The 48,733-nt window shown below is 63.4% G+C and carries 46 protein-coding genes and 3 pseudogenes; 40 read left to right on the top strand and 9 right to left on the bottom strand.

All coding sequences use genetic code 11. The features are described 5' to 3' along the window. Window positions 1–271 (top strand): annotated as a pseudogene (locus tag K675_RS0119985) (hypothetical protein); the annotation flags it as partial. Between the two features lie 50 nt (window positions 272–321). Here the strand turns inward: K675_RS0119985 and K675_RS0119980 are convergent. Continuing rightward, window positions 322–1,272, bottom strand: coding sequence for a LysR family transcriptional regulator (locus K675_RS0119980; RefSeq protein WP_037006895.1), 951 nt, complete (start codon window positions 1,270–1,272; stop codon window positions 322–324). A 198-nt stretch (window positions 1,273–1,470) separates the two neighbouring features. Here K675_RS0119980 and K675_RS0119975 point away from each other — a divergent pair, with 198 nt between their 5' ends. The 9 genes from K675_RS0119975 (at window position 1,471) to K675_RS0119930 (ending at window position 10,891) form a co-directional block, all read left to right on the top strand. Continuing rightward, window positions 1,471–2,355: a TauD/TfdA family dioxygenase gene (locus K675_RS0119975; protein ID WP_017905253.1), complete on the top strand. Its 885-nt coding sequence runs from the start codon at window positions 1,471–1,473 to the stop codon at window positions 2,353–2,355. Between the two features lie 163 nt (window positions 2,356–2,518). Beyond that, entirely contained in the window at window positions 2,519–3,319 is an 801-nt protein-coding gene (locus K675_RS0119970) for a helix-turn-helix transcriptional regulator (RefSeq protein ID WP_026145370.1), read from the top strand. Window positions 3,320–3,925: 606 nt separating this feature from the next. Then, complete coding sequence (locus tag K675_RS0119960; protein ID WP_017905250.1) at window positions 3,926–5,266, top strand: diaminobutyrate--2-oxoglutarate transaminase family protein; 1,341 nt, start codon at window positions 3,926–3,928, stop codon at window positions 5,264–5,266. A 535-nt stretch (window positions 5,267–5,801) separates the two neighbouring features. Further along, window positions 5,802–6,632, top strand: a complete 831-nt coding sequence (locus K675_RS0119955; RefSeq protein ID WP_017905249.1) for a helix-turn-helix transcriptional regulator — start codon at window positions 5,802–5,804, stop codon at window positions 6,630–6,632. Between the two features lie 71 nt (window positions 6,633–6,703). Further along, window positions 6,704–6,931: a hypothetical protein gene (locus K675_RS0119950; protein WP_017905248.1), complete on the top strand. Its 228-nt coding sequence runs from the start codon at window positions 6,704–6,706 to the stop codon at window positions 6,929–6,931. A 383-nt stretch (window positions 6,932–7,314) separates the two neighbouring features. Beyond that, window positions 7,315–8,412, top strand: a complete 1,098-nt coding sequence (locus K675_RS0119945; protein ID WP_017905247.1) for a carboxynorspermidine decarboxylase — start codon at window positions 7,315–7,317, stop codon at window positions 8,410–8,412. A gap of 29 nt (window positions 8,413–8,441) precedes the next feature. Next, window positions 8,442–9,686, top strand: coding sequence for a saccharopine dehydrogenase family protein (locus K675_RS0119940; protein WP_010453123.1), 1,245 nt, complete (start codon window positions 8,442–8,444; stop codon window positions 9,684–9,686). Window positions 9,687–9,912: 226 nt separating this feature from the next. Beyond that, the gene (locus tag K675_RS0119935) at window positions 9,913–10,128 is read left to right on the top strand and encodes a tautomerase family protein (protein ID WP_017905245.1); all 216 of its coding nucleotides are present in this window, start codon (window positions 9,913–9,915) and stop codon (window positions 10,126–10,128) included. Window positions 10,129–10,180: 52 nt separating this feature from the next. Continuing rightward, window positions 10,181–10,891, top strand: coding sequence for an SDR family NAD(P)-dependent oxidoreductase (locus K675_RS0119930; protein ID WP_017905244.1), 711 nt, complete (start codon window positions 10,181–10,183; stop codon window positions 10,889–10,891). A 13-nt stretch (window positions 10,892–10,904) separates the two neighbouring features. On the opposite strand, the pseudogene K675_RS31075 reads toward K675_RS0119930, so the two are convergent. Beyond that, window positions 10,905–12,536 (bottom strand): annotated as a pseudogene (locus K675_RS31075) (ATP-binding protein); the annotation flags it as partial. 126 nt (window positions 12,537–12,662) lie between these two features. Beyond that, complete coding sequence (locus K675_RS0119920; RefSeq protein WP_026145369.1) at window positions 12,663–14,123, bottom strand: PLP-dependent aminotransferase family protein; 1,461 nt, start codon at window positions 14,121–14,123, stop codon at window positions 12,663–12,665. A gap of 136 nt (window positions 14,124–14,259) precedes the next feature. On the opposite strand from K675_RS0119920, the gene K675_RS0119915 reads away from it, so the two are divergent. The 5 genes and pseudogenes from K675_RS0119915 (at window position 14,260) to K675_RS33715 (ending at window position 17,924) form a co-directional block, all read left to right on the top strand. Beyond that, window positions 14,260–15,324, top strand: a complete 1,065-nt coding sequence (locus K675_RS0119915) for a phosphotransferase (RefSeq protein WP_017905241.1) — start codon at window positions 14,260–14,262, stop codon at window positions 15,322–15,324. Next, complete coding sequence (locus K675_RS0119910) at window positions 15,325–16,641, top strand: aspartate aminotransferase family protein (RefSeq protein ID WP_017905240.1); 1,317 nt, start codon at window positions 15,325–15,327, stop codon at window positions 16,639–16,641. Window positions 16,642–16,871: 230 nt separating this feature from the next. Next, window positions 16,872–17,348, top strand: a complete 477-nt coding sequence (locus tag K675_RS0119905) for a hemerythrin domain-containing protein (RefSeq protein ID WP_017905239.1) — start codon at window positions 16,872–16,874, stop codon at window positions 17,346–17,348. Window positions 17,349–17,361: 13 nt separating this feature from the next. Further along, window positions 17,362–17,703 (top strand): annotated as a pseudogene (locus tag K675_RS33980) (DUF6678 family protein); the annotation flags it as partial. Window positions 17,704–17,750: 47 nt separating this feature from the next. Beyond that, window positions 17,751–17,924, top strand: a complete 174-nt coding sequence (locus K675_RS33715) for a DUF6678 family protein (RefSeq protein WP_017905238.1) — start codon at window positions 17,751–17,753, stop codon at window positions 17,922–17,924. On the opposite strand, the gene K675_RS0119895 is transcribed toward K675_RS33715, so the two are convergent. Then, on the bottom strand, window positions 17,885–18,817 hold the full coding sequence (locus K675_RS0119895) for a LysR family transcriptional regulator (protein ID WP_017905237.1): 933 nt from the start codon (window positions 18,815–18,817) through the stop codon (window positions 17,885–17,887). The genes K675_RS33715 and K675_RS0119895 overlap by 40 nt on opposite strands. A gap of 144 nt (window positions 18,818–18,961) precedes the next feature. Here K675_RS0119895 and K675_RS0119890 point away from each other — a divergent pair, with 144 nt between their 5' ends. From K675_RS0119890 to K675_RS0119880, 3 genes are read left to right on the top strand one after another with little or no spacing between them, the layout of a single operon-like run. Continuing rightward, window positions 18,962–20,158, top strand: coding sequence for an MFS transporter (locus K675_RS0119890; RefSeq protein WP_037006891.1), 1,197 nt, complete (start codon window positions 18,962–18,964; stop codon window positions 20,156–20,158). A 59-nt stretch (window positions 20,159–20,217) separates the two neighbouring features. Then, the gene (locus tag K675_RS0119885; RefSeq protein WP_017905235.1) at window positions 20,218–21,198 is read left to right on the top strand and encodes an MBL fold metallo-hydrolase; all 981 of its coding nucleotides are present in this window, start codon (window positions 20,218–20,220) and stop codon (window positions 21,196–21,198) included. Window positions 21,199–21,221: 23 nt separating this feature from the next. Continuing rightward, window positions 21,222–22,079, top strand: coding sequence for an alpha/beta fold hydrolase (locus K675_RS0119880; RefSeq protein WP_017905234.1), 858 nt, complete (start codon window positions 21,222–21,224; stop codon window positions 22,077–22,079). 21 nt (window positions 22,080–22,100) lie between these two features. Here K675_RS0119880 and K675_RS0119875 read toward each other — a convergent pair whose 3' ends face one another. Next, window positions 22,101–22,640 carry a helix-turn-helix domain-containing protein gene (locus K675_RS0119875; protein WP_017905233.1) on the bottom strand — a complete coding sequence of 180 codons (540 nt, stop codon included), beginning with the start codon at window positions 22,638–22,640 and terminating at the stop codon, window positions 22,101–22,103. 136 nt (window positions 22,641–22,776) lie between these two features. Here K675_RS0119875 and K675_RS0119870 point away from each other — a divergent pair, with 136 nt between their 5' ends. The 11 genes from K675_RS0119870 to K675_RS0119820 all read left to right on the top strand — a co-directional run bounded on the left by K675_RS0119870 (window position 22,777) and on the right by K675_RS0119820 (window position 31,752). Then, window positions 22,777–23,559: an aldolase gene (locus K675_RS0119870; RefSeq protein ID WP_017905232.1), complete on the top strand. Its 783-nt coding sequence runs from the start codon at window positions 22,777–22,779 to the stop codon at window positions 23,557–23,559. Between the two features lie 44 nt (window positions 23,560–23,603). Next, window positions 23,604–24,497, top strand: coding sequence for a dihydrodipicolinate synthase family protein (locus K675_RS0119865; protein ID WP_017905231.1), 894 nt, complete (start codon window positions 23,604–23,606; stop codon window positions 24,495–24,497). A gap of 74 nt (window positions 24,498–24,571) precedes the next feature. After that, window positions 24,572–25,300, top strand: a complete 729-nt coding sequence (locus K675_RS0119860) for a type 1 glutamine amidotransferase (RefSeq protein WP_017905230.1) — start codon at window positions 24,572–24,574, stop codon at window positions 25,298–25,300. A gap of 304 nt (window positions 25,301–25,604) precedes the next feature. After that, window positions 25,605–26,072, top strand: a complete 468-nt coding sequence (locus tag K675_RS0119855; protein ID WP_017905229.1) for a helix-turn-helix domain-containing protein — start codon at window positions 25,605–25,607, stop codon at window positions 26,070–26,072. Beyond that, window positions 26,069–26,644 (top strand): PIN domain-containing protein, encoded by a 576-nt coding sequence (locus K675_RS0119850; RefSeq protein ID WP_017905228.1) that lies wholly within the window; start codon window positions 26,069–26,071, stop codon window positions 26,642–26,644. Before K675_RS0119855 ends, K675_RS0119850 begins: the two co-directional genes overlap by 4 nt. 234 nt (window positions 26,645–26,878) lie before the next feature. After that, a complete protein-coding gene (locus tag K675_RS0119845; RefSeq protein ID WP_017905227.1) occupies window positions 26,879–28,177 on the top strand; it encodes an NAD(P)/FAD-dependent oxidoreductase in 1,299 nt (432 codons plus the stop codon). Between the two features lie 49 nt (window positions 28,178–28,226). Continuing rightward, entirely contained in the window at window positions 28,227–28,592 is a 366-nt protein-coding gene (locus K675_RS0119840; protein ID WP_017905226.1) for a cupin domain-containing protein, read from the top strand. Between the two features lie 50 nt (window positions 28,593–28,642). After that, window positions 28,643–29,302, top strand: coding sequence for a helix-turn-helix transcriptional regulator (locus tag K675_RS0119835; protein WP_017905225.1), 660 nt, complete (start codon window positions 28,643–28,645; stop codon window positions 29,300–29,302). Between the two features lie 84 nt (window positions 29,303–29,386). Beyond that, the gene (locus K675_RS0119830) at window positions 29,387–30,211 is read left to right on the top strand and encodes a molybdenum cofactor biosynthesis F family protein (RefSeq protein WP_017905224.1); all 825 of its coding nucleotides are present in this window, start codon (window positions 29,387–29,389) and stop codon (window positions 30,209–30,211) included. Beyond that, window positions 30,204–31,004, top strand: coding sequence for an SDR family NAD(P)-dependent oxidoreductase (locus K675_RS0119825; protein ID WP_017905223.1), 801 nt, complete (start codon window positions 30,204–30,206; stop codon window positions 31,002–31,004). Before K675_RS0119830 ends, K675_RS0119825 begins: the two co-directional genes overlap by 8 nt. Further along, window positions 30,997–31,752 (top strand): SDR family oxidoreductase, encoded by a 756-nt coding sequence (locus tag K675_RS0119820; protein ID WP_017905222.1) that lies wholly within the window; start codon window positions 30,997–30,999, stop codon window positions 31,750–31,752. Before K675_RS0119825 ends, K675_RS0119820 begins: the two co-directional genes overlap by 8 nt. A gap of 58 nt (window positions 31,753–31,810) precedes the next feature. Here the strand turns inward: K675_RS0119820 and feaR are convergent, their stop codons facing one another. The 3 genes from feaR to K675_RS0119805 all read right to left on the bottom strand — a co-directional run bounded on the left by feaR (window position 31,811) and on the right by K675_RS0119805 (window position 34,957). Continuing rightward, a complete protein-coding gene (gene feaR / locus K675_RS0119815) occupies window positions 31,811–32,773 on the bottom strand; it encodes a transcriptional regulator FeaR (protein ID WP_017905221.1) in 963 nt (320 codons plus the stop codon). A 122-nt stretch (window positions 32,774–32,895) separates the two neighbouring features. Next, complete coding sequence (locus K675_RS0119810) at window positions 32,896–33,477, bottom strand: DUF3156 family protein (RefSeq protein WP_026145368.1); 582 nt, start codon at window positions 33,475–33,477, stop codon at window positions 32,896–32,898. After that, window positions 33,458–34,957, bottom strand: coding sequence for an APC family permease (locus tag K675_RS0119805; RefSeq protein ID WP_017905219.1), 1,500 nt, complete (start codon window positions 34,955–34,957; stop codon window positions 33,458–33,460). Before K675_RS0119805 ends, K675_RS0119810 begins: the two co-directional genes overlap by 20 nt. A gap of 300 nt (window positions 34,958–35,257) precedes the next feature. On the opposite strand from K675_RS0119805, the gene K675_RS0119800 reads away from it, so the two are divergent. The 11 genes from K675_RS0119800 to K675_RS0119750 all read left to right on the top strand — a co-directional run bounded on the left by K675_RS0119800 (window position 35,258) and on the right by K675_RS0119750 (window position 47,117). Then, entirely contained in the window at window positions 35,258–36,586 is a 1,329-nt protein-coding gene (locus K675_RS0119800) for an alginate export family protein (RefSeq protein ID WP_017905218.1), read from the top strand. 138 nt (window positions 36,587–36,724) lie between these two features. Beyond that, on the top strand, window positions 36,725–38,212 hold the full coding sequence (locus tag K675_RS0119795; protein ID WP_017905217.1) for an aldehyde dehydrogenase family protein: 1,488 nt from the start codon (window positions 36,725–36,727) through the stop codon (window positions 38,210–38,212). Between the two features lie 223 nt (window positions 38,213–38,435). After that, window positions 38,436–39,509, top strand: a complete 1,074-nt coding sequence (locus K675_RS0119790) for a catalase family peroxidase (protein ID WP_017905216.1) — start codon at window positions 38,436–38,438, stop codon at window positions 39,507–39,509. A gap of 2 nt (window positions 39,510–39,511) precedes the next feature. Then, complete coding sequence (locus K675_RS0119785; RefSeq protein ID WP_017905215.1) at window positions 39,512–40,057, top strand: cytochrome b; 546 nt, start codon at window positions 39,512–39,514, stop codon at window positions 40,055–40,057. Window positions 40,058–40,233: 176 nt separating this feature from the next. Beyond that, complete coding sequence (locus K675_RS0119780) at window positions 40,234–40,473, top strand: helix-turn-helix transcriptional regulator (protein ID WP_017905214.1); 240 nt, start codon at window positions 40,234–40,236, stop codon at window positions 40,471–40,473. A gap of 195 nt (window positions 40,474–40,668) precedes the next feature. Then, complete coding sequence (locus K675_RS0119775) at window positions 40,669–41,985, top strand: lysine N(6)-hydroxylase/L-ornithine N(5)-oxygenase family protein (protein WP_017905213.1); 1,317 nt, start codon at window positions 40,669–40,671, stop codon at window positions 41,983–41,985. 31 nt (window positions 41,986–42,016) lie between these two features. Then, window positions 42,017–43,219, top strand: coding sequence for an MFS transporter (locus tag K675_RS0119770; protein ID WP_017905212.1), 1,203 nt, complete (start codon window positions 42,017–42,019; stop codon window positions 43,217–43,219). A 34-nt stretch (window positions 43,220–43,253) separates the two neighbouring features. Continuing rightward, window positions 43,254–44,033 (top strand): phytanoyl-CoA dioxygenase family protein, encoded by a 780-nt coding sequence (locus K675_RS0119765; protein ID WP_017905211.1) that lies wholly within the window; start codon window positions 43,254–43,256, stop codon window positions 44,031–44,033. Window positions 44,034–44,052: 19 nt separating this feature from the next. Beyond that, on the top strand, window positions 44,053–44,382 hold the full coding sequence (locus K675_RS0119760; protein WP_026145366.1) for a cupin domain-containing protein: 330 nt from the start codon (window positions 44,053–44,055) through the stop codon (window positions 44,380–44,382). A 1-nt stretch (window position 44,383) separates the two neighbouring features. Continuing rightward, window positions 44,384–45,964, top strand: coding sequence for a class I tRNA ligase family protein (locus tag K675_RS0119755; RefSeq protein WP_017905209.1), 1,581 nt, complete (start codon window positions 44,384–44,386; stop codon window positions 45,962–45,964). Window positions 45,965–45,980: 16 nt separating this feature from the next. Beyond that, window positions 45,981–47,117, top strand: coding sequence for a PLP-dependent aminotransferase family protein (locus tag K675_RS0119750; protein ID WP_017905208.1), 1,137 nt, complete (start codon window positions 45,981–45,983; stop codon window positions 47,115–47,117). On the opposite strand, the gene K675_RS31065 is transcribed toward K675_RS0119750, so the two are convergent. Continuing rightward, window positions 47,083–48,516, bottom strand: coding sequence for a PLP-dependent aminotransferase family protein (locus tag K675_RS31065; RefSeq protein ID WP_037006897.1), 1,434 nt, complete (start codon window positions 48,514–48,516; stop codon window positions 47,083–47,085). The genes K675_RS0119750 and K675_RS31065 overlap by 35 nt on opposite strands. Window positions 48,517–48,733 lie beyond the last annotated feature (217 nt).

Genomic DNA, 48,733 nt, shown 5'->3' with positions numbered 1-48,733 from the left:
TCCAGCGGTGTCCGCCAACGGCAGTGGCAGCCGCTGGCAGGTTCCCGGCAGGCTGATCGGCACCGGCAAATCGGCGATCAGCTCGACCTATTCGGCGAACCTGCAGGCCGACGAGGAAAGCCCGAATCTGACCGCCAGCACCGGCAGCTTGAGCAACGAACTGTCCGGACTGTTCAAGACCGGCTCCGGCGGCTGGACCCGGTCAATCTGTACACCGCCCTTGGCGGGTCATGGGCACAGCCGGCCAACAACCTGGCACTGTCCGATATGAAACGCTGAAGTAAGGGGGGGGGGCAGCCCCGATCACGGTGCCGCCCGCCTTCAGTCCAGAAACTCCATGTCCACTCGATCGATTTTAGGAACGTTTTCGCAAAGATGGTTTTTCAGCATCCCCAGCATCTTGTTGTCGCGAGCCCGGTCGGGCCAGACCAGATAGTAGCTGTCGCCGGTGCGCACAGCTTTTTTCGAGGGCAGCATCAATGCACCCTTGAGCAATTCGTCGCCCACCAGCGCCAAGTCACCGATGGAAATGCCATGCCCCTGGATAGCGGCGGAGATGCCAAGTTCCAGGGTGTCGAAAATCTTGCCCTTCTGCCAGGACACCGCCCCGATCAACCCGGTACTTTCCAGCCAGCGCTGCCAGTCGCGACGGTCCCGGGAAGGATGAATCAGGCCGGCGGAGAAAATATGACCACCCTGTAGTTCAAGACGCTCGATCAGTTGCGGAGAACAGACGGGAACCAGCCACTCGTCAAACAGCTTGATGTAGTTCCAGTCCCCAGGAAACACACCCGAGCCCAATAACACCGCACAGTCGAACGGCTCGGAATCGAAGTCGACAAAGTCGACATCCATCCATTCGCTGGTCAATTGCACCTGATCGTCGGGGTGCAACTCATTGAATCCGTCCAGCACATTCAACAACCAGCGCATGGTCAATGTGGAAGGCGCCTTGAGTCGCAGTGCCTGTTCCTTGCGCGAGGTAGAGAGACAGGCATGTTCGATGATCCTGAAACCTATCTTCAGTTCCTGCGCGAGTAAGCGACCAGCATCGGTCAAGAAAATTTTCGGTCCCTTGCGCTCGAATAAAGAACAACCGAAGTGTTCCTCCAAAGTTCGAACGTGTCGACTCACGGCACTCTGGGTAATACACAGATGATCAGCCGCCGCGGTGAAGGAGCTGAAACGAGCAGCCAGTTCAAAAGCGCGCAGGGCGTAAAGCGGCGGCAAGCGGTTTAGAACTTCACCGTACGGATCATGATAAATACTCATCCTTACCCATCCCTATTTTCTGTTTTTTCAAGATAAAGAACTGCTGGATAATTTCGAACATTCATAAGACAGCCAACTAATTATAAGAATCGGCGCACAGACCAACTCCAAAAAACAAATTGCGCGCAAAGAGATGCCTCCTGCGATCCCTTTACCAGCCTGAAAAAACCACGTACTCCACACAGAAGAACACTCGACATGCGCAACTCAACTCTTCTACTGCCTGCTACCACCCTGACCGAAAAACTCAGCCCGGAAGCCCAATCCAGATTGCTGGATTTTCGCCTGAACAGTAACAAAAGCGGTTATATCGTCCTGAAGAATCAGCCCATTGGCGATATCCCCCCTACTCCGACAGACCGTTCCACCCTAAATAAAAAGTGCAACATCAGCGAGCAAACAATCTTGTCCGCAACAAGTATACTAGGGGAGCCAATAGGCTATATTCAAGAGTCGGATGGAGCTCTCGTAAACAATTTTTTCCCGCAAAAGAAGTTCTCCGCGCAAGCAACTTCCGACAGCTACGACACTGAACTCGACCTGCATACCGAGAACGCCTTTCACGACCAATCGCCGGACTATCTGATTCTCCTCTGCCTACGCCAGGACCCTGCGGCACAAGCCATCACCTACATCAGTTCGGTCGGCAATATTCTCGATCACCTGAGTGCCGAAGACATCAATTTCTTTCAAAACGAAAAATATAACTTCCTTTCTGATTACGGTGTGAAAGAAAAAAACTGTCGAATCGATATAAACAGGAAGCAGACCGTGCTGTACGGCAATCCGCAATTCCCCTCCTTCCGCTTCGATCCGCATTTCATGGTCGCCGAAGGGAGCCTGGCGCAAGACAAGATGCAGCACCTGCGCAGCGTGGCCTGGGAAGTGGCGCAGCCGGTGGCCCTCGAAGCCGGTGACCTGCTGGTGATCGACAACCGCAAAACCGCTCACGCCCGCAGTGCCTTTTCCGCGCAACTCGATGGGCGCGATCGCTGGATTCAAAGAACCTTCGTCCTGTCCACCGGGCACACCGCGCAGGTTCACAAGCACAAGCCGCAACTGACTCTGGTAACCCCTTCATGAGTACTACGGACCTGAACCCCACAGTGCCGGGCAACCTGACATCGCGTGCGGCCTGAACGGATTCGTCATGCCGTAGCAAGAGTTACTCCCTGTCCCTGGTTCCTGTATCGGTAATGGATCCTTGTGCCTTAAATAGAAAAACAGCGACATACGGGTAAAATCGATGAACGCACAAAAGTTGTTCCCACATATTGGAAAAGTGATCGCAAGTACCGGTAGCAGTCACTTCCCGCGACTGCTTCACGATCTGATCCTGACCCATCTTCCGGTGGACGCCACCCATATTACCCAATTCTCTGCAGAACCAGGCGACAACCCTTCTGGAAATCTGTACAACATGCCTGCGAGCATTCAAAAGCGCGCGGCGAATTTGGCAATTTCAGAAACTTCTCCACCCATTTCACTGACCGACGACTTGCTCAGCGGGTACAACTCTACACAACGCCTGGCCAGTTTCAGCAGTTGCCTGCAGAGCGTTCCACAAGAGCACGATTTCTCTGTAGATAGTTCCGCCGAACTACACTTGAGCAGCAACAAAAAAGACTATCGCTACGTTATCTCCCTGTACCGCTGCAATCCTTCCCAGTACTTTTCACCGCAGGAACGCTCCACCTTGCATAATTTCTCCCACCTACTGCTGCCGCTGGTGGAAAAACATCTCAATACCATTCGCCAACCTGCCCGTCGCCGCGAGGAAGCAGTCTTTCAACTGGATGGCCAATACACCCGTGGCATCGAAAGTCTGCGCCAGCGCTTCGACCTGCGCCTGTCCCAATCCGACTTGAAACTATCATCGCGGGAAACCGAAATCTGCGTCGGCCTGCTGGCTGGCCTCACCGGGCCAGAGCTGGCAAAACATCTGGGCCTGGGGGTCAATACGGTGGAAAGCTACCTCAAACGGGCCGCGATCAAGATGGGCATCAGCGGTCGCCACTCGCTGATCCGCTGGATGCATGCCAGCTAACGCACCGCCGGGTAACTCGCGCAGGCCAACCCGGCGGGTCATCCCGCGGGGAGGCCGTACGTGGTACCTGCTGCACACCCGAAATCGCTGTGTCGATGCCCCCCTTGCCAGCCTGGCGCCCCCCCTTGCGCTACAACTTTGCATATGAGTTTCTGCTGAATAAACCCCTGTTTCCCCATCGGCCCCGGGACTTCTCCAAGCCTGGAAAGTTCCTCTCGCCGATTATTCCCTGATCTTTCCTTCATATCCCCCGAGCACCTCCCGGCAGCGACAGTCAACGCTCAGAAAAAACCACTTCCGATTAGCTCACTGAAAATAACCGACTGGCTGTCATCCAATACCGGGACAACTTTCCGGTGAAACATTTGCGTGCCCCACCCCGCCATCGCAAGATCATCCATTGCCAGCCGCTTATCGAAACCCGCCAGGCTCCAGTCAAATCGGTGTTATCGATACCTGCGGCGACCAGACTATCGCTCGACAGTTGCAGGAATACATGGGCCTTACATCACCCGACTGAATCTTCAGTCGGGAGCCGTTCATTCGCAAACAGCGCTATCTGTCATCAACCTGTTGTTTCACCAACCATCATAGGGTGATCAAGTAATGGAAGAACTCAGCTACCTCAGGAAAGTCGAGTCGAACGCGCGTACCTATGCAGCGACTTTCCAGCAACTGTTCGTCAGCGGCCAGGGCATGCGGATCAGGGACGCCCATGGCAAGGAATACCTCGATTGCCTCTCCAATGCCGGAACCCTGGCACTGGGCCACAACCCGCCGGAGGTGAAGGCCGCGGTGATGGAATTCCTCGCCGGCGATCACCTGCAGCAAGGCCTGGATCTGGCGACGCCCGCCAAGTACGCGTTCGTCCGGGAACTGTTTTCACTGCTGCCCGAGGCCATGCGCAACACCAGCAAGATCCTGTTCTGCGGCCCCACCGGCTCGGACGCGGTCGAAGCAGCCATCAAACTGGCTCGCCACTACACCCAGCGTTCTGCACTGATGGCGTTCCAGGGCGGCTACCATGGCATGACCGCCGGTGCCTTGTCGGCCATGGGCAACCTGCGCCCCAAGAGCAGCCATGCCATCATCGCCCAGGACACCCATTTCCTCCCTTTCCCCTATCGTTTCCGTTGCCCTTTCGGCACCAGCGGCGAGCACACCGAGCAACTGTCCATCGACTACATCCGCAACGTGCTCTGCGACCCCGAGGGCGGAGTGACCAAGCCGGCGGCGGTGATCGTGGAAGTCGTCCAGGGCGAAGGTGGCTGCATTCCGGCGTCGGCCAAATGGCTGCGGGAACTGCGGGAAATCACCCTGGAGCAGGAAATCCTGCTGATCATCGACGAAGTCCAGACCGGTCTCGGCCGAACCGGCACCACCTTCGCTCTGGAACAGGCAGGCATCGTTCCGGATATCCTGGTGTTGTCCAAGGCCATCGGTGGCGGCTACCCGCTGTCGGTCATCGTCTATGCCGAGCACCTCGACACCTGGGGTCCGGGCACCCATGCCGGCACCTTCCGCGGCAACCAGTTGGCGATGGTCGCCGGTGCCGCAACCATGCGCCATATCCGGGAAAACCGCTTGGAGGCCAACGCCTTGGCGATGGGCCTGCTACTCGAGAACGGCCTGAAACAGATTGCCCAGCGTCATGACTTCATTGGTGACGTGCGCGGGCGCGGCCTGATGCTCGGCGTCGAAGTCACCCGCCCCGGCGTAGGCGGACATGTCGGCCTGGGTGATGGCCAGCGAGCACGGGAAATCAAGCTCAACGGCTTCGAGAACGGCCTGGTGCTCGAAACCGGTGGCCGCCACGGTGCGGTGCTGCGTTTCCTGCCGCCGCTGAACGTCACCGAGGCCGACATAGGCCAGGTGCTCGACCGCTTCGAACAGGCGGTACGCAAGACCTGCGACAAACGTCTGCACGCGCTCGGCGAGATCGCCTGACCCCGGGTTCCCGCAACGCAAGGCCCAGGCCCGCCCCCCGCCGCCGCACCACCTGGCGCGGCAACGTTAAACAGCGTTCGACTTCGTACGTGAACGTCAAGGGTGGCGGGGTTCTGGGCCATTTTCTTGCGGAAAACCTGTAGGCCTATCCATACATAGAGGAAGGCAAAATAGCAGTTCCTACTGTAAGCAATTACCTACATCAACCATCGCTTAACAAAACTGTCATCATCCAGTCCAGACCTTCGACAAAAAATATTCTTTCAAATCAATACATTGATATTGCCAAAGGAGTTTTCCGGGAAGCATTCCCATTCTTTTGAATATATTCACCCTGGAAAAAGCCGGATTCTTGACGCCGGTTCCGTGTCCTTCCTGTCCCAGAATTCCGCTACAGACACTCGATTCCGATATGGATTCAAATTCATCCCAATTGCTGAATCGCTTCTTGAAGTCGTTGGAACGTAGGGCTCGCACCGCATGACACCGCCTTCGGGAAGTTGCCATGCCGATGCACCTGAAAAGGTAAACAGGAATGAATCGAACCAGCAGTATCCTGAATGTGGAAAGTGCCCGCTTCTATCACGAACTGGGCGAACTGGTCCTCAATGTCGGTCAACAGCATTTCACCGAGGGGGTCTATCGACTGGTCACGCAACTGGTGCCGGTCAGTGCGGTGGAGTTGAGCGAATGGACCGTCGACGAGCGCCAGGGCCGTGTCGTCGACATCCGTCTGATGGGCGGAGCCGGCGAGCCGGAAGACATTCCGCCGCCGAGCAACGTCAGGCACCCGAATGAACATCCGCTGGCCAAGGACATCATCGGGATGGATCACACCCTGCTGATCCAGGTGAACGCCAGGCCCGCCACGGCCGGCAAACCGCGCAGCCACGCCGACTACCACCAGTGCTGCCTGGTGTCGCTGAAGAACAACCGCCGCGGCCTGATCTCGTTGTATCGCCCACTGCACCAGAAAAACTTCTCCCTGACGGAACTGTCGTTCCTCAAGAATCTGTCGGAAACCCTCTTGCCGTTGATCGAGCGCCATGCCCAGATCACCCGCCAATCGATCCAGAAGCTCGGCACCTGGCTGCCCAACCCGGAAGTGGAAAACGAACTGACGGCCTTGCAGCGCGACTTCAAGGAACGCCTGGCGCTCTGCGACATCAGCCTGTCGGTCCGCGAGCAGGAAGTCTGCCTGGGGTTGCTCAACGGCGGCACCGTGCCGGAGATGGCCGAAAAGCTCTGTGTCAAGAACAGCTCCATCGAAACCTATCTCAAGCGCGCGGCCGCCAAGCTGGGAGTCAGTGGCCGGCATGGCCTGGCCAAATGGATGGTCGGTACCCCGATGCCCATGCAGGCCTGATAGCCGCCTTCCTGCCTACACCGCAGCCGCTCTGCACACTCGCAGGGATGGCCCTTACTGGAGTGACAACCATGAGCAAGTTCGAGCCGGGCCAACAGGTAAGACTGCGTTCGGGGGGGATCCGGATGGTGGTCAAGCAACCGGCCCATGCCGGCCAACTGCCAGACAGCACCCTGGTGCACTGCGAGTACCAGGCCAAGCATCGTACCGTGCAGGGCTTCTTCGCCGAGGCCAACCTGGTAGGGGTGGGACCTGCGCCGGAGGGAAGGAGTGACTACCAGGAACGCCCCGAGTCCTGAACCGCCCGCCTCGCCGGCCGGCGAACTGCAGTCATTGCGCCATAATCGATCACGATAACGTCATAATCCCCAGACACAATGGCGGCAGTCAAAGGGATTTGACCCATCTGCCGAAAGCCCGCTCCTGAACCAGGCGGGCTTTTCGCTTTTCAACCCCCGGAACACGGATGCCTCGGGCCGCGGCCCGGCGCCACGCCCGCCACAGGCCGTCCGCCCCCTCGAAAAACGAGGTGCAGCAGGCTTGGGCCATGATGCGTCCAGGCTGCCCGTAGCGCCGTGCGACTCATTCAATGGGCGAAATACAGCCGATAACCTTTCGATATGAACCAACTAAGGGCACAATGCGCGTCCTTTTTTTGGCTAACCCTGCCGGAGGCCTCGAAATGATCAAGACGCCGTACTACCTCATCGACAAGCAGAAGCTGCTGGTCAACCTGCAGAAGATCGCCTACGTGCGCGAACAGTCTGGAGCCAAGGCGCTCCTGGCGCTCAAGTGCTTCGCCACCTGGTCGGTGTTCGACCTGATGCAGCAATACATGGATGGCACGACGTCCTCGTCGCTCTACGAGCTCAAGCTCGGCCGCCAGAAGTTCGCCGGCGAAACCCACGCCTACAGCGTGGCCTGGGCCGACGACGAAATCGGCGAAATGCTGGAGAACTGCGACAAGATCATCTTCAACTCGATCGGCCAACTGCAGCGCTTTGCCGAAGCCTCGGCGGGCAAGACCCGTGGCCTGCGGGTCAACCCCCAGGTGAGCAGCTCCGACTACCTGCTGGCCGACCCGGCGCGGCCGTTCAGCCGCCTCGGTGAATGGGACCCGGCGAAGATCGAGCAGGTCATCGGGCAGATCTCCGGCTTCATGTTCCACAACAACTGCGAGAACGGCGACTTCGGCCTGTTCGACCAGATGCTCGGCACCATCGAGGAACGCTTCGGCCACCTGCTGCACAAGGTCGAGTGGGTCAGCCTCGGCGGCGGTATCCATTTCACCGGCGAAGGCTACGCCCTGGATGCGTTCTGTGCCCGCCTCAAGGCTTTCTCGCAGAAGTATGGCGTGCAGGTCTACCTGGAACCGGGCGAAGCGGCGATCACCCAGAGTGCCTCGCTGGAAGTCACCGTGCTCGACACCCTCTACAACGGCAAGAACCTGGCCGTGGTCGACAGCTCCATCGAAGCGCACATGCTCGACCTGCTGATCTATCGCCTCAACGCCAAGATGGAACCGAACGACGGCAGCCACACCTATATGGTCTGCGGCAAATCCTGCCTGGCTGGCGACATCTTCGGCGAATACACCTTCGATCGGCCGTTGGCCATCGGCGATCGACTGTCGTTCATCGATGCGGCAGGCTACACCATGGTCAAGAAAAACTGGTTCAACGGCCTGAAAATGCCGTCCATCGTAGTGAAACAACTCGACGGTAGCGTCGAGACCGTTCGTGAATTCAGCTACGACGATTACCTGTCCAGCCTCTCGTAAGCTGGCCGTCCCAAGGAGAAATGAGCAAATTGAAGAAGAACGTACTTATCATTGGTGCAGGAGGTGTCGCCAAGGTGGTGGCCCACAAGTGCGCGCAGCACAACGATGAACTCGGTCGTATTGCTATCGCGTCGCGCAACATCTCCAAATGCCAGGCCATCATCGACAGCGTGAAAGCCAAGGGCAGCCTCAAGCAGCCCGCCGACATCAAGGCTTTTGCACTGAACGCCCTGGACGTCGAAGCGACCAAGGCGCTGATCCGCGAGACCGAATCGCAGATCGTCATCAACGTCGGCTCCGCGTTCCTCAACATGTCGGTGCTGCGTGCCTGCATCGATACCGGCGTGGCCTACCTCGACACCGCCATCCACGAAGAACCGGGCAAGGTCTGCGAGACCCCGCCATGGTATGGCAACTACGAGTGGAAGCACCTCGAGGAATGCCAGCAGAAGAACATCACCGCCATCCTCGGCGTAGGCTTCGACCCGGGCGTGGTCAATGCCTATGCGGCCCTGGCGCAGCAACAGTATTTCGACCGCATTGACTCGATCGACATTCTCGACGTCAACGCCGGTTCCCATGGCAAATATTTCGCCACCAATTTCGACCCGGAAATCAATTTCCGCGAATTCACCGGACAGGTGTGGAGCTGGCAGGACAGCCAGTGGACCAGCAACACCATGTTCGAAGTCAAGCGTACCGACGACCTGCCCGTCGTGGGCTCGCAGAACCTGTACCTGACCGGTCACGATGAAGTGCACTCGCTGTCGAAAAACCTCGACGTGCCCAACGTGCGCTTCTGGATGAGCTTCGGCGAGCACTACATCAACGTCTTCACCGTGCTGAAGAACCTCGGCCTGCTCTCCGAGAAGCCGGTCAAGACCGCCGAAGGCCTGGAAGTGGTGCCGCTGAAGGTGGTCAAGGCCGTGCTGCCCGACCCTGCCTCGCTGGCTCCGGGCTACACCGGCAAGACCTGCATCGGCGACCTGGTCAAGGGCAGCAAGGATGGCCAGCCACGCGAGCTGTTCATCTACAACGTGGCCGACCACGAGGACGCCTACGCCGAGACCGACAGCCAGGGCATCTCCTACACCGCCGGCGTACCGCCCGTGGCCGCCGCCCTGCTGGTGGCCCGTGGCGAGTGGGACGTGCAGCGCATGGCCAACGTCGAGGAACTGCCAGCCGAGCCGTTCCTCAAGGCACTGGACGTGATGGGCCTGCCGACCCGCATCAAGGACGAGCGCGGCGATCGCGCCTGGGACGCTATCGCCTGATAGCCCCACTGCCGGGCCTCACCGAGGCCCGCGTGAACAGAAACGCCCCGGCCGTTGAGGTCCGGGGCGTTTTTCGTTGCGGCCCAGCCACCCGTGCCCTGGGCCACTCATTACATGACATCACTAATGATGTTCTTGAAGGCCGATTTATCTCAACCAGGCAACTCAATAGATTGACCTCACTGCCTGCCGATCATCCCGATCGGCCGGTCACTGGAGAGTTGTCATGCCTTTCGTCAACGTGCGCATCACTCGCGACGGCGTCACCCGGGAGCAGAAAGCCCAGGTCATCGCCGAGATCACCGACACCCTGCAACGGGTGCTCGGCAAACGCCCGGACCTGACCCACATCGTGATCGAGGAAGTTGACACCGATAACTGGGGCTACGCCGGCATCACCACCACGCAATACCGCGAGCAGTTGGCCAGGACCTCGTCCTGACCACCCCGCTTCCCCAGTGCACCGCCTTCCTACCGACTACAGAGGTTTCATCATGAGCAATGCCAAGAAAGTCGTCGTGATCACCGGCGCATCCCAGGGTATCGGCGCCGCCGTGGTCCAGGCCTTCCGCACCCTCGACTACCGGGTGATCGCCACCTCCCGCTCGATCCCGCCGTCCGGCGATCCGGACATCCTCACCATCGCCGGCGACATCGGCGAACCGGCCACCGCCGAACGGGTGATCAGTGAAGGCCTGGCGCGCTTCGGACGGATCGACAGCCTGATCAACAACGCCGGGATCTTCATCGCCAAGCCCTTCACCGCCTACACCGCGGCCGATTACGCCAACGTGCTGGCGGTGAACCTGAACGGTTTCTTTCACATCACCCAGCTGGCGGTCGCGCAGATGGAGAAACAGGGCGGCGGCCATATCGTCAACGTCACCACCAGCCTGGTGGATCACGCCGTCGATGGCGTGCCCTCGGTACTGGCCTCGCTGACCAAGGGCGGGCTCAACTCGGCGACCAAGTCACTGGCGATCGAATACGCCAAGCGCGGGATCCGGGTGAATGCGGTCAGCCCCGGCATCATCAAGACGCCGATGCATGGCGAGGACACCCATGCCGCGCTGGGCCAATTGCACCCGGTCGGACGCATGGGCGAAGTCGGCGACATTGCCCAGGCGATCGTCTATCTGGAGTCGGCCGGTTTCGTCACCGGCGAGATCCTGCATGTGGATGGCGGGCAAAGTGCCGGGCATTGACTGACACAAGCGCTCACTCGCCGTCGGCCCGATCCGCCGACGGGCGGGTGCCGCCGCCCGCGCGGGTCACGCGGGACAACACCTGCGCCAGGATCTCCATCAGTTGCGACTGGCTGTAGGGTTTGAGAATCCGCGGCAGCTGGACTGCCAGGTCATCCAGGTGCCCGGAATAACCGGTGGCCAGGATGATCGGCAGTTGCGGGTGCAACTGGCGCACCACCTTGGCCAACTGGGCTCCGTCCATTTCCGGCATGATCATGTCGGTGATCATCAGGTCGATGCCCGAATGCTGCTCCAGGCAAAGCAGCGCCTGGGCGCCGGAAGTCGCACAGAGCACGCGATGTCCCAGGTCCTCGAGCAGCAGCACGGTGCTGTTGAGCACCAGGCTGTCATCATCGACCAGCAGCACCTTCAGCGACTTCAACAACAGCGGCTGTCGCGCCTCGGTGAGCGGGCGGGTCGCCGGGCCGTCCCCCTTGTCCACCGGCAGCCAGAGTTCGGCGCTCGTGCCGTGGCCCTTGGTGCTCTTGAGCACCAGGCGCCCACCCAGTTGTTCAGCCAGACCGTGAACCATCGACAAGCCCAGGCCGGTGCCCTTGCCCACCCCCTTGGTGGTGAAGAACGGATCGGTCGCGTGGGCCAGGGTCCGCTCGTCCATGCCTTCGCCATCGTCAGTGATCGACAGGCACACGTATTCATCGTGAGGCAACCTGTCGACCTTGCCGTGAACCGTGGCCGCGATACGGATACCGCCGCCCGCCGGCATGGCGTCGCGGGCATTGCTCACCAGGTTGAGCAGGGCCAGCTCCAACTGGTTGATATCGACGTGCACCGCCGGCAGCGCTTCGTCCAGTTGGGTCAGGACCGTCACCTGGGGTCCCGCCGAACCGCGCAGCAGCTCGATGAGGTTGTCCACCAGATACGGCAGGCGGACCGCCTCGGTACGCAGCTCCTGGCGCCGGGCGAAGGCCAGCATGCGCTGGGTCAGCGAGACGCCGCGCTCGGTGCCCTGCAGGGCATTGCCCACCAGCCGGGAGAGCCGCGCGTCGCCGTCGACCCGCTTGCTGAGCAGTTCGAGGTTGCCGCGGATCACCGTCAGCAGGTTGTTGAAGTCGTGGGCGATACCGCCGCTGAGCTGGCCGATGGCCTGGAGTTTCTGCGACTGGAACAGGGCTTCGCGCGCCAGGTCCAGGTCCTTCTGCGCCTGCACCGACTCGGTGATATCACGGGTGATCTTGGCAAAGCCGAGAAGCTCGCCGCTGCCGGCACGGATCGGGTCCAGTATCACATGGGCCAGGAACCGCGTGCCGTCCTTGCGCTGGCGCCAGGCCCGCTTCTCGAAGCGCCCTTCGGTCGCGGCCACCGACAGCGCCCGCTCCGGCTCGCCGGCGGCACGGTCCTCGTCGGTATAGAACATCGAGAAATGCCGGCCGATGACCTCCTGAGCGGCATAGCCCTTGATGTGCTGTGCCCCCTGGTTCCAACTGCTGACATGCCCCCGCGGATCGAGCATGTAGATCGCATGGTCGGTCAAGGCATCGACCAACAAGCGGAAACGGTCGTCATCGGTCACGCTTCCAGGCACAGGTTGATCGGACATGGGGGGCCTCGGTGGATATTTTTGCGCTACCTTACACCGGCCCAGTCGGCCTGCCCAAGAAAACCTCCGAGATCCGGACACGTCCGTCAGCCCCTGACCCACTCGAGGTCCACCTCGCCCTGGATGCCGTCGACACAGTGCTGGGGCCCGTGCCGATTGAGCACGCGCGGGTCAGGTACGGCAATGCTCATAGAGCGCCCTGAGCCGCCGGACCGCATCGTCCAGCTCGCTGTCCTGGATGCCTCCATAGCCCAGCACCAGCAGGTTGCCATCGTCGGCCTGCGGGTCGAGGGTGTAGGCACCGCGCAGGGCCAGGCCGAACACGCCGGCCTGCTCGAGCATTTTCCGGGCCGTGCCGGGTGGACCGATCCGCACGGCCAGGTGCAGGCCGGCCTGCCCCTGGCTGTAGTGAATGGCCTCGCCAAAGTGCGTTTGCAGCGAGGCTTTCAACAGACGCCGGCGTTCGGCGTAGACGCCGCGCATCCTGCGGATGTGGCTGGCGAAGTGGCCTTCGCGGATGAAGTCGGCCATCGCCGCCTGCGTCGCCAGGAAACCCGGACGATAGAGCTGGGTCATGCCCTTGGCGAAGGCATCGGCCAGCGCATCGGGCACCACCAGGTAACTCAGGCGCAAACCGGGAAACGTCACCTTGCTGAAGGTGCCGAGGTAGATGACCCGGTTCTCGCTGCCCAGCCCCTGCATGGCCGGCAACGGATCGATGTCGTAGCGGAACTCGCTGTCGTAGTCATCCTCCACCAGCCAGAGGTTCCGGGCCCTGGCGAAGGACAGCCAGTCACGCCGTCGCTGCAGGCTCATGACCTGGCCGGTGGGGTACTGGTGCGACGGCGTGACAAACGCCAGGCGGGCCCTGGTGTCCTGCTCGGGCAGACGCGCGCCCTCCTCGTCCAATTGCAATGCCGCGCAGTGCAGGCCGGCGGCCGAGAACACCACCGGCGCGCCCCAGTGACAGGGGCTCTCCACCAGCGCCGTATCACCTGGATCCGTCAGCAGTTTGGCCAGCAGGTCGAGGGACTGATGGGTGCCCGCGGTGATGATGACCTGCCGGGGGCTGCACTTCACCGCCCGCGAGGCATACAGATAGGTGCACAGCGCCTCGCGCAGCGGCAGATGACCGCCCTGCTCGACGTAACCGGTCAGTTCGGCATGGTTGCGCTTGAGATAGCGGTTCTGCAAGCGTCGCCAGATGTGAAACGGAAAGTGCTGCGCATCCGCCACCCCCGGAACGAAGGCGCCTGCACCACGGGCCAGGGCCGTCACACGAGCCGTGATGCCCAGGCCCCGCGAAGACAGCAGCGGCTCGGCGGCGTCGATCGGCGCTGGCGGGTCGTCATGTCCACCGCTGCGCGGCAGAGTGTCGGCGACGAAGGTGCCGCTGCCCGCACGGGTGAACAGGTAGCCCTCGTTGATCAACCGTTCGTACACCAGGGCGGTGGTGACCCGCGATACCTTCAGTTGCCCGGCCAGGGCCCGGGTGGACGGCATGCGCGCGTCGACTGGCAAGTGGCCCTGCAGGATCGCCGCCTGGATCCCCTCATAGATCTGTCGTTGCAGACTGGCCGGGCCGTCGCGCCGCAGTGCCTCCATCAGCAGTTCCTGAAGCTGTAGCGCCATGGGTGGCCTCGAACAGGTCGGATCGTCAATCGCGGCCCTTGAAAGTGGCCTTATCGACAGATCCTATCCGGATCTAACGTATAGCTCCACAACTGACCTATCTTCAGCCGAACGCCTTTCGCCAGAGTGAAGACTCGTGACGTCCCCAGCCCCCATCGCCGTTGACGATATCCTCGCCGCCGCCCCAGCGCGGGTCTCCGATGACCAGGCCGCCGCACTGGCGGCAAGACTCTATGGGCTCGACTGCAGCGCCAGGCTGCTGGCCGGTGAACGAGACCTGAATTTCCATCTCACCTGCGACGACGGCCGGCAGTTGCTGCTGAAGGTGTCCAACCCGGCGGAAGATCCGAACGTCGCCGACTTCCAGAACCGCGCGCTGCGGCACATCCAGGCGTGTGACCCCGACCTGCCGGTACAACGTATCCTTGCCTCCAGTCAGGGGGCGTTGCAGACAGCGGTTTCGGTCGACGGGCAGCAGGTGCTGGTGCGCCTGTTCTCCTTCGTGGAGGGGGTCGTGCTGTGCCACGTCGCCGAGCCCGGCGAAGCCTTTCGCCAGGGCCTGGGAACACACCTCGCGCGCCTGGGCCTGGCTTTGCGCGGTTTCTTCCACCCGGCCGCCGGGCATGAGTTGTTGTGGGATCTCAAGCATGCGCAGCGCCTGACAGCCATGACCGGGCTGATCGGCGACAGCGAGACCCGTGAACTGGTCCGCCGGTTCCTCGGCCACTTCGAACGCTTCGCCCTGCCCCGGTTGCCGAGCCTGCGGGCCCAGGTGATTCACAACGACCTGAACCTGCACAATGTCATCGTCGATGCACAGCCGCCCCATGAGCTGCGCAACATCCTCGACTTCGGCGACATGGTGCATGCGCCACTGATCAACGACCTGGCGGTCGGCGCCGCCTACCAGTTGGGCGCCACGGGCAATCCCCTCGAACGGGCCCTGCCCTTCATCGCCGCCTACCACCGGGTCTGCCCCCTGGAGCCTCGGGAGCAGGAGATCCTCTTCGACCTGATCGCCACGCGCCTGGTGCTGACCCTGGTCATCACCAACTGGCGCGCCTCGCTCTACCCGCGGAACCGCGCCTACATCCTGCGTAACGCGCCCTCGGCACTCAGTGCCCTGCAAGGCTTCGCCCAGTTGTCGCGGGAGGATGCACAAGACCAGATCCGACAAGCCTGCCAGCAGGAGACCCGATAGATGAGCATGATCAACGGCTTCACCGCCGCCGATGCGCAACAACTGTCCAGCGCCGAACGCGCGCTGATCGAGCGCCGCGAACGGACCCTCGGCCCGGCCTACCGGCTGTTCTACGAACGCCCTCTGCACATCGTCAAAGGCGATGGCGTGTGGCTCTACGATGCCCTGGGCAGGCGCTACCTGGATGCCTACAACAATGTCGCCTCGGTAGGTCACTGCAACGCGCGGGTGGTCGACGCGATCTGCGCCCAGGCCAGACAGCTCAACACGCACACGCGCTACCTGCACGAAGGCATCCTCGACTACGCGGAAAAACTGCTGGCGACCTTCCCGCCAGCGCTCAGCCAGGTGATGTTCACCTGTACCGGTAGCGAGGCCAACGACCTGGCCTTGCGAATCGCCCACCAGTACACCGGTGGTACCGGGGTCATCGTCACGCAGTTGGCCTACCACGGCGTCACCGAGCAGTTGGCTGGCGCCTCGCCGTCGCTGGGTGCCGGTGTCCCCGCCAGCCCTCACGTGCGCAAGGTGCGTGCCCCCGATGCCTACCGGCTGGACGCGGCAAACGTCTCGCGGATCTTCGCCGAGGATGTCCGCGCGGCCATCGCGGACCTGCGCAGTCACGGTATCAAGCCGGCGGCCCTGCTGTTCGACGGCATATTCGCCAGCGACGGCGTGCTGGCCGACCCGGCCGGTTTCGCCCGCGAGGCCGTGGCCGTCGCCCAGGCCGAGGGCCTTCTCTACATCGCCGACGAGGTCCAGTCGGGCTTCGCCCGCACCGGCTCGCACCTGTGGGGTTTCCAGCGCCATGGCGTGCAGCCCGACATCGTGACCATGGGCAAGCCGATGGGTAACGGCCAGCCCATCGCCGCCGTGGTCATGCGCCCCGAGGTGGTCCGCGAGTTCGGCAACACCACCCGCTACTTCAACACCTTCGGCGGTAACCCGGTGTCCTGCGCCGCGGCCAATGCGGTGCTCGAAGTGATTCAGGAAGAGAGGCTGCTGGACAACAGCGCGCAGGTCGGCGCCTACTTCAAGACCGGGCTCGAGTCCCTGGCCCGGCATCATGCCGTGATCGGCGATGTGCGCGGCGCCGGGCTGTTCCTCGGCGTCGAACTGGTGAAGGATCGGCAGACCAAGGCCCCCGACGCCGCGACCACACGCCGGCTGGTCAATGGCCTGCGCGAACGCGGCGTACTGATCAGTTCCGCCGGTCCCGGCGAGAATATCCTGAAAATCCGCCCGCCGCTGATTTTCCAGCGCGAGCATGCCGACCTGTTCCTGGAAACGCTCGACGGTGTATTGCGCACGCTCTGACCCGTGCCGAGACGGCATTCGCGGCGGATCGCCAGGGCTATCTGCATCATCGTCTGCGCCGGTTCGTGCAGGCTGCATGAACGCCATTAGCCATCATCTGTTGCAAACTACTGAAAAAACGCGAGGTTTCAGGCCGCCGGGGGCTGGCACGACAAATGCGAAAGTGACTCCGAGCTCATCGCGCCGACCGAGATCGGCAGTCCCTTCACCCGTGATAGCGAGGTATCCACATGAACGCCATCGAACTGCTCAAGGCCGACCATGAAAAGGTCAAGACCCTCCTCACCCGATTGAGCGAGTCGACCGACCGGGCACAGAAGAAACGCACCGAGCTGCTGCAGAAACTGGAGCTGGAAGTCACCATTCATACGCAGCTTGAAGAGCAGATTCTCTATCCCGCCTTCAAGGAGGCGGGCAGCAAGCAAGATGACGAAATGTACTACGAGGCCAAGGAAGAACACCGTACGGTGGACTCGCTGGTCTTGCCCGACCTGAAAAATACCGCCCCGACCACCCCCGAGTTCGCCGGTCGCGTGAAAGTGCTGAAGGAACTGCTGGAGCACCACATCGAGGAAGAGGAACGCGACATGTTCCCTCAGGCCAGGAAACTGCTCGGCAGGGAAACGCTCGAGCGGCTGGGTGAAGAGATGCAGGTGCTGAAAGCCTCGCTGAAAAAAAGCCTGAGCGCCTCGAAACTGGCAGCCTGAGGTAGCCAGGCGGATGCCCCCGCAGGTCACGGGTCACGACCTGTCTATCACCGGCCAACGATGTGGCTGTGACAGAAGCGGACACTGCGGGGGACTCCGGCTACGATACGCGGATACCCGGGAAGCGACAGGCAAGACCGTGAACGAACTGCCCAGGGCCGGCACCGACCATGACGAGGCGATGCGCCGGAAAATCCGCCTGGCCGTCACCACCAGAAACCGCGCCAGCGCGGCGAACAACACCAAGTGGGATGAGCTGATCGACTACTTCCGCGAACGCGACGGCTGGTCGCCGTCCTATCACTTCAAGTACGTCACGGGCTACATCTCGGGCTGGGACGTCGAGTGGTTCTGTCGCCTGCCGTTTCCCTTCGTCGGCGTGGAATGGTTTGATATCGGTTTATGGCAGATGGCCCCTTCCCAGGGGCTGCCGCTCCCCCCCCCACGACCATCGACCACACCGAGGACATCTCGAAGGTCGTCGCCGGGATCGGCTTCGAGTTCGAGGTGGGGGCCGAGGTGCTGCGAATCCGGGGCTACCTGCCCAAGTCCCATGCGGATTTCCCACCGGCCTGACGGGCGGGTCCGCTCGGCCCTTGCTGCAGATAGCTCTCCAGAGCGTCGATGAACATCCGCACCTTCAGCGGTACCAGCCGTGCCGTGGGATACACCGCCCAGATGGCCAGGGGCTCGGGTTCGGCATCCGCCAGGTCCAGTCGTTCGACGATACCCGCGGCCATCGCCGGCTCGACGTACCAACTGGAGAGGTTGGCGATACCCAGCCCGCCGGCACAGGCTTCGTACAACGCCTCGATGGAGCTGGCGGCAAAACGCCCCGCCACTCGCTGCCGGACGCTCTTCTCTGCGCATACGAACGACCAGTGCGAAGTCCCCGAAATCACCAGACAGTCATGGGCTGACAGCTCGGCAAGCGAGCCTGGCCGCCCATGGTTTTCCAGGTAGCTCGGTGCGACGCAGAGCATGCGCGGACTGTCGGCCAGGCGCCGCGCCACCAGCCGATTGTCCCGCAGTGGGGCAATGCGGATCGCCACGTCGATGCCCTGCGCGACGATATCCACCTGTTCGTCGGTGGAAAGCAGGTCGACCCGCAGCGCAGGGTGCTGGGCCATGAACGAGGCCAGCATCGGCGCCACCACCTTGCGGGCGAAAGCCGCCGACGCGGTGATGCGCAAGTGCCCGGACAGTGCATTGCCCTGGGGGCGCAGGTCGGCCAGGGCGTTGGCCCGGCCTTCGAGCAGCGCCTGGGCGTGCGGCAGGAAGGTCTCGCCGTCGCTGGTGGGCGAGAGCGAACGGGTGGAGCGATGCACCAGCCGCACGCCAAGCTCGGCCTCGAGATTGCCCAGGCTCCTGGAGGCGGCCATCGCCGTCAGGGAAAGCCGGCGGGCCGCTCCGGCGAGACTGCCAACCTGTACCGCCTCGACGAAGACTTCGATATCCTCCAGTTTCATTGCATCGTTTTCCGTTAGATTGCCGTAACGAATTCAATATCTACAGCATTTCCGGTTATAGCGCCATAGTTGCCCCACAGCGCGCAACCCTCACCGCCTCAATGTCTGAGGCCGGTGGAACGGGTAATCGCACAAGGGCAGATCATGAACAGCACAACCGCACTCGCAGAAGAAGCAGTCGCCCCAGCCAGAATCAGTACGGGGCTGACCTTCGCCATGGCCGCCTCCGCCGGCCTGGCAGTGGCGAATATCTACTACAACCAGCCGATGCTGGGCATCCTGGAGAACGAACTGCCCGGCAGCCTCACCGCACTGGTACCGACCGCCACGCAGCTGGGCTACGCCATCGGCCTGTTCGCCCTGGTGCCCCTGGGCGACCTGATCGAACGCCGCCGACTGATCATGATCCAGTTCGCGCTGCTGGCCGCGACCCTGATCGCCGCCGCCCTGGCGCCGACTGCGGCGGTGCTGCTGATCGCCTCGTTCCTGCTCGGCATGACCTCCACCGTCGCCCAGCAGATCGTCCCCTTCGCCGCCCAACTGGCACAACCGGAACGCCGCGGGGCGGTGGTCGGCACGGTGATGTCCGGGGTACTGTGCGGCATCCTGCTCAGCCGGACGCTGTCCGGTTTCGTCGCGGCGCACTACGGCTGGCGCGCCATGTTCTGGCTGGGCGTGCCGCTGGCCCTGTTCGCCGGCACGCTCATGGCCGTGGCCCTGCCCCACAGCCGGCCAACCGCGAAGACGTCCTACACCCGCCTGATCGGTTCGATCCTGCACCTGTGGCGCGCCCACGGAGAGCTGCGTGTCGCGGCGATCACCCAGGCGCTGCTGTTCGCCGCCTTCACCACTTTCTGGACCGTGCTCGCGCTGCGCCTGGAGCAGCCAGGTTTCGGCCTGGATGCCCAGGCCGCCGGCCTGTTCGGCGTCATCGGTGCCATCGGCATCCTGGCCGCACCCATGGCCGGGCGCATCGCCGACCGGCGCGGCCCACACAAGGTGATCATCGTCGGAACCCTGCTGACATTCGCCTCGTGGCTGCTGTTCGGCCTGTGGACCTCCCTCACCGGCATCGTCATCGGCTGCATCCTGCTCGACTTCGCCGTACAGAGCGTCCTGGTCTCCAACCAGCACATCGTCTACACCCTGCAGCCTGAAGCCCGTGCCCGCCTGAACACGATCTTCATGGGCTCGATGTTCCTCGGCGGCGCCGTCGGCGCGGCCGCCGCGACACAGGTCTGGCAGAGCAGCGGCTGGTTCGGCATCTCGGTGCTGGGCGCGGCGCTGGCGATAGTCGCCACCCTGGTGCAACTGACAGCCATCCGCCGCCGCCCCCTCTGAATCGGTGCATGACAAGCCCCCGAATCCCACTCATCGACATGAACGTGAAGAGCTCCACCATGAAAAACCTCGCAAGCATCATCGCACTGGCCAGTCTGGCCTTCATCGACCAGGCCCTGGCAGAGGCCCCCGAGCCGATTCACCAGCAAGTTCCCGGCTATTTCCGCCAGGCCGTCGGCGACTATGAAGTGACCGCCCTCTTCGACGGCTACAACGACCTGTCTCCCGGCCTGCTCAAGGGCCTGTCGCCCGAGAAAATCCGTGGCCTGCTCAAACGCCAGGCCATCGGGCCGCAGCGCATGCCCACCAGCTTCAATGCCTACCTGATCAACACCGGCAAGCACCTGGTGCTGGTCGACAGCGGCGCTGGCCATTGCGTACCGCAAACCGCCGGGCAACTGGTGCCGAACATCCAGGCTTCCGGCTACCGGCCGGAACAGATCGACACCATCTTCCTGACGCACCTGCACCTGGACCACGTCTGCGGCCTGGTCGATGCACAAGGCAAGGCGCTGTTCCCCAACGCGACCGTCTACGTGGCGCAAGCCGAGGCCGACTTCTGGCTGGATCCGCAGCGAAAGGCCGGCGCACCGGAAAATGCCCGGGAATACTTCGACATCGCCCAGCACTCCCTGGCGCCCTACCAGGACAGTGGCCGATTCAAGACCTTCACGCCGCCCGCCTCGCCGATTCCGGAGGCGCAGGCGGCCTATGCCATCGGCCACACCCCGGGCAGCACGGTGTATCGCTTCGCCTCGAACGGTTCGGCGATCAGCTTCATCGGTGACCTGATCCACAACGCCGCGGTGCAGTTCGATCATCCCGAAGTCGCCATCCGCTTCGACGTCGACCCGAAAAAGGCCGTCAAGGCACGGCAGGACGAGTTCTTCCAACTGGCGGCGGACGGTGAATGGCTGGCGGCGGCCCACCTGCCCTTCCCGGGCATCGGCCATGTCACCCAGGCGGACAAGCACTTCACCTGGGTGCCAGCCCTGTATGGTCCCTACACCCGTGCAGCCGACGTTCCCTTGCTGAAATGACCCCTGCCCGAAGGAGCTGCAACATGAAAAGCTATACAGTGACTGCCAACGGCATCCGTCAGTTCGTGGTCGAGGAAGGTGAAGGCGCCCCGGTCATCCTGCTGCACGGGTTCCCGGAAACGAACTTCGCCTGGCGCTACCAGATCCCGGTGCTCTCGAAGCACTTTCGCGTCATCGCGCCGGACCTGCGCGGCTACGGCGAAACGGACAAGCCGGCTGCCGGCTACGACAAGCGCAACATGGCTCGCGACATCCGTGAACTGATGCGCGAACTGGGTATCGAGAAGGTCGCGCTGGTCGGCCATGACCGTGGCGCCCGCGTGGCCACCCGCTTCGCCAAGGACTACCCGGAGCTGGTCGATCGCCTGGTGGTGATGGACAACGTGCCGACCCGGATCGTCGCGCGGGACCTCAATGCCTCGATCGCCAAGGCCTACTGGTTCTTCCTGTTCCACCTGGTGCCGGACCTGCCGGAAGCCCTGATCGCCGGCCGCGAACACATCTGGCTGCGGCATTTCTTTTCGGACTGGACCTACGACCCGTCCACCATCAGTGGCGAAGCGTTCGATACCTATGTCCGGGCGTACCAGGCACCGGGCGCGGTCAGGGGTGCGATGGCCGACTACCGGGCCAATGCCGAGGATGTCGCCCAGGACCTGGAGGACGCCGAGGTGAAGATCGCCTGCCCGGTGATGTCGCTGTGGGGCAACGACTTCCACGCCGTCGGCAAGCTGTTCGACATGGCCAGCGTCTGGGCGGAGATGGCCGATGACCTGCAGGCCCACCCCATCGAGCAATGCGGACACCTGCCACAGGAAGAGCAGCCGGAGAAGGTCAATCAACTGCTGCTGGACTTCCTCGAGGGCTGGCGCGGGAAGTGACCCATGGATCGGGTCAGGTCCTCACTCGGTGCTGTGCACCACCACCACCAGCAGCTCCGCCTGCTGCGATGAAACCGTGCGGATGCGATGGGCCTTCTGCGCATTGAAGTGCAGGGCGTCGCCCTCCTCCAGGGTCAGGCGCTCCGTGCCGAAGTCGACCTCGACACTGCCACGGTGCACGTAGACGAACTCCTCACCCAGGTGCTCCTTGAACGCCGAATGCCCGAACGAGCGTGGCGGATAGACCAGAAACGGCAGCAAGGCCCGCTGGCCGATGTGTCGCGCCAGCGGCACATGGGTCGGCGCCGGCTGGTCGCCGCAGGCTTCACGCGGTTGCCGGCGAACCAGGCTGTAGCCCTCCTCGGGCACCGCTTCGGAACTGAACAGTTCCTCGGCCGGGGCATTGAGCGCCTTGGCCAGCTTGAGCGCCACCGCTATGGAAGGCGAACTCATGCCCCTTTCGACCTTCGACAGGTAGCTCTTGGTCAATCCGGTGTGCCCGGCCAGCTGCTCCAGGGTCATGCCCATCTTCTTACGCAAAATTCTCAGCTGCACCGACATCCAACGCCGTTCCTTCAAAATTGATGACACAAGTATTGTATATGACACAAGGTGTCATTAAGATCATCCGGGTGTCCTGGCGCCGTTGCAGCGGCCACCAGGTAAATACTGCCCATTCCTCGCTCAGGTACCGACCGTGACCACGACCCTGCAGACCCCGAAGGACCAGCTCGTCAAGCTCGCCGAGAAGCAGATGCTGACGGCGCTGATCGATAATACCTACACCCCTCGGCAGAAACTCGCCCTGACCTGCCGCATCCTGTTCGACGGTGGGCATGATTCGGGCCTCGCCGGGCAGATTACCGCCCGTGCGGAAGAACCGGGCACCTATTATACGCAACAGCTGGGCCTGGGCTTCGACGAGATCTCGGCGTCCAACCTGCTGGTGGTGGACGAGGACCTGAACGTGCTCGACGGCCGCGGCATGGCCAACCCCGCCAACCGCTTCCACAGCTGGCTGTACCGCGCCCGTCCCGATGTGAACTGCATCATCCACACCCACCCGCTGCACAGCGCCACGCTGTCGATGCTGGAAGTACCGCTGCAGGTGTCGCACATGGATATCTGCCCGCTGTTCGACGACTGCGCGTTCCTCAAGGACTGGCCGGGCGTACCGGTGGGCAACGAGGAAGGCGAGATCATCTCGAAGGCCATTGGCGACAAGCGCGCCATCCTGCTTTCGCACCACGGCCTGTTGATCGCCGGTGCCTCGATCGAGGAAGCCTGTGTCCTGGCCCTGCTCTTCGAGCGCGCCGCAAAAATGCAGTTGCTGGCCATGGGGGCCGGCGAAATCCGCCCGATCCCCGCAGCGCTCGGCAAGGAAGCCCACGACTGGATCTCCACGCCCAAGCGCCACGGTGCCGCCTTCAGCTACTACGCGCGCCGTGCCTTGCGGGCTCATGGCGACTGCCTGAGCTGATCGACGCGGTACTCATTTCCAGAAAACAGTAAGAGGTGCCTTGCATGTCCACCCCTCAGATTCGCGGCGTTATCGGCTACACCATCACCCCCTTCGCGGCAGACGGCTCGGTCGACCTGACTGCGCTGGGCCAATCCATCGAACGCCTGATCCAGTCCGGCGTGCACGCCATCGCACCGCTGGGCAGCACCGGCGAAGGCGCCTACCTCTCCGAGGCCGAGTGGGAGTCGGTGGTGCGCTTCAGCCAGGAGAAGATTGCCGGGCGCGTGCCCAGCGTGGTCAGCGTGTCCGACCTGACCACCGCACGCACCGTGCAGCGTGCACAGCTGGCCCAGGCCTGCGGTGCCACGGCGGTGATGGTTCTGCCGGCGTCCTACTGGAAGCTGACCGAGACCGAGATCGTCGATCACTACAAGGCGGTCGGGGCGGCGATCGATATCCCGATCATGCTCTACAACAACCCCGGTACCAGCGGTACCGACCTGTCGGTGGAACTGATCCTGCGCATCCTGAACGAGGTGAAGAACGTCACCATGGTCAAGGAAAGCACGGGGGACATCCAGCGCATGCACCGCCTGTACAAGGCCACTGGTGGCCAGGTGGCGTTCTACAACGGCTGCAACCCGCTGACCCTCGAAGCCCTGGTGGCCGGTGCGGCCGGCTGGTGCACCGCAGCGCCGAACCTGATTGCGCAATTGAACCTGGCCTTGTGGGCGGCGGTGCAGGATCGCGACCTGGAACAGGCCCGCACCCTCTTCTATCGCCAGTACGAGCTGCTGGAGTACATCACCCGCCGCGGCCTGCCGACGACCATCAAGGCCGGCCTGAACATGCTCGGCCTGGACGTCGGCGCCCCGCGCCTGCCGCTGCAACCCCTGGACCCGCAGGGCAGTGCCTACCTGAAAGGCCTGCTGGACGAGTTGGCCGTCAGCCGCTGAATCCGGTCTCGCAGAAGGCCTGGCGCGAGCGGATCGCCGGGCCTTCTGCCCTCCAGTCATTGAAGAGAACCCCCATGAAAGTCCACTTCATCGTTCACGAAGCCTTCGAAGCGCCTGGCGCCTATGACACCTGGGTGAAGTCACGAGGCCATGCCGCCAGTTACTCCCGTGTGCATGCAGGCCAGGCGCTGCCCGCCCATGCGGACGCCATCGACCTGCTGGTCGTGCTGGGCGGCCCCCAGGACCCGGCCACCACCCTCGAACAATGCGCACATTTCGATGCCGCCGAGGAATGTCGCCTGATCAGCCAGGCGATCGCTGCCGGAAAAGCGGTGGTCGGCGTCTGCCTGGGCTCCCAGCTCATCGGTGAGGCGCTGGGCGCCCGGTTCGGCCATAGCCCGGAAAAGGAAATCGGCAAATTCCCGATCAGCCTGACCGAAGCCGGCAAGGCGAACGCCAAGTTCGCCCACTTCGGCGACGTGCTGCAGGTCGGCCACTGGCACAACGACATGCCCGGCCTGACCGCCGACGCGACGATCATCGCGACCAGCGAAGGCTGCCCCCGCCAGATCGTCGAATACAGCAAGCTCGTCTATGGCTTCCAGTGCCACATGGAATTCACCCGTGAGGTCGTCGAACTGCTGATCGCCGCTTCCGAGCGCGAACTGGCCACCCTCCTCGACCGCCGCTTCGTCCAGCAGCCGGCGGCCTTGCGGGCGAACGACTGGGAGGAGATGAACCAGAAGCTGTTCGTCTTTCTGGACAAATTGGTTGAGGAATACCGAGCGACCAGAACTGGCTGAGCGCGCCCAAGCTTCCCCGCTCCATCGACAGCGTCCGCAAATCGCTGGAAACAGAACCTTCAGCGGCCAGCAGGACAACTCTCCTCCTCTTGACTGAAATGTCCTAGAACACGCCAGCTAGCTGTTGCCATCCAATCCTGACGACTAGGCTTCGGCTCGTCTCTGTACATTGATGATCGGCAACAGTGACTGATCCCACTCAAAAACTGGCCGTTTCGTTTATTGCGAATTTCGTTTATTTCGTTTACAAAATCAATGTAGACCCAACGCACTTGCGCGAATACAAAAGATTTTGGAGACACCCATGACTACCGCAGACCTGAACACCACGATGCTTCCTGATGAAAGGCAGATAGCTGCCGCCGTAGAGTCACGCCGCCAGCTCGCCGCTTTCCTGTCGACCCAGCTGGAGACCCAACGCATCGAAATACTGGATGACAAGCAGCAGCCACACACTCTCCAGCTACCGGTCTCGGCCCTGCGCCTGCTGGACGAAATCCTGAGTGAACTGGCGATGGGCAATGCCGTAAAGGTCGTTCCGATTCATGCGGAGCTGACCACCCAGGAAGGTGCGGACTTGCTGAATGTCTCGCGGCCGCATCTGGTCAAGCTACTGGATGAAAATGTCATCCCACACACCAAGGTCGGTCGCCATCGCCGGGTGAAATTCGCCGACCTCATGGACTACAAGCAACGCAGGACCGCAGAAAGCAGCCAGGCGATGGGAGAACTGGCGGCACAAGCCCAGGCGCTGAAGATGGGGTACGAATGAGGCATTCGCCGTTCACTGCGGTGTATGACGCCAATGTCCTCTACCCGGCGCCATTGCGTGACCTGCTCATGCACCTGGCGCTGACAGGTACTTACCGGGCACGCTGGACGGCGCACATTCATGAGGAATGGAAACGCAACCTTCTGATCAAGCGTCAGGATCTCACCCAAGCTCAACTTGATCGGACCTCAAAGGCAATGGACAGAGCCATACCCGATGCCTTGGTAACCGGATACGAATCCCTGTGTTCGGGCCTCACACTCCCGGATGCAGACGATCGGCACGTCCTGGCGGCTGCCATCAAATGCAGCGCCTCCGTCATCGTGACCTTCAACCTGAAGGACTTTCCAGTCGATGCGTTACGGCCATTTGATATAGAAGCAGTGCACCCGGACGACTTCATCACAGACCTCTTCGACCTTGATCGGGCCGCAGTACTCGAAGCGGTCCAGGCACAACGTGCGTCCCTGAAGAATCCCCCCTGTACCGCAAAGAAGCTCCTGGAGCGATTACAGGCCCAAGGTCTTGCTCAAAGCATCAAGCTTCTTTCGGAGTACGAGCGACTGATCTGACCAGCAGGCTGCCCTGGCAAACTCACCCAAGCAGCGACACCAACGAGACTGTCCGCTCCGTGCCAGCGTAGAGCGGTTTTGTGACGGCCTTGCCAGCCCTGGCGCGCTGAATCAAAAAAACCGGCACAGAGAATCAAGACATCCGCCGCGCCAGGGCTCTTAATGGGAGCCATCGATGACAGAGTCTCCCGGACTCCCTGCCTTGAGTTTTCCTTCACTTTTTCAGGCTGCGCCATGATCAATATCGAAACGCCCACCTACTACACGGCCACCAAGAAATACAACCTCAGCTTCCCGACCCTGGAACAGGATGTGGAAGCCGACGTTGTCGTCATCGGCGGCGGTTTCTCCGGCATCAACACCGCCCTGGAGCTCGCCGAAAAAGGCATCACCAACATCGTCGTGCTGGAAGCCCGCTACCTGGGCTTTGGCGGCACCGGGCGCAACGGTGGGCAGATCATGGCCGGGATCGGCCACGACCTGGAAAAGATCAAGAAAGACGTGGGTGAAGACGGCCTGCGGCGGATCTTCGAGATCAGCGACCTGGGCGCCGACATCATCAAGGGCCGCATCGCCAAGTACGACATCGATGCCGACTTCTGCCACGGCTACGGCTACATGGGCTTCAACGCCCGCCAGGAAAAGACCCTGCGCGCCTGGGAAAAGGATTTCAAGTCGCTCAACAGCCAGCACGAGATCCGCTTTCTCGCCGGCTCCGAGGTCAGGCAGATCATCGGCTCCGACGCCTACAGCAGCGCCTTGCTGCACATGGGCGGTGGCCACGTGCACTCGTTGAACCTGCTGCTCGGCGAGGCCAAGGCGCTGGTCGGCCATGGCGCGCGGATTTTCGAGAACAGCCCGGCCCTGGAAGTGCGCTACGGCGAACAGATCACCGTGCGTACCGGGCGCGGCTCGGTCAAGGCCAGCAAGCTGCTGTGGGCCTGCGACAGCTTCCTCAACAAGCTGGAACCGGAACTGCACCGCTCGACCATCAACACCTACGCCTTCCAGATGATGACCGAGCCGTTGTCGGAGGAACTGATCCAGCGCATCAGCCCGATCCGCGGCGCCTACAGCGACATTCGCCCGGTGATCGACTACTACCGCGTCACCAATGAAAACCGCCTGCTGTTCGGCGCGGCCACGCCGCTGGTCGAGCACATCCCTCGCGACCTCAAGGCCTGGAACCGCAACCTGATGCTGAAAATCTTCCCGTACCTCAAGGACGTGAAGATCGACCTGGCCTGGGGCGGCCCGATGGCCTGCAGCCCGAACCTGTTTCCGCAGATCGGCACCCTGCCGGGTCGGCGCAACGCGTTCTATGTCCAGGGCTACTCCGGTTTCGGCGTGACCCCGAGCCACATCATCTGCAAGGTCCTGGCCGAGGGCATGAGCGAGGGCTCTGCACGCTACGACCTGGTCAGCTCGATCCCGCGTCCGACCATCATCGGCAAGGACCTGATTCGCCCGCTGCTACTGACCGGCGGCAAATCCTGGCACCAACTCTCGGGTTACTGGAACGGGCGTCGCTGATCGCCAAGGCGCCCTTCCCTTTCACTTTCACTCATCAGGAGCAACTGCCATGACCCTCACCACCGTCAAGAAAGATGTCCAACTGTCCGAACTCGATGCCTGGGGCACCGTGGCCGACCTCGGCTCGCAGATCCTCGAAGGCGAAGTCCGCGCCTTCGGCAAGATGACCTTCGGCGCACCGACCGACCCGGTCAGCAGCGCCTACTTCGGCACCACCCAGGGCAAGTTCCGCATGGTCTATCCTTTCGCCGAACAGGCGACAGTGGTCACCGGCGAAGTGATCCTGACCGACGAGAACAGCGGCCAGAGCAGCCGCTACAAGGCCGGTGACAGCTGGTTCGTGACCAAGGGCACCCCGGTGCTCTGGGAAGTCGTCAGCGAGAGCTTCGTCAAGCACTACTTCGCGGTCGCCTGATCACTGCGGCTGCCGGCGTCCCCGGCAGCCATCGTCGAGGCCGGGCAAGCATGAACAGCATTCCCCTCCAGGAAGTCGCGCAGCAGTGCCTGCACGCCTTCACCCAACTGGTCCCGGCCAGCCGTGCAGCCTTCTATCGCGTCGACCGCCAGCTGCAGGCCCGTGATTTCCGCCTGCAGGGCATGACCGGCGAGATGCACCGCGACTACCTCGACCACTACCGGCAGTTCGACCCGCTGCAACCGCGCAACTGCCTGTCCAGCGGCTTGACCGTCGTCCCGATCGAACTGGCCATGACACGCCAGCCCAGACGTGACAACCAGCGCTATCGCGATTTCCTGCAACGCCACGGCATCGTCGACGTGGTGGAGATCCTCGCCCACCGCGCCGGCCAGCCCCAGGCGGCGATTTCGCTGCTGCGCACCGTCGAACAGGGGGCCTTCAACAGCGAGCAACTGGCCCGCCTCGAAGCCCTGCAGTCACTCCTGCAGATGGCGGTCGCCAACCTGCAGCCCTGCGAAGACCCGCTGCTCGACCTGACCCCCAAGGAGCGGCAGATCGCCCACCTGCTGCGCCAGGGCGCCAGCAACAAGCAACTGGCCCAGGAGCTGGACGTCAGCCTGGCGACGGTCAAGACCCACCTGATCAATCTGTTCCGCAAGACCGGCGTCAGCAGCCGCACCGAACTGGTGGTCAGCCTGTTCCTGTAGCTCACTCAACCATCCGGTTGATAGGCGGGCAAAGCCGCCAGCGGCATGATCCGACAGGTCCATCCAACCAATCGGAGTCTCATCATGACCGCAAACAACAAAGACTGGATCACCGTGGGCGCCCTGGCCGACGGCTTTGCCCCGCAAGCCTTCATCTTGCCCAACCTGGCCGAGCTGGACGGCAAGACCTTCACCCTGCATTTCGCCAATGGCTGGCAGATCGAGCACCGCTTCGAGCGCGAAACCCTGTCATGGAGCGCCGCCGACGGTCACTCCAGCGGCACCGCCCACTACCGCGCGACCTCCGTGCGTCCCGGCCTGTACCTGGTGGACTTCATCAGGCACGAAGGCGGCCAGGCCTGGTCGATCAGCCTGGTACTCGACACCGCCCAAGCCGCCTTCACCGCCGTGATCGGCCGCATGCCGAGCGCCGAGCAGACCCGCGAGGGCCTCTACAGCCGCGCCCTGGCCGGCAAGGACCTGACCACGGTCGAGGCCGAGTTCCTTCATGGCAGCCTCGACCGCCCCTGGCAGGAAGGCCTCTGCCCGCATGCCCCGACCAGCGAACTGAGCGGCCTGCGCAACCATTACCGCTACAGCCCGAGCGAAGTCTACGAACACATTTATCTCAACGACCAGTTCTACACCTGGCAGTGCCTGGAAGGCGTGGAAAAGGGTCTGTGCGACACCGATCGCTGCCATTACTACAAGATCGCCGATGAGCTCTATCTCTTCGTCTGGCGTGAAAAGATCGTCCCGACCCTCGGCCTGTTGCTGATCGACCTGCAACAACACCGCAGCGACGGCAAGATCTTCGGTTATGCCGGTGCGGCCTTCGACGAGCTGTCGAACTTCCCGGTCAGCTCCTACTGCCAGGTCCTCAACCGCACGGAGTACCCCGATGCCTGAGCCACGGACCGTCGTCATCACCGGTGCCGGCACCGGCATTGGTGCGGCCTGTGCGCGGCTCTACGCCGCGCAGGGCGACAACCTGGTGCTGATCGGCCGGCGCCGCGAGCCGCTGGAGCAGGTCGCCGCAGAGACCGGCGGCCTGGTCCTGGTCGGCGATGCCGCCTGCCCGGATGCCTGGGAGGATTTCATCGCCCGCATCCGCCAACGCCATGCCCGCCTCGACGTGCTGCTGGCCTGTGCCGGCGGCCACGGCCTGGGTAGCGCCACCGAGACCACTCCGCCGGGCTGGCAGGCGGCATTGCGCAGCAACCTCGACAGCGCCTTCTACAGTGCCCGGGCCTGCCTGCCGCTGCTGCGGGAAACGGCCGGCAACATCGTCCTGATCGGCTCGATCGCCTCCCTGGCGGCGGGCCCGGAGGTTTGCGGCTACACCACGGCCAAGCACGCCCTGCTCGGCCTCAACCGCTCCCTGGCCAGGGACTACGGCCCCCACGCCGTGCGGGTGAATGCCGTGTGCCCGGGCTGGGTACGCACGCCAATGGCCGACCAGGAAATGCAGCCGCTGATGGACCGGTACGGCGAAACCCTGCAACAGGCCTATGACCGGGTCTGCGCCGACGTACCGCTGCGCCGCCCGGCCAGCGCCGAGGAGATCGCCCGGGTCTGCCGCTTCCTGGCGTCCGACGAGGCCTCGATCATCACCGGGGCGACCCTGGTCGCCGATGGCGGGTCGAACATCGTCGACGTGCCGACACTGGCCTTTGCCCACATGGAGCCCGCCCATGCCTGAAGACCTGGATTTCAGTGGTCGCCACGTGCTGGTCACCGGTGGCGCCCAGGGCATCGGCCGAGCGATTGTCGAGGCCTTCGCCCGACGTGGCGCTCAGGTGGTGATCGCCGACCTGCGCCTGGAGCAGGCCCGGACTCTGGCCAGCGAGTTGCGGACTAGGGCTTGCCAGGTCGAAGCCGTAGGCGTCGACCTGGCGGACGCCAGCGCGGTGTTCGAGCTGGTCGGGAAACTGGACCGGCTGGACACCCTGGTGCACAACGCCGGGTACTTCCCGCTGACCCCGTTCAGCGAGATCACCCCGGCTGTGCTTGAACGGACCCTGGCGGTCAATCTCTCGGCGCTGTTCTGGCTGACCCAGGCCGCGCTGCCGCTGTTCCGGCGCCAGGGCCAGGGCTGCGTGCTGGTCACCTCCTCGGTCACCGGACCCAGGGTGGCTTACCCTGGGCTGAGCCACTACGCGGCGTCCAAGGCCGGCGTAAACGGCTTCATCCGCAATGCGGCGCTGGAACTGGCCGCCGACAACGTCCGGGTCAACGGGGTCGAACCGGGCATGATCGCCACGCCGGCCATGGCCAACCTGGGCGATGCGCAACAGAACGAGGCGATCGCCAGCCGGGTGCCGCTGGGACGCTTGGGCCAGGCTTCGGACATTGCCTCGGCCATGCTGTTCCTGGCCTCGGACCTGGCCGCCTACATCACCGGACAGACCTTGGTGGTCGATGGAGGAGCGACCTTGCCGGAAGTCTGATCAAGTGCCTGCACAAACGCGAAAGGGGCTGAACAGCCCCTTTTTCATGTCCGCTCGATCAAGCCGCGCCCAACGCCTGCTGCAAGCGGGTGGAGCGGAAATCCTTGGGGGACAGCTCGAACTGCTTCTTGAACGAACGACTGAAGTGCGCCGAATCGGTGAAGCCCCACTTGTAGGCGATCGAGGTGATCGATTCGCTGCGCAACAGCGGGTTGATCAGGTCATCGGCACTGCGCTTGAGGCGGGCCCGCTGGATATAACGGCAAACACTGTCGTCCTGCTCCTCGAACAGCCGGTACAGGTGCCGCACCGAGATGTTCAGGCGATTGGCCAGGCCCGCCGGGCTCAGGCCGGGCTGGGTCAGCGACTCGTCGATGACTTTCTGCACATAACTGCGCAGGCTGCTGCCCTGCAATGGCGTGGCATCCTCGCCCAGCTCGCGGTCTTCCTCGAACGCCGAGCCGAGCAGTGACACGAACGCCGACTGCAAGGCCTCGCCTTCTGCCGCCACGCCTTCGCCCACCGAGGTGTCCTTGCACAACTGGTCCACCAGCACGTGCAGCATCCGCCCGCAGGCCTTGTTCGGAGAGATCTTGCCGAAGGTCCTGGACTGGCCGCCGAGTTGCCGGCAGACCTCGCTGCGCGACAACGACACCGAGACGTGTTCGATCAGGCCGAACGGACTGATCTCGATGGCCGCCGCCGAGTCCATCAACAGCAGGTCGCCGGGTGCCAGGCGGATGCTCTGGCCGTGCTGGGTGATCTGGCAATGACCGCCACGCTGGCTGACCAGGAAGCAATCCTGCTCGTTGTCGTGGTCGGCATTGGGCCGATCACGCTTGATCAGCCCGGCATTGGTACGCAAGGTCGCCAGCGGCAAGCCACCCCGGGAAAACTCGGACACCTCACCGATGAACAGCGCACGGTGGCAGGCCAGCTCCGTGTCGAAATGACCACAGGCGGCACGCAGGTCGCGGTTCCAGGTTTCCAGACCGTCTGGCACGGATTGATGGATGCTCATGGGGCTCTCCATGGTGGCTTTTTGTTTTTGTTGCGCAATAGTTAACATGTTATCTATATGGGCGCAACAAGTACGTGGATGCCCCCTGTACAAGCATCAAAGGTGCCAGGTCGGTGTCGGGATCAGAGCGAACGCAACAGTCGCTGCAGTTCGGCCAGTGCCTGGAACAGGCTGTCGCGCTGCTCGCGGCCAAGAGCGATGTAGCGCCGGAAGGCCGGCATGCGGTTGACCACCTCGCTGCCGCCCATGTGCTCCAGCCGTACGCACCACTGCCGTTCTTGCAGGTCGATGCGCAGGTGCTTGAAATCCAGCGGCATCAGCGCCTGGTACAAGGCACCGTCGTCCTGCAACCCCGCTTCCAGTCCGGCCAGCAGCGAACGCTCGCCGGAACGCTGCCGGCAGCGAATGCCCGTACGCCGAACGGCCCCGCCATGGTGCAACTCGAAGCTCGCCGTGCCCTCCCGCAAGGCAGGCACCCGCAACACGAACTCAGTCATGACCAGGTGCATGAACAACTGCGACTCGGTGCGCTCGACGACCTCCAGTTGCAGGTCATCGCCCAGGGCGATCCTCGCCGAGGTCGGCCCGTTCTGCTCGAAACCGGCCACGCCCAGGTTGCGGCGCAGGTGCTCCAGGGTCACCCCGGGACGATAACCGGTCGGCGCGCGACCGGCGCCGAACAGTTCAGACAGCTTTTGCAGCATGGTCGACATAACCGTCGTGAGCGTGTCCAGGTTCATTGGCGAACTCCTTGGCCAGCACCTCTTCCACCGATGCCGGCTTGAATGGATTGACCCGTTGCACCACCAGCGTCCAGAACAGCGCATAGGCGGCGGTGCCCCCCAGCATCACGCCGAACGGGATATAGATGTCCGCCGGGTTCATGCCCGGTGGCGTGATGAACCACATGCCCAGCAGGATACCGGCACTGGAGACGATCTGCGGCAGTGGGAACAGCGGCGAACGATAGGCCCGTGGCAGATCCGGGCGGCGAATCCGCAGGATCACCACCGACAGGGTCACCAGCAGGTAGGCGAAGCTCCAGGCACACACCGCGGCCAGCACCAGGTGCATGATGTTGTCGGTGTTGCCGCCCAGGTACAGCGCGTGCAGGCAGGGAATCAGCATCGCCACCAGAATGCACAGCAGCGGTGTCTTAAAGCGCGGGTGCAGGTAGGTGAACACCTTGGGCAAGGCGCCGTCGACCGCCATGCCGTAGAGGATGCGTGGCACCCCGGCCATCAGTGTATTGATGGTCGCCGCCCCGGCGAACAGGAAGCCCAGGCCCAGCCACAGCGGGCCGACCTGCCCCATCACCTGCTCGGCGAAGCGCGGAATCGCCATCGGCGTATCCAGCAGGTGCACGCCAGCGGTGGCGTCGAGCAGCACGTTGTCCACCTGACGCTTCATCGCCGCGCCATAGATGAACATGCAGGTAGCGACGCCGAGCAGGCCGAGGATCATTGCCCGCGGCATGACCCTGGCCGAGTTGCGCAGGTCCGGTGCCAGCGGCGTGACGAACTCGCAACCGACGAACATGAACATCGCCATGCCCACCAGCGACAACACCGTCACCGGGTCGGTGCCCACCAGCGACGCGCCGAACCAGCCGTCGAGCCGGACCGCCGGGGCGGCGATCAGGCCCAGCACGCCGAACACCATCAGGGTGGTCCACATGCCGAACGTGAGGATGATCTCGGCCTTGCCGAACACGCTGACGCCGAAGGCGTTGAGGATGCCGAAGACGACGACGAAGCCCACCCCCAGCAGCCAGGAACCGCCGGCCGATTCGGCCAGGGTATTGAGGTGCTCGAAGTTCACCAGGGCCATGACACCGGAGAGAATGGTCTCCGCGGTACCGGCAAAGACATGGACGATCAGGTACGCCGACAGGGTCCCGGTGATCGCGAAGAACCGGCCCATGCCGCAGTTGATGTAGTCGTAGACCGAGCCGGTGGTCGGCAGCACCGACGCGGCCTCGGCGAAGGTGGTCGCCTGGGCCAGCATCATCACCACGGCGATCAGGATCGCCACCGCGAAGGTACCGCCACCAATACCGAAGCCCATGGTCGCGGTGAGAATGACCGGGCTGGCCATGATCAGGCCGATGGTGCTGGCAAGCGCGGTGGGAAAACCGACCGTGCCACGTTGCAAGTGCTCGGTGAGTCTGTCGTTGATCGACATGGTGCAGATCCTCGAAAGCGAATTGTTATTGTGTATTTCGCGAACCGTTCGAGGAGTCGGCGATCACTCCTCCCTGCCTGTCCCTGAGCAAACGGCGCCTTGTACCCAGGCACTGTGCGCCCCTCCCACCCCGACCGTCTTGCCCCTGTCTGCCGCCGGTTTTGTTGCTGCCTGCCAGGGCCCGACGCCTGGCCGCCAGGATCAATTATCTGGCACGCAGATCAAAGACTTTGCCGATCCCGGTCGCCCTAATGCGCACTCGATTCATTGAGCTGTCCAACAAGACCGGGGAAAACAATAATGAAGCAAACACCGAAAACACGGTCGCTGTCCAAGGCCGTCGGCCTGGGTATGGCGCTGCTGCTCGTCGACTCGTCGGCCAGGGCCGTTGAGCTGTATGCCGATGGCGACACCAAGGTCACCGGCAACTTCCTGGCAGTCTACGGGATGTTCAACAGCCGCAAGAACTACGACGGCCGAAGCGGTGGATCCAGTTGGCGCGAGGGCTTCATCAAGTATGGCCTGAGCCTCGACCAGACGCTGGGCAACCTGGGCAGCGCCTATGGCACGGCCAACCTGGTCAGTTCCGGGACCTGGGGCGACGGCGATCCGGCCGGCCTGAGCACCGGCACCGAGCGCACCACCAGGTTCGACGAGGCCTTTGCCGGCTGGCGCTCGGGGGACCTGTTCCCGATGCTCGGCAAAGATGGCGTGGACGTCTCGTTCGGCCGCCAGATCATCACCCTGGGTGACGGTTTCATCATCAACGACGACGGCCTGAACTTCGGCAAGGGTCCGGCCGACGGCGCACTCAATCGCGGCGGTGCCTACTACCTGGCGGCACGCCATGCCTTCGACCAGACGGCCGTCCTGCGCCTGGGCGGCAAAGAAGGCGTGCACGGCAGTGTGATGTGGATCAAGTCCGACAACCGTGCCCAGGCCAAGACCGAAATGGCCGCCGGCACCCTGGAGTACACCGCCGCCCCTGGCACCCTGGGGCTGACCTACATTCACGGCATCGGCGTCGACGACCGTTATGCCAGCGACTTCCAGAAACAGCGCGAGGGCATGAACATCTACAGCCTGCGCGGTGCCGGCAACGCCGGTATCGAGCACGCCCACTTCGGCTTCGAGTACGCCTGGCAGGACAAGGATGCCGGTGCGCAAAAGGCCTGGTACACCGAGGCCGGCTACACCTTCACCGACCTGCCCTGGTCGCCGGACCTGACCTACCGCTACAGCCGCTATTCCAGGAACTGGGACTCGATGTTCAACGGGCTCAGCCGCGGCTACGGCACCTGGTTTCAGGGCGAGGTGACCGGCAACTACGCCGGGCCGTTCAACACCAACACGGCGATCCAGCATGTGGCGCTCAAGGTCAAGCCGCTGGAGCCGCTGACCCTCGGCGTGCTGTTCTTCGACTACAAGACCCTGCACAAGCAGGATGCCCTGAACCTGGACGGCCGCGAGCTGGACCTGTACGCCGAATGGGCGGTGAACGAACACCTGATCGTCACCCCGCTGCTGGGCCTGTACAAGCCGGACAAGGACGCCAGCAACGGCGGCAACCAGGTCGGCGGCAACGGCACCAACGTCTACAGCCAGGTCACTGTCGCCGTACCGTTCTGATCCCCCTCGCGGGAGCGGCCTGCATCGCTCCCCTGCCGCCCGGCAGCCACAGTCAAGCTGTCGGGCAGGCACAGTCAAGCCAACCCGGCGATCCTTGAATACCCTCGGGCTTTTCCGCTGCCGCCCTCAGGAAAACCCATGAGCGATATCACGCTGCTGCCCCAAGTCGAAGCCTTCCTGCGTCGAAGCCCTGCCCTGTTCATCGACGGTGTTGCCGTCCCGAGCCATTCCAGCCGGACGCTGGAGGTGATCAACCCGGCCACCGACCAGGTGATCGCCCGGGTGGCCGATGCCGACCAGGCCGATATCGACGCCGCCGTGGAGTCGGCCCGGCGCGGCTTCCGGCAGTGGTCGCAGGCCGCTCCGGCGCAGCGCGGCAATGTACTGCTGAAACTGGCCGACCTGCTGGAGCGCCACCGTGACGAACTGGCGCAGATCGAGACCCTGCAGTCGGGCAAGATCATCCAGATCGCACGGGTCTTCGAGGTCGACCAGGCCGCGCACTTCCTGCGCTACTACGCCGGCTGGGCCACCAAGATCAGCGGCCAGACCATCACCCCGTCGCTGCCCTCCTTCGCTGGCGAACGCTACAGCGCCTTCACCCTGCGTGAGCCGGTCGGCGTGGTGGTCGGCATCGTGCCGTGGAATTTCTCGACCATGATCGCTATCTGGAAGCTCGCCTCGGCACTGGTGACCGGTTGCAGCATCATCATCAAGCCCAGCGAGTTCACCCCGCTGACCATCCTGCGCATCGCCGAGCTGGCAATCGAGGCCGGCCTGCCGGCGGGCGCGCTGAACGTCGTGACCGGTGCTGGCCTGGTGGGAAAGAACCTGATCGAACATCCGGGCACCGACAAGGTGTCGTTCACCGGCTCGGTGCCAACCGGCATCGCGGTCGGCCAGACGGCCATGGGCGCCAACCTGACCCGCGCCACCCTGGAGCTGGGTGGCAAGAACTCGGCCGGCTTCCTGCGCGACGTCGACCTGGACAAGGCGGTCAACGGCATCATCGAGGCCGGCTTCCTGCACTCCGGGCAGATCTGCGCCGCCGCCGAGCGCTTCTTCGTGCACCGCTCGCAGATCGAACCGATCATGGACAAGCTGTCGCGGCGCCTGGGCCAGTTGAATATCGGCTCGCCGCTCGATGAGCGCACCGAATTCGGCCCGGTCACCCACCGCCAGCACCAGCTCAAGCTCGAAGGCTTCTTCGCCAAGGCGCGCGCCGAGAACAACAGCATCATCCACGGCGGCAAGCTGATCGAGCGGCCCGGCTGCTATGTGGAGCCCACCGTGATCCTCGCCAACAGCGTTAACGACACCCTGCTCAACGAGGAAACCTTCGGCCCGATCGCCACCTTCTTTCCCTACGACACCGAGGAAGAACTGCTGGAACTGATGAACAACACCCCCTACGGCCTCAGCGCCAGCCTCTGGACCCACGATCTGGGCAAGGCCCTGCGCATGATCCCGGCCATCAACGCCGGCACGGTCTGGGTGAACATGCACACCCTGCTCGACCCGGCGGTGCCGTTTGGCGGCAGCAAGGCCTCCGGTATCGGACGCGAGTTCGGCGATGCGTTCATCGAGGACTACACCAAGCTCAAGTCGGTGATGATTCGCTACTGATCCACGGTGCGCGCACTTCCCGAATGCCATCCAGGGACTCCTGAAACCGCGGAGCCCCCTGGCATGCTCATGAAAACCTTCACGAAAATGTTAACTCCAGCGAGGCCCCGGCAACGTAACAGCCCTATATCATCGCTCCCTGGAACGCTGGAACCCGTCCTGGATCGCCCCCTTTCGCCAGGCCGGCTCCGGCACATCCGCCATAAGCGCAATGGAACGAGCGATGTCAAAACTGCAGATCAATTCGAAACGCACCTGGCTGGCGTCTGTCGCGATCATCGGGATTGCCGCGACGCTGACCGCTGCGTTCGCCTGGACCGCCGGCTGGATCGGCACGCGTCCCACCAGCAAGGGCCTGGTCGCCCAGACACCCCCGTCCTTTCCTCCCGGATTTCGCCGTGCCCATGGCAAGGGCATGTGTTTTGCCGGTACGTTCAGAAGCAGCCAGGAGGCGCGCACCTTGTCCAAGGCGCGGGTCTTCACCCAGGCGCAAGTGCCCGTCATCGGCCGCTTCTCGATTGGCGCGGGCAACCCGCACGCCGCCGACAACTCGACCGGCACGGTGAGCATGGCGTTGCTGCTGACCACTGACGACCAGCAGCAATGGCGCCTGGCGCTGAACAACCAGCCGTACTTCGCCACACGCAACGCCGAGGGATTTGCCGATATGCTCAAGGCGACCGCCGTCGACCCGGCGACCGGCCAGCCAAACCCGGAGCGCCTGACAACGTTTCTGAAACAGTACCCGGAGGCGGAGAAATTCCTCGCATGGCGCGCACAGGCCCCGGCCCCCGGCAGCTTCGCGGGTGTGGAGTTCTTCGGCATCAATGCCTTCCATCTGGTCGATGCCCAGGGGCAACGGCAGGCGACACGCTGGTCGATGCGTTCGCGCGTGCCGTTCCAGCCGCTGCCCAACGAACAGCGACCAGCGGCGGCCCATGACTTCCTGTTCGACGACCTGCGCCAGAAGCTGGCGCAACAGCCGCTGTACTGGGACCTGGTGCTGCAACTGGCCCAACCTGGCGACCCGATCGACGATCCCTCACGGCCCTGGCCGCCAGAGCGCAGGCAAATCATCGCCGGCACGCTGGAAGTCATTCAAGTCACCGACCAGGCCACCGGTGCCTGCCGCGACGTCAACTATGACCCATCGATCGTGCCGGCGGGCATCGAGCCCTCGAATGACCCCGTGCTCAGTGCCCGCTCGGGCGCCTACTCGCACTCGTTCAACCTGCGGGTGGGCGAGATCGGTCATGGCCAGGCCAGCGAAGCCATCGGCAAGCAGGAGGAACAGTGAAAATGAAGGACTCCACTCGGCATTTCAACGGCCTTGCACGTTGGCTGCATTGGTTGATGGCCAGCATGATCCTGGCCATGCTGTTCATCGGAGTGGGCATGACGACATCCCTGAACTATCGGATCTGGCTGATCGACCTGCACCGCCCGCTCGGCATCGCCATCCTGGTGCTGGCCATCATCCGTCTGGCCAACCGCTGGCGTCATCCGCCACCGCCCCTGCCGGCCAGCCTGCCCCGCTGGCAACAATGGGCGGCGCTCGCCTCACATGCCTTTCTATACACGCTGATGCTGGGGCTGCCGGTGCTTGGCTGGGCGCTGCTGTCGGCCGGCGGCTATCCGATCGTGCTGATCGAGGGATTCAACCTGCCCGCGATCCTGCCGGCCAATCCCGTGTCCTATGCCTGGCTGCGCGACGCGCACGGATGGCTGGCCTGGTTGCTGTACTTCGTCGTGGTGGGACATCTCTCGGCGGCCCTGGCGCACGGCTGGATCTATCGGGATGGGGTGTTCTCCAGCATGGCCCGGGGTGCGGGGCATTCCGACTGACGGGGATGGTTTCACCTGGGTGAAGCCGGCGCGCTCGAGGACTGCCGCTGAATGTCCACCGCCCAGGAGATCCGCGCCCCGCATGGGCACCAGTGTTGATACCATTGCCGGTATCCACCTCAGGTCCATGCCCCGCGCTGGCTGACCTGACCCATGCACCTGCCTGCGAGACTCCCATGACGGATGAAACCCTGCGCCGCTCGGTCGAAGGCGCCTCACCGGCCCGCCTGCGCTTCGCCCAGAAACTCAAGCAGGCCCGCCGGGCCGCCGGGTTGACCCAGGCCGACGTGATGAGTCGCTCCGGCGTGCAGCGCACCACGCTCTCGGACATCGAGCAAGGCAAGCACAACGTCACCATCGACATGATGGACCGCCTCGCGAACGCGGTCGGCTATCCCCTGGCCGAACTGCTCTAACCCCTCCCCATCCTGCCCGACATGAAAAGTGCCAACGACGCTTGCAACGACAAAATGTCGGATATATCCTACATTTGAGTTGGCTGATCCCCCATGCCAACCGTAGCGTATAGGTGCGTCATGCCGATCGGCAGGCCCGTCAGGACAGGACGGCCGGATGCATTCACCATTGATTCGCAGGGCGGCGAGCAATTAATGAAAACATACGACCTCATCGGTATCGGCATCGGTCCCTTCAATCTCAGTCTCGCCGCATTGGCGGAACCGACCGGCCTGGACACACTGTTCCTGGACAAGCGGGACACCTTTGCCTGGCATCCCGGCATGCTGCTGCCCAATGGCCAATTGCAGGTTTCACCGCTCAAGGACTGCGTGACCCTGGCCGCTCCGACCAGCCGCTACTCCTTCCTCAATTACCTGGCGGAACACCGGCGGCTCTACAGCTTCATCAACAAGGGCGGCGTCTCGACATCGCGCAAGGAATTCGCCGACTACTACGGCTGGGTCGCCCGGCAGCTCTCCAACCTGCGGTTCTCCGAGGAAGTGCTGGATGTGCTCGAATCGGCCGAGAGCTATGAAATCGTCACCACCGAACGGCGCTACCGCGCACGGGCCATCGCCATCGGTGTCGGGATCACCCCGCGCATCCCCGAGTGCGCCCGTCCCTGGCTCGGCAACCACATCTATCACGTGGCGGACCTGCTGCACCGCGAGCCGATCCAGCCTGGCGAGCAGGTGCTGGTGGTCGGGGGTGGACAAAGCGGCGCGGAAACCGTCGAGCAGTTGCTGGGCAACCCCTCGCTGGCCGCGCTGACCTGGGTCACGTCTCGGGCGAACCTGTTCGCCATGGATGACAACGCATTCGTCAACGAGGCCTTCTGCCCCGCCTATAACCAGCGCTTCCAGAGCCTGAGCCTGGCCCAGCGCAGCCACTCGGTGCAGCAGGAGCGGCTGACCAGCGACGGCATCTCGGCCGACCTGTGCAACCGGCTGTACGCACAACTCTATGAACGCCGCGTCGGCCAGGATAACCATCACGCCATCGACATCCTGCAGTCCGCGGCGCTCGACGGGCTGGAGCCGGATGGCCGGCGCTGGCGCGCGCGGCTCAGGTCGCTGGACAGCGGGCGGCAACGCACCCTCGTGGTCGACCGGGTGATTCTCGCCACCGGTTTTCAACCGCGCCCCCAGCCCTATGTCGACGCCTTGCTGGCCAAGGCCCAGCGCGACGGCGGTCTGCCGCTGATCGACGGCAGTTACGCCGTGCAGTTCGCCACGCCGATGCCGGGGCCGGTCTATCTGCAGAACCGCAGCGTGGTCCAGCACGGACTGCAGTCGGTGAACCTGTCGATGGTGGCCTACCGCAACAGCCGCATTCTCAACGACCTGCTCGGCTACGAACACTTCCAGGCCGAACCGGACACGCCGATGTTCAGCCACATCGACGCGCTGGCCGAAGCACCGGCCCGTCATCCGGAGCCCCGACACGCCCTCAGCCTCGTGCAGTACTGAGTTGCCGCCCACACCGCCAGAGCACCGTGCCATGCCCGAACTATCAGAGCCGCTACCCGACCGGCTGCCACCCTCCGCGTTCCTGCCGTTCCTGATCGCGGGCGTGATCATCGCCGGGGCCTACGGGTCGAGCTTCCTGCTGCCGGAATACCTGCAGGCCATGGCGTTCGACAACGCCACGGTCGGCCGGGTGATTTCCACCGGGATGATCACCACCGTCCTGTGCTGCTGCCTGGCCGGCTGGGCGGCGCAGCGCATCGGAGTGATGGGCAGCATCGGCGTCGCCTGCGTCGCGATGGCCCTGGCCATGTTCGCCTTCGCCTGCGTGCCGCTGCTGCCGGCCGCGGCGTATCCGGGCGGGCTTTTGCTGGGGGTGGGCTGGTCGGTGTTCTACATTCTGGCGCCCTTGCAGATCATCCATCACCTGCGTCCCGCCGCTCGCCTGCAGTACTTCACGATCATGTCCGGAGCGCAGATGGCCGGGCTCGGCCTGACCACGCCGCTGGGCCACCTGGTGGTCGGGGCCAGTGCCAGCTACAGCCTGTTCTATGTGCTGCTGGGCGTCGTCTGCCTGGTCTCGGCCCTGTGCGTGGTGCTGGCCCGTCGGGCCATGATCGACCTGCCAAGAGCCGCGACCCGCCAGGTCTCATTGCGCATCGTCGACCTCAAGGCCCTGCTGGGCAGCCGCGCGGCTCTGCCGATTGCGATGATCGTCCTGGGTGCCTGCATCTTTTCCGGACTGTCCACCTACCAGGCCAGCTACGCGCAGATGCGCCAGCTCAAGGCGGACAACTTCTTCATCACCTTCACCCTGACCAGCGTGCTGCTGCGCTTCTCGGTAGCCCGCTCGATCGGTCGCCTGCCGCTGCAACGCCTGGCGATCGGCCTGTTCCTGTTCACCAGCCTGTCGCTGGGGCTGTTCCTGCTCAACGACGGCAGCACGCTGATCTACCTGCTGGCGACGGTGGTCTTCGCCATCGGCTACGGCTTGAGCTACTCGACGCTCAACAGCCTGGCGGTCAACGAGGCGGAAGCCAACGGCCTGTCGCCGGCGGTCACCTCGCAGGTCTTCACCCTGGGTTACTTCATCGGCTTGTTCGGGTTCCCGTCAATCGGCGGCGCGATCATGAGTCGCTGGGGCGTCGATTGGGTACTGGCGTGCCTGCTCGTGGCCGCGCTGGCCAATCTGGTCCTGATGGCGAGCACCCGCGCCAGCAAGATGCTGGCGGTTTGAAAACTGGTCAATCACACGTAAAGGAGTAGCGTTGATGTTGTCTGAAGCTCAAAAAAACCAGTGGCATGAAGAGGGCTACCTCAGGCTGGAAGGCTTTTTCCCGCCCGAGGACCTGGCGCGGCTTTCCGAGTTCACCAACGAAGTCAGCCACTGGGACATCAGCGACGATCGCTGGATGATGTGGTTCGAGAAGACCGACAAGGGCGAGCGCATCACCTCCAAGGTGGAGAACTTCATCGAATTCCATCCCGGTCTCCAGCAGGTGCTGCTGCAGGACGAGCGCATCACCCGCACCGTCGAACACCTGCTCGACGAGAAGACCCGCCGCCTCAAGGAACTGCTGATCTTCAAGTACCCCGACAGCGGGGGGTTCCGTCCGCACCAGGACATCTACCACATCCCGCACAAGCTCAAGGAGCGCATGGTCCATGCCGTGGTCGCGGTCGCCATCGACGACGCCGATGCCAGCAACGGCGGCCTGTTCTTCAGCCCCGGCCAGCACAAGCGGGGCGTGTTCCCCATGGACGAAGGCGGGGTGATCCTGCCGGAAGTCGCCGAGCAGTTCAGTTGGAAGGAAACCCCGTGGCGCGCCGGCGACATCTTCATCTTCGATGACTATGCCCCGCACTACTCGCTGCCCAACAAGAGCGATCGTTCCCGTCGCACCCTGTACCTGGTGTACCAGCGCGCCTCGACGGGCGGCCCGACCCGTGACGAATACAACGCCATGAAACGCGCCTACAACCCGCCGGAAGGCCGTGTTTCCGATCTCGACAACCTCAAGCCGTCCAACGGCATTTTCTACCGCGATTGAGTGACTGCACGAGGCCGCCATGCATGTAAAGCCGATTGAGCCGCGGATGATGCGCCCGGAGTACGGCGTACTGGTCTGCCGCCTGCTGGACCACCTGCCCGCCACCCTGAGCCCGGAGTTCGGCATGTCGATCGTCGAGGTCGAACCGGGTGGCGCGGTCGACCTGCACTCGCATCATGAGCACGAGTTATGGGTGCTGATGGAAGGCGAAGGCATCTTCCAGGAGCAGGAACGGCAGATGCCGGTGGCCGGCTCCATGCTCTTCTACATGAAGCCGCACATACCGCACTCCATTCGCAACACACATTCACAACAGCCGCTGAAGTTCCTGGCCGTCTGGTGGGATTAACATGACCGACACACAAAAAACCTATTTCGTCTGTCCCGCGCCGCCGTGCCCCAACGGCAAGCTGCACCTGGGGCATATCGCCGGCGTCTACCTGCTGACCGATATCTACGTACGCTTCCAGCGCCTGGCCGGACATCGGGCCTTCCACATCACCGGCTCCGACGAACACGGCACCTACACCCTGGTCAAGGCGCAGAAGCTGCAACGACCGGTGGACGAGGTCGCGCAAATGCACAACCGCGAGATCCTCGCCTGCCTCGGCGCGCTGGGCATCGAGCCCGACGAGTTCGTCCGCACCAGCAGTGCCGATCACATCGACAACAGCCTGGCCATCTACCGGGCGCTCAAGGACAACGGCTACATCACCTTCAAGGACGGCGTGCAGCTGTATTGCGAGGCCTGCGCCGAGTTCGCCGCCGACTCGCTGGCCAGCGGCATCTGCCCGGACTGCTCGGCCCCGACCGACAGCAACCTGTGCGAGAACTGCGGCCTGGCCGTGCCTCATGCACGCCTGAAGCAGCCGCGCCACGCGCCCTGCTCGGGACCGCTGACCCTCAGGCCGATCCGCCAGGCCCACCTGGATACCGAGAAACTGGCGCCGGCCCTGCAACGGGCGATCGGCGACAGCCAGTGGCCGGCGACCATCAAGGACCTCGAACTGACCTGGCTGCGCGAGACCCTGCGCAGCCTGCCGATGTCCCGGCATTTCGAGCGCGGCGTCGTCCTCGACGAGCCCGAGGCGGTGGCCGGGCAGACCCTGCTGACCTGGTTCGAGGGCCTGTGGTGCTTCGATACCGGCATCCACAGGCGCTGTGCACGTGAAGGGCTCGACTACCAGCAGACAATGAGCAGCCCGGACACCCGCGTGGTGTTTTTCATGGGCCAGGACAACCGCTTCTACTACACCGTGGGCGTCACGGCGAGCTTGCTGGGCCGGGGCTTGCCCGCCCCGTACAACCAGAGCATCCAGGATTTCTCGACCCTCGAGGGTTCGAAGTTCTCCACCAGCCGCGATCATGTGATCTGGGCCGATGAAGTGGCCGAGGTGATCGACCCGAACATCCTGCGCCTGTACCTGGCGAGCATCGCCAAGCCCTTCGGCAACCAGGACAACGCGTTCGAACTCGAGGGTCTGATGGCCGCGGCACGCAAGCTGCACGTCTGGGAAGCGTCCTTGCGGGCCCATGCCGATGAGGCCCGCCAGGTGGTCGACGAACCCCTGCCGCCGTACCTGGCCGAACAGCTCGCGCGTTACACCGCCGCAATGAACGGGCTGGCCTTCTGGGATGCACTGCGGGCAATCGACGAATTCCTGGCCAACGCCGACATCACCCTCGCCTCGCCCCGCTGGCAGGCCGGCCAGGTATCGGCCCTACTGGGCATGCTCGCGCCCTTCATCCCGGACTGGGTACAACGCTACGCCACGCTGTACTTCGGCCCGGACTGGGCCCCGGCGAGCCCAGCACTGTCGCTGCCGGCGCTGCCACTGCCGGCAGCGGCGTTCCCGATGATCGAGGCGCAGATCCCCGACCATTACATCCGCGCATACAAGCAACGCTTCCGCGCCGCCACCACCGCCTGAGGTCGAGGAGAGCCCCATGTATTCGTCACGCAGTCAGCGCGCCAGCCAGTTCGGTGCGTTCGATTACTCAGCGACCAAGCAGGTCATCAACTTCGCTATCGGCCTGCCCGATCCACAGACCTTCGCCGGTGTTCCACTGCCGGCGTCGCCGCTGCCTGACAACGGCGTCGGCCTCGCCGACCTGCTGCAGTACACCGACTCCCTGGGGCTTCCCGAACTGCGCCAGTCCATTGCCCGGCGCCATGAGGTGGCCGTGGAGCAGGTCCAGGTGACCGCCGGGGCCTCCCAGGCCCTGACATTGCTGGCCGACCTGCTGATCGACCCGGGCGATATCGTCCTGACCGAAGACCCCGGCTATCTCGGCGCCCTGCGGATCTTTTCGGTGGCCGGGGCGAAGATCATCCAATTGGGCATGGACCGTGACGGGGTCAACCTCGATGAGCTGGCCCACGCCTTGAAGAACGCCAGCGGCAAGGTGGCGCTGTATTACACCTCGCCAGTCTTCCACAACCCGACGGGCTGCTGCTTTTCCATCGAGCGCATGCAGGCCGTGGCGCAGTTGCTGAGCCTGCACCAGGTGCCGCTGATCCAGGACCTGGTCTACCGCGAACTGCCGTACCAAGCCGTGCGCCCGGAGGTCCTGCCGGCCGGCCAGGGGGTGATCAACATACACAGTTGCTCGAAAATCGCCGGGGCAGGCTTGCGGGTCGGCTGGGTGCTGGCAGAGCCCGGCGTCATCCAGGGCCTGGCGCAACTCAAGCTCGATGGCGGGGTCAGCCCGCTGGTCAGCAACCTGGTGTTGAGCCTGCTGCACAACGAGGCGTTCGACTCGCACATCGAAGACCTGCGCGAACACTACCGGACCCGGCGCGACCTGATGGCCAGCCTGCTGAAATCCTGCACGTTCTGCGTACAGGATTACCTGGTACCGACCGGAGGTTTCTCGTTCTGGGTCAGGATCGCCGACGACGTCGAGCCGGCAGCCCTCATCGACAAGGCCCGGGAACTGGGCAACGTACGCCTGTCCAATGGCATCCACAATGGTCCGCAGTCGCGGCGCAACGTTCGCCTGTGCTTCAGCTACCTGTCGCCCGCACAGATGCGCCAGGGCCTGCAGATCATCGAGGAGGCGTACCGCTCCCTGCGGCCTTGAAGGTCTCGCCCGGATGCCGCTCGCGCTCGGCCGCCAGGCGCTGGAAAAACGCCAGGGCGCGCGGATCGCCGGCGTAGGCGACATTGATACGGATCCAGTCGCTGCGCTGGCCGTCCAGGTGGTAGGCGTCGCCGCTGGACAGCATCACATCGCAGGCAGCCGCAAGGGTATTGAGCTGGGCAAAGCTGAACGGCGCGCAGCGCGCCCAGACGAACATCCCGCCCACCGGCTCGGAGAAGGTCTCCCAGCCATGGTCCTCCAGGCGCTTGAGGGTCTGGGCCATGGCCTTGTCCAGGCGATCACGCAAGCGTTGCACCAGCTTGCGGTAGGCACCATTGCCAAGCAGCGTGGCGACCACACTCTCGACGAACCTCGAGGTGCCCATGCTCGTCACCGACTTGAGCTGGGCCAGGCGCCGCACCCGCTCCGCGCTGGACACCAGGTAACCGACCCGCAACGACCCGCTCAGGGTCTTGGAAAAGCTGGCGACATAGATCACCCGATTCTGCGAGTCCAGGCTGGCCAGGCGTGTGCAGGAACCGTTGTGCAGGTCGGCGTAGGTATCGTCCTCGATGATCTGGAAATCGTGGATTTCCGCCAGTTGCAACAGCCGATGGGCGATCGCCGGACGCAGCGAGGTGCCGGTGGGATTGTGGTACATGCTGTTGATGAACAGGCAGCGCGGTCGATGGCATTGCAACAGCGCCTCGAGCTGGCGGATATCCGGTCCATCCTGCTCACGCGGCACGCTCAGCATGCGGATGCCGCTGGCTTGCAGCAGATTGAACAGATTCGGGTAGCCGGGGGATTCGACCACCACGCAGTCCCCCGGCTTGAGCAGGCTCCTGACCAGCAGGTCCATGGCGTGGCTGACCCCCTGGGTGGTGAGGATCTGCTCGTGGCCGACCCGCACGTCCATCCGTTCGAGGCGCTTGTGGATCTGCTGGCGCAGCAGCGGCAACCCCAGGGGCGCACCGTAGCTGAACAAGCTGTCGGGATCGGTGCGCGTCACCTGGCGAATGGCGAAGCCGATGGTCTGGGGCTCGCGCCAGTCTTCGGGAATCCAGCCGCAGCAGAGGTTCAGCCGGTTGCTGCAGGACTGGGTCAGCGGCTGCCAGTGTGCATCGTTGATCTTGTGCACATCCGGCGCGTCGGCACTCTCCGTGGCGAACTGCTCGGTGAGGAAAAAGCCCTTGCCCTGGCGCGACTCCAGAATCCCCATCGACACCAGTCGGTCATAGGCTTCGATGACCCGCGAATGACTGACCTGCTTCTCCCGCGCCAGTTGACGGATCGACGGCAGGCGCGTGCCCGGGCGAATCCGCTGGACCTCAATCCACTGGCAGATGCCGTTGACCAGTTGCTGCGTCAGGGAAAGCCCATCGTCCTTGCTCACCATGAAGTCTTTCACAGGGACATCCACTGTTCGGTCTTGTCAGGAGAACAGTTAATCATAAAAGGGCCGGAACTGTTACTTGTTGTGTCCCAGAACAACGCCGATAGTGGGCCCTGCCACAGCTTGCACAAGAACGATAAACAGGGAGTTTCCAGTGGGACATGCAGAGGTTTCGATGCTTGAAGCAAGCGCAGAACAGTTGAGCGGACCGACGTCGAAC

Origin of the sequence: Pseudomonas fuscovaginae SE-1, assembly GCF_000364705.1 — a bacterium.
Lineage (GTDB): Bacteria > Pseudomonadota > Gammaproteobacteria > Pseudomonadales > Pseudomonadaceae > Aquipseudomonas > Aquipseudomonas fuscovaginae_A.
This window is presented reverse-complemented; position numbering and strand designations above follow the sequence as displayed.

Bases quoted from the DNA above. Each gene is read 5' to 3' on its own strand.
- K675_RS0119980 (WP_037006895.1), bottom strand. From the start codon at position 1,272: ATGAGTATTTATCATGATCCGTACGGTGAAGTTCTAAACCGCTTGCCG.
- K675_RS0119975 (WP_017905253.1), top strand. From the start codon at position 1,471: ATGCGCAACTCAACTCTTCTACTGCCTGCTACCACCCTGACCGAAAAA.
- K675_RS0119970 (WP_026145370.1), top strand. From the start codon at position 2,519: ATGAACGCACAAAAGTTGTTCCCACATATTGGAAAAGTGATCGCAAGT.
- K675_RS0119960 (WP_017905250.1), top strand. From the start codon at position 3,926: ATGGAAGAACTCAGCTACCTCAGGAAAGTCGAGTCGAACGCGCGTACC.
- K675_RS0119955 (WP_017905249.1), top strand. From the start codon at position 5,802: ATGAATCGAACCAGCAGTATCCTGAATGTGGAAAGTGCCCGCTTCTAT.
- K675_RS0119950 (WP_017905248.1), top strand. From the start codon at position 6,704: ATGAGCAAGTTCGAGCCGGGCCAACAGGTAAGACTGCGTTCGGGGGGG.
- K675_RS0119945 (WP_017905247.1), top strand. From the start codon at position 7,315: ATGATCAAGACGCCGTACTACCTCATCGACAAGCAGAAGCTGCTGGTC.
- K675_RS0119935 (WP_017905245.1), top strand. From the start codon at position 9,913: ATGCCTTTCGTCAACGTGCGCATCACTCGCGACGGCGTCACCCGGGAG.
- K675_RS0119930 (WP_017905244.1), top strand. From the start codon at position 10,181: ATGAGCAATGCCAAGAAAGTCGTCGTGATCACCGGCGCATCCCAGGGT.
- K675_RS0119920 (WP_026145369.1), bottom strand. From the start codon at position 14,123: ATGGCGCTACAGCTTCAGGAACTGCTGATGGAGGCACTGCGGCGCGAC.
- K675_RS0119910 (WP_017905240.1), top strand. From the start codon at position 15,325: ATGAGCATGATCAACGGCTTCACCGCCGCCGATGCGCAACAACTGTCC.
- K675_RS0119905 (WP_017905239.1), top strand. From the start codon at position 16,872: ATGAACGCCATCGAACTGCTCAAGGCCGACCATGAAAAGGTCAAGACC.
- K675_RS33715 (WP_017905238.1), top strand. From the start codon at position 17,751: ATGGCAGATGGCCCCTTCCCAGGGGCTGCCGCTCCCCCCCCCACGACC.
- K675_RS0119895 (WP_017905237.1), bottom strand. From the start codon at position 18,817: ATGAAACTGGAGGATATCGAAGTCTTCGTCGAGGCGGTACAGGTTGGC.
- K675_RS0119890 (WP_037006891.1), top strand. From the start codon at position 18,962: ATGAACAGCACAACCGCACTCGCAGAAGAAGCAGTCGCCCCAGCCAGA.
- K675_RS0119885 (WP_017905235.1), top strand. From the start codon at position 20,218: ATGAAAAACCTCGCAAGCATCATCGCACTGGCCAGTCTGGCCTTCATC.
- K675_RS0119880 (WP_017905234.1), top strand. From the start codon at position 21,222: ATGAAAAGCTATACAGTGACTGCCAACGGCATCCGTCAGTTCGTGGTC.
- K675_RS0119875 (WP_017905233.1), bottom strand. From the start codon at position 22,640: ATGTCGGTGCAGCTGAGAATTTTGCGTAAGAAGATGGGCATGACCCTG.
- K675_RS0119865 (WP_017905231.1), top strand. From the start codon at position 23,604: ATGTCCACCCCTCAGATTCGCGGCGTTATCGGCTACACCATCACCCCC.
- K675_RS0119860 (WP_017905230.1), top strand. From the start codon at position 24,572: ATGAAAGTCCACTTCATCGTTCACGAAGCCTTCGAAGCGCCTGGCGCC.
- K675_RS0119855 (WP_017905229.1), top strand. From the start codon at position 25,605: ATGACTACCGCAGACCTGAACACCACGATGCTTCCTGATGAAAGGCAG.
- K675_RS0119850 (WP_017905228.1), top strand. From the start codon at position 26,069: ATGAGGCATTCGCCGTTCACTGCGGTGTATGACGCCAATGTCCTCTAC.
- K675_RS0119845 (WP_017905227.1), top strand. From the start codon at position 26,879: ATGATCAATATCGAAACGCCCACCTACTACACGGCCACCAAGAAATAC.
- K675_RS0119840 (WP_017905226.1), top strand. From the start codon at position 28,227: ATGACCCTCACCACCGTCAAGAAAGATGTCCAACTGTCCGAACTCGAT.
- K675_RS0119835 (WP_017905225.1), top strand. From the start codon at position 28,643: ATGAACAGCATTCCCCTCCAGGAAGTCGCGCAGCAGTGCCTGCACGCC.
- K675_RS0119830 (WP_017905224.1), top strand. From the start codon at position 29,387: ATGACCGCAAACAACAAAGACTGGATCACCGTGGGCGCCCTGGCCGAC.
- K675_RS0119825 (WP_017905223.1), top strand. From the start codon at position 30,204: ATGCCTGAGCCACGGACCGTCGTCATCACCGGTGCCGGCACCGGCATT.
- K675_RS0119820 (WP_017905222.1), top strand. From the start codon at position 30,997: ATGCCTGAAGACCTGGATTTCAGTGGTCGCCACGTGCTGGTCACCGGT.
- feaR (WP_017905221.1), bottom strand. From the start codon at position 32,773: ATGAGCATCCATCAATCCGTGCCAGACGGTCTGGAAACCTGGAACCGC.
- K675_RS0119810 (WP_026145368.1), bottom strand. From the start codon at position 33,477: ATGCTGCAAAAGCTGTCTGAACTGTTCGGCGCCGGTCGCGCGCCGACC.
- K675_RS0119805 (WP_017905219.1), bottom strand. From the start codon at position 34,957: ATGTCGATCAACGACAGACTCACCGAGCACTTGCAACGTGGCACGGTC.
- K675_RS0119800 (WP_017905218.1), top strand. From the start codon at position 35,258: ATGAAGCAAACACCGAAAACACGGTCGCTGTCCAAGGCCGTCGGCCTG.
- K675_RS0119795 (WP_017905217.1), top strand. From the start codon at position 36,725: ATGAGCGATATCACGCTGCTGCCCCAAGTCGAAGCCTTCCTGCGTCGA.
- K675_RS0119790 (WP_017905216.1), top strand. From the start codon at position 38,436: ATGTCAAAACTGCAGATCAATTCGAAACGCACCTGGCTGGCGTCTGTC.
- K675_RS0119785 (WP_017905215.1), top strand. From the start codon at position 39,512: ATGAAGGACTCCACTCGGCATTTCAACGGCCTTGCACGTTGGCTGCAT.
- K675_RS0119780 (WP_017905214.1), top strand. From the start codon at position 40,234: ATGACGGATGAAACCCTGCGCCGCTCGGTCGAAGGCGCCTCACCGGCC.
- K675_RS0119775 (WP_017905213.1), top strand. From the start codon at position 40,669: ATGAAAACATACGACCTCATCGGTATCGGCATCGGTCCCTTCAATCTC.
- K675_RS0119770 (WP_017905212.1), top strand. From the start codon at position 42,017: ATGCCCGAACTATCAGAGCCGCTACCCGACCGGCTGCCACCCTCCGCG.
- K675_RS0119765 (WP_017905211.1), top strand. From the start codon at position 43,254: ATGTTGTCTGAAGCTCAAAAAAACCAGTGGCATGAAGAGGGCTACCTC.
- K675_RS0119760 (WP_026145366.1), top strand. From the start codon at position 44,053: ATGCATGTAAAGCCGATTGAGCCGCGGATGATGCGCCCGGAGTACGGC.
- K675_RS0119755 (WP_017905209.1), top strand. From the start codon at position 44,384: ATGACCGACACACAAAAAACCTATTTCGTCTGTCCCGCGCCGCCGTGC.
- K675_RS0119750 (WP_017905208.1), top strand. From the start codon at position 45,981: ATGTATTCGTCACGCAGTCAGCGCGCCAGCCAGTTCGGTGCGTTCGAT.
- K675_RS31065 (WP_037006897.1), bottom strand. From the start codon at position 48,516: ATGGTGAGCAAGGACGATGGGCTTTCCCTGACGCAGCAACTGGTCAAC.